Annotated in this window: 53 protein-coding genes and 1 riboswitch (1 of these 54 cut by a window edge); of the genes, 27 read left to right on the top strand and 26 right to left on the bottom strand. The window is 71.8% G+C overall.

Annotated elements, in window-relative coordinates; genetic code table 11:
* Positions 1-44 precede the first annotated feature (44 nt).
* From gndA to ACFWBT_RS06790, 3 genes are all read right to left on the bottom strand, one after another.
* Positions 45-1,487: an NADP-dependent phosphogluconate dehydrogenase gene (gene gndA / locus ACFWBT_RS06780; RefSeq protein WP_385696794.1), complete on the bottom strand. Its 1,443-nt coding sequence runs from the start codon at positions 1,485-1,487 to the stop codon at positions 45-47.
* A 297-nt stretch (positions 1,488-1,784) separates the two neighbouring features.
* Positions 1,785-2,582, bottom strand: coding sequence for a bifunctional hydroxymethylpyrimidine kinase/phosphomethylpyrimidine kinase (gene thiD / locus ACFWBT_RS06785; protein WP_385696796.1), 798 nt, complete (start codon positions 2,580-2,582; stop codon positions 1,785-1,787).
* Positions 2,583-2,716: 134 nt separating this feature from the next.
* Positions 2,717-4,117: a purine-cytosine permease family protein gene (locus tag ACFWBT_RS06790; RefSeq protein WP_385696799.1), complete on the bottom strand. Its 1,401-nt coding sequence runs from the start codon at positions 4,115-4,117 to the stop codon at positions 2,717-2,719.
* Positions 4,109-4,202, bottom strand: a riboswitch (TPP riboswitch). It overlaps the preceding gene by 9 nt.
* Before the next feature lie 275 nt (positions 4,203-4,477).
* Here ACFWBT_RS06790 and ACFWBT_RS06795 point away from each other — a divergent pair.
* The 3 genes from ACFWBT_RS06795 (at position 4,478) to ACFWBT_RS06805 (ending at position 8,169) form a co-directional block, all read left to right on the top strand.
* Positions 4,478-5,311, top strand: a complete 834-nt coding sequence (locus tag ACFWBT_RS06795) for an alpha/beta fold hydrolase (protein WP_385696802.1) — start codon at positions 4,478-4,480, stop codon at positions 5,309-5,311.
* Between the two features lie 301 nt (positions 5,312-5,612).
* A complete protein-coding gene (locus tag ACFWBT_RS06800; RefSeq protein ID WP_385696805.1) occupies positions 5,613-6,989 on the top strand; it encodes a phospholipase in 1,377 nt (458 codons plus the stop codon).
* A gap of 784 nt (positions 6,990-7,773) precedes the next feature.
* Complete coding sequence (locus ACFWBT_RS06805) at positions 7,774-8,169, top strand: DUF5994 family protein (protein ID WP_385696808.1); 396 nt, start codon at positions 7,774-7,776, stop codon at positions 8,167-8,169.
* Positions 8,170-8,323: 154 nt separating this feature from the next.
* On the opposite strand, the gene ACFWBT_RS06810 is transcribed toward ACFWBT_RS06805, so the two are convergent.
* The 3 genes from ACFWBT_RS06810 to ACFWBT_RS06820 all read right to left on the bottom strand — a co-directional run bounded on the left by ACFWBT_RS06810 (position 8,324) and on the right by ACFWBT_RS06820 (position 10,987).
* The gene (locus ACFWBT_RS06810; RefSeq protein ID WP_385696811.1) at positions 8,324-8,908 is read right to left on the bottom strand and encodes a hypothetical protein; all 585 of its coding nucleotides are present in this window, start codon (positions 8,906-8,908) and stop codon (positions 8,324-8,326) included.
* A gap of 129 nt (positions 8,909-9,037) precedes the next feature.
* Positions 9,038-9,613, bottom strand: a complete 576-nt coding sequence (locus ACFWBT_RS06815; protein WP_385696813.1) for a DUF5994 family protein — start codon at positions 9,611-9,613, stop codon at positions 9,038-9,040.
* 1,200 nt (positions 9,614-10,813) lie between these two features.
* Positions 10,814-10,987 (bottom strand): CsbD family protein, encoded by a 174-nt coding sequence (locus ACFWBT_RS06820; protein ID WP_385696816.1) that lies wholly within the window; start codon positions 10,985-10,987, stop codon positions 10,814-10,816.
* 1,001 nt (positions 10,988-11,988) lie between these two features.
* On the opposite strand from ACFWBT_RS06820, the gene ACFWBT_RS06825 reads away from it, so the two are divergent.
* On the top strand, positions 11,989-12,921 hold the full coding sequence (locus ACFWBT_RS06825; RefSeq protein WP_385696819.1) for an aldo/keto reductase: 933 nt from the start codon (positions 11,989-11,991) through the stop codon (positions 12,919-12,921).
* Between the two features lie 42 nt (positions 12,922-12,963).
* Here the strand turns inward: ACFWBT_RS06825 and sph are convergent, their stop codons facing one another.
* Positions 12,964-13,950, bottom strand: a complete 987-nt coding sequence (gene sph, locus ACFWBT_RS06830; protein ID WP_385696821.1) for a sphingomyelin phosphodiesterase — start codon at positions 13,948-13,950, stop codon at positions 12,964-12,966.
* A 194-nt stretch (positions 13,951-14,144) separates the two neighbouring features.
* Positions 14,145-14,945: a phosphatase PAP2 family protein gene (locus ACFWBT_RS06835; RefSeq protein ID WP_385696824.1), complete on the bottom strand. Its 801-nt coding sequence runs from the start codon at positions 14,943-14,945 to the stop codon at positions 14,145-14,147.
* Positions 14,946-15,367: 422 nt separating this feature from the next.
* Here ACFWBT_RS06835 and ACFWBT_RS06840 point away from each other — a divergent pair, with 422 nt between their 5' ends.
* Positions 15,368-15,760: a VOC family protein gene (locus ACFWBT_RS06840; RefSeq protein WP_266755195.1), complete on the top strand. Its 393-nt coding sequence runs from the start codon at positions 15,368-15,370 to the stop codon at positions 15,758-15,760.
* Positions 15,761-15,812: 52 nt separating this feature from the next.
* A complete protein-coding gene (locus ACFWBT_RS06845) occupies positions 15,813-16,877 on the top strand; it encodes an adenosine deaminase (RefSeq protein WP_385696827.1) in 1,065 nt (354 codons plus the stop codon).
* On the opposite strand, the gene ACFWBT_RS06850 is transcribed toward ACFWBT_RS06845, so the two are convergent.
* Positions 16,865-17,371 carry a DUF664 domain-containing protein gene (locus tag ACFWBT_RS06850; protein ID WP_385696830.1) on the bottom strand — a complete coding sequence of 169 codons (507 nt, stop codon included), beginning with the start codon at positions 17,369-17,371 and terminating at the stop codon, positions 16,865-16,867. The two genes, ACFWBT_RS06845 and ACFWBT_RS06850, sit on opposite strands and share 13 nt — an antisense overlap.
* A 237-nt stretch (positions 17,372-17,608) precedes the next feature.
* Positions 17,609-18,502: a LysR family transcriptional regulator gene (locus tag ACFWBT_RS06855; RefSeq protein WP_385696831.1), complete on the bottom strand. Its 894-nt coding sequence runs from the start codon at positions 18,500-18,502 to the stop codon at positions 17,609-17,611.
* 146 nt (positions 18,503-18,648) lie between these two features.
* Here ACFWBT_RS06855 and mgrA point away from each other — a divergent pair, with 146 nt between their 5' ends.
* Positions 18,649-19,641, top strand: coding sequence for an L-glyceraldehyde 3-phosphate reductase (gene mgrA, locus ACFWBT_RS06860; RefSeq protein WP_385696833.1), 993 nt, complete (start codon positions 18,649-18,651; stop codon positions 19,639-19,641).
* A 161-nt stretch (positions 19,642-19,802) separates the two neighbouring features.
* Here mgrA and ACFWBT_RS06865 read toward each other — a convergent pair whose 3' ends face one another.
* Both ACFWBT_RS06865 and ACFWBT_RS06870 read right to left on the bottom strand, forming a co-directional pair.
* Complete coding sequence (locus ACFWBT_RS06865) at positions 19,803-20,090, bottom strand: DUF1905 domain-containing protein (RefSeq protein WP_385696836.1); 288 nt, start codon at positions 20,088-20,090, stop codon at positions 19,803-19,805.
* An 86-nt stretch (positions 20,091-20,176) separates the two neighbouring features.
* Entirely contained in the window at positions 20,177-20,554 is a 378-nt protein-coding gene (locus tag ACFWBT_RS06870; RefSeq protein ID WP_385696838.1) for a nuclear transport factor 2 family protein, read from the bottom strand.
* A gap of 365 nt (positions 20,555-20,919) precedes the next feature.
* Here ACFWBT_RS06870 and ACFWBT_RS06875 point away from each other — a divergent pair, with 365 nt between their 5' ends.
* The 4 genes from ACFWBT_RS06875 (at position 20,920) to ACFWBT_RS06890 (ending at position 25,632) form a co-directional block, all read left to right on the top strand.
* Positions 20,920-21,330, top strand: coding sequence for a hypothetical protein (locus ACFWBT_RS06875; RefSeq protein ID WP_385696841.1), 411 nt, complete (start codon positions 20,920-20,922; stop codon positions 21,328-21,330).
* Positions 21,331-21,398: 68 nt separating this feature from the next.
* Positions 21,399-23,741 (top strand): FHA domain-containing protein, encoded by a 2,343-nt coding sequence (locus tag ACFWBT_RS06880; RefSeq protein ID WP_385696844.1) that lies wholly within the window; start codon positions 21,399-21,401, stop codon positions 23,739-23,741.
* Between the two features lie 6 nt (positions 23,742-23,747).
* Entirely contained in the window at positions 23,748-24,593 is an 846-nt protein-coding gene (locus tag ACFWBT_RS06885) for a hypothetical protein (protein ID WP_385696845.1), read from the top strand.
* Between the two features lie 34 nt (positions 24,594-24,627).
* The gene (locus ACFWBT_RS06890; protein WP_385696848.1) at positions 24,628-25,632 is read left to right on the top strand and encodes a serine/threonine-protein kinase; all 1,005 of its coding nucleotides are present in this window, start codon (positions 24,628-24,630) and stop codon (positions 25,630-25,632) included.
* Positions 25,633-25,677: 45 nt separating this feature from the next.
* On the opposite strand, the gene ACFWBT_RS06895 is transcribed toward ACFWBT_RS06890, so the two are convergent.
* Entirely contained in the window at positions 25,678-26,970 is a 1,293-nt protein-coding gene (locus ACFWBT_RS06895) for a streptophobe family protein (protein ID WP_385696851.1), read from the bottom strand.
* A 162-nt stretch (positions 26,971-27,132) separates the two neighbouring features.
* On the opposite strand from ACFWBT_RS06895, the gene ACFWBT_RS06900 reads away from it, so the two are divergent.
* Both ACFWBT_RS06900 and ACFWBT_RS06905 read left to right on the top strand, forming a co-directional pair.
* Positions 27,133-28,518, top strand: a complete 1,386-nt coding sequence (locus ACFWBT_RS06900) for a DUF6777 domain-containing protein (RefSeq protein WP_385696854.1) — start codon at positions 27,133-27,135, stop codon at positions 28,516-28,518.
* Between the two features lie 123 nt (positions 28,519-28,641).
* Entirely contained in the window at positions 28,642-29,124 is a 483-nt protein-coding gene (locus ACFWBT_RS06905) for a helix-turn-helix domain-containing protein (protein WP_385696857.1), read from the top strand.
* Positions 29,125-29,150: 26 nt separating this feature from the next.
* On the opposite strand, the gene ACFWBT_RS06910 is transcribed toward ACFWBT_RS06905, so the two are convergent.
* The 3 genes from ACFWBT_RS06910 to ACFWBT_RS06920 all read right to left on the bottom strand — a co-directional run bounded on the left by ACFWBT_RS06910 (position 29,151) and on the right by ACFWBT_RS06920 (position 31,827).
* Positions 29,151-29,753: a ClpP family protease gene (locus ACFWBT_RS06910; protein WP_385696860.1), complete on the bottom strand. Its 603-nt coding sequence runs from the start codon at positions 29,751-29,753 to the stop codon at positions 29,151-29,153.
* A gap of 1 nt (position 29,754) precedes the next feature.
* Positions 29,755-30,408, bottom strand: coding sequence for an ATP-dependent Clp protease proteolytic subunit (locus ACFWBT_RS06915; RefSeq protein ID WP_356470065.1), 654 nt, complete (start codon positions 30,406-30,408; stop codon positions 29,755-29,757).
* Positions 30,409-30,630: 222 nt separating this feature from the next.
* Positions 30,631-31,827, bottom strand: coding sequence for an epoxide hydrolase family protein (locus ACFWBT_RS06920; protein WP_385696863.1), 1,197 nt, complete (start codon positions 31,825-31,827; stop codon positions 30,631-30,633).
* 211 nt (positions 31,828-32,038) lie between these two features.
* On the opposite strand from ACFWBT_RS06920, the gene ACFWBT_RS06925 reads away from it, so the two are divergent.
* Both ACFWBT_RS06925 and ACFWBT_RS06930 read left to right on the top strand, forming a co-directional pair.
* Positions 32,039-32,521 (top strand): VOC family protein, encoded by a 483-nt coding sequence (locus tag ACFWBT_RS06925; protein ID WP_385696865.1) that lies wholly within the window; start codon positions 32,039-32,041, stop codon positions 32,519-32,521.
* Positions 32,522-32,751: 230 nt separating this feature from the next.
* Positions 32,752-33,147, top strand: a complete 396-nt coding sequence (locus ACFWBT_RS06930; protein ID WP_385696868.1) for a nitroreductase/quinone reductase family protein — start codon at positions 32,752-32,754, stop codon at positions 33,145-33,147.
* Between the two features lie 5 nt (positions 33,148-33,152).
* Here ACFWBT_RS06930 and ACFWBT_RS06935 read toward each other — a convergent pair whose 3' ends face one another.
* On the bottom strand, positions 33,153-34,376 hold the full coding sequence (locus tag ACFWBT_RS06935) for a PP2C family protein-serine/threonine phosphatase (RefSeq protein WP_385696871.1): 1,224 nt from the start codon (positions 34,374-34,376) through the stop codon (positions 33,153-33,155).
* Positions 34,377-34,437: 61 nt separating this feature from the next.
* A complete protein-coding gene (locus ACFWBT_RS06940) occupies positions 34,438-35,454 on the bottom strand; it encodes a zinc-binding alcohol dehydrogenase family protein (RefSeq protein ID WP_385696953.1) in 1,017 nt (338 codons plus the stop codon).
* Between the two features lie 141 nt (positions 35,455-35,595).
* Here ACFWBT_RS06940 and ACFWBT_RS06945 point away from each other — a divergent pair, with 141 nt between their 5' ends.
* The 3 genes from ACFWBT_RS06945 to ACFWBT_RS06955 all read left to right on the top strand — a co-directional run bounded on the left by ACFWBT_RS06945 (position 35,596) and on the right by ACFWBT_RS06955 (position 38,517).
* On the top strand, positions 35,596-36,390 hold the full coding sequence (locus ACFWBT_RS06945; protein ID WP_385696873.1) for a VOC family protein: 795 nt from the start codon (positions 35,596-35,598) through the stop codon (positions 36,388-36,390).
* 153 nt (positions 36,391-36,543) lie between these two features.
* Entirely contained in the window at positions 36,544-37,251 is a 708-nt protein-coding gene (locus tag ACFWBT_RS06950; RefSeq protein WP_385696876.1) for a ribonuclease H, read from the top strand.
* A gap of 207 nt (positions 37,252-37,458) precedes the next feature.
* The gene (locus ACFWBT_RS06955; RefSeq protein ID WP_385696879.1) at positions 37,459-38,517 is read left to right on the top strand and encodes a PQQ-binding-like beta-propeller repeat protein; all 1,059 of its coding nucleotides are present in this window, start codon (positions 37,459-37,461) and stop codon (positions 38,515-38,517) included.
* Between the two features lie 180 nt (positions 38,518-38,697).
* Here the strand turns inward: ACFWBT_RS06955 and ACFWBT_RS06960 are convergent, their stop codons facing one another.
* Both ACFWBT_RS06960 and ACFWBT_RS06965 read right to left on the bottom strand, forming a co-directional pair.
* Positions 38,698-39,522, bottom strand: a complete 825-nt coding sequence (locus ACFWBT_RS06960; RefSeq protein WP_385696882.1) for a tyrosinase family protein — start codon at positions 39,520-39,522, stop codon at positions 38,698-38,700.
* Positions 39,523-39,555: 33 nt separating this feature from the next.
* Positions 39,556-39,960 (bottom strand): tyrosinase cofactor, encoded by a 405-nt coding sequence (locus ACFWBT_RS06965; protein WP_385696885.1) that lies wholly within the window; start codon positions 39,958-39,960, stop codon positions 39,556-39,558.
* Positions 39,961-40,297: 337 nt separating this feature from the next.
* Between ACFWBT_RS06965 and ACFWBT_RS06970 the strand changes: the two genes are divergently transcribed.
* From ACFWBT_RS06970 to ACFWBT_RS06980, 3 genes are all read left to right on the top strand, one after another.
* The gene (locus ACFWBT_RS06970) at positions 40,298-41,500 is read left to right on the top strand and encodes an FAD-dependent monooxygenase (protein ID WP_385696954.1); all 1,203 of its coding nucleotides are present in this window, start codon (positions 40,298-40,300) and stop codon (positions 41,498-41,500) included.
* Positions 41,501-41,610: 110 nt separating this feature from the next.
* Complete coding sequence (locus tag ACFWBT_RS06975) at positions 41,611-43,056, top strand: MFS transporter (protein WP_385696888.1); 1,446 nt, start codon at positions 41,611-41,613, stop codon at positions 43,054-43,056.
* A complete protein-coding gene (locus tag ACFWBT_RS06980; RefSeq protein WP_385696891.1) occupies positions 43,053-43,736 on the top strand; it encodes a TetR family transcriptional regulator in 684 nt (227 codons plus the stop codon). The genes ACFWBT_RS06975 and ACFWBT_RS06980 overlap by 4 nt, the downstream gene beginning before the upstream one ends.
* Before the next feature lie 33 nt (positions 43,737-43,769).
* On the opposite strand, the gene ACFWBT_RS06985 is transcribed toward ACFWBT_RS06980, so the two are convergent.
* Entirely contained in the window at positions 43,770-44,396 is a 627-nt protein-coding gene (locus ACFWBT_RS06985; protein WP_385696894.1) for an alpha-ketoglutarate-dependent dioxygenase AlkB, read from the bottom strand.
* 58 nt (positions 44,397-44,454) lie between these two features.
* Complete coding sequence (locus ACFWBT_RS06990) at positions 44,455-45,162, bottom strand: SDR family NAD(P)-dependent oxidoreductase (protein WP_385696896.1); 708 nt, start codon at positions 45,160-45,162, stop codon at positions 44,455-44,457.
* Between the two features lie 102 nt (positions 45,163-45,264).
* Here ACFWBT_RS06990 and ACFWBT_RS06995 point away from each other — a divergent pair, with 102 nt between their 5' ends.
* On the top strand, positions 45,265-46,104 hold the full coding sequence (locus ACFWBT_RS06995; RefSeq protein ID WP_385696899.1) for a helix-turn-helix transcriptional regulator: 840 nt from the start codon (positions 45,265-45,267) through the stop codon (positions 46,102-46,104).
* 6 nt (positions 46,105-46,110) lie between these two features.
* Here the strand turns inward: ACFWBT_RS06995 and ACFWBT_RS07000 are convergent, their stop codons facing one another.
* Positions 46,111-47,007: an aminoglycoside phosphotransferase family protein gene (locus ACFWBT_RS07000; protein ID WP_385696902.1), complete on the bottom strand. Its 897-nt coding sequence runs from the start codon at positions 47,005-47,007 to the stop codon at positions 46,111-46,113.
* Between the two features lie 327 nt (positions 47,008-47,334).
* On the opposite strand from ACFWBT_RS07000, the gene ACFWBT_RS07005 reads away from it, so the two are divergent.
* The 3 genes from ACFWBT_RS07005 to ACFWBT_RS07015 all read left to right on the top strand — a co-directional run bounded on the left by ACFWBT_RS07005 (position 47,335) and on the right by ACFWBT_RS07015 (position 51,559).
* The gene (locus ACFWBT_RS07005; RefSeq protein ID WP_385696905.1) at positions 47,335-48,390 is read left to right on the top strand and encodes a tetratricopeptide repeat protein; all 1,056 of its coding nucleotides are present in this window, start codon (positions 47,335-47,337) and stop codon (positions 48,388-48,390) included.
* Entirely contained in the window at positions 48,387-49,451 is a 1,065-nt protein-coding gene (locus ACFWBT_RS07010) for a polyprenyl synthetase family protein (RefSeq protein ID WP_385696908.1), read from the top strand. Before ACFWBT_RS07005 ends, ACFWBT_RS07010 begins: the two co-directional genes overlap by 4 nt.
* 332 nt (positions 49,452-49,783) lie before the next feature.
* On the top strand, positions 49,784-51,559 hold the full coding sequence (locus ACFWBT_RS07015; protein ID WP_385696911.1) for a M4 family metallopeptidase: 1,776 nt from the start codon (positions 49,784-49,786) through the stop codon (positions 51,557-51,559).
* A gap of 60 nt (positions 51,560-51,619) precedes the next feature.
* On the opposite strand, the gene ACFWBT_RS07020 is transcribed toward ACFWBT_RS07015, so the two are convergent.
* Together ACFWBT_RS07020 and ACFWBT_RS07025 are read right to left on the bottom strand one after the other, a co-directional pair.
* Positions 51,620-52,297, bottom strand: a complete 678-nt coding sequence (locus ACFWBT_RS07020; RefSeq protein ID WP_266755159.1) for an AIM24 family protein — start codon at positions 52,295-52,297, stop codon at positions 51,620-51,622.
* A gap of 125 nt (positions 52,298-52,422) precedes the next feature.
* Positions 52,423-52,986 (bottom strand): NAD(P)H-dependent oxidoreductase, encoded by a 564-nt coding sequence (locus ACFWBT_RS07025; protein ID WP_385696914.1) that lies wholly within the window; start codon positions 52,984-52,986, stop codon positions 52,423-52,425.
* Between the two features lie 136 nt (positions 52,987-53,122).
* On the opposite strand from ACFWBT_RS07025, the gene ACFWBT_RS07030 reads away from it, so the two are divergent.
* Together ACFWBT_RS07030 and ACFWBT_RS07035 are read left to right on the top strand one after the other, a co-directional pair.
* Positions 53,123-53,785 (top strand): TetR/AcrR family transcriptional regulator, encoded by a 663-nt coding sequence (locus ACFWBT_RS07030; RefSeq protein ID WP_385696917.1) that lies wholly within the window; start codon positions 53,123-53,125, stop codon positions 53,783-53,785.
* 33 nt (positions 53,786-53,818) lie between these two features.
* Positions 53,819-54,946, top strand: coding sequence for a sulfite oxidase (locus tag ACFWBT_RS07035; protein ID WP_385696918.1), 1,128 nt, complete (start codon positions 53,819-53,821; stop codon positions 54,944-54,946).
* A 156-nt stretch (positions 54,947-55,102) separates the two neighbouring features.
* Here the strand turns inward: ACFWBT_RS07035 and ACFWBT_RS07040 are convergent, their stop codons facing one another.
* A protein-coding gene (locus ACFWBT_RS07040) for a glycoside hydrolase family 64 protein (RefSeq protein WP_385696920.1) crosses the window boundary here: on the bottom strand, positions 55,103-55,489 show its 3' end. It continues 810 nt past the right edge of the window; 387 of the gene's 1,197 nt are visible here — the last part of the coding sequence; the start codon falls outside the window, past its right edge; it ends in the stop codon at positions 55,103-55,105.

The following is a 55,489-nucleotide window of genomic DNA, read 5'->3' on the forward strand; positions in this document are numbered from 1 at the left end:
CGGATGTCCGGCCCGCCCCGCCCCGGCTCATCGCCGGGCGGAGGTCACAGGACCTCGGTCGCACCACGGGCGGCCTCGCCCCACAGCGTGTGGAAGCTGCCCTGACGGTCGGTGCGCCGGTAGGTGTGGGCGCCGAAGAAGTCGCGCTGGCCCTGGGTGAGGGCGGCGGGCAGACGGTCGGCGCGCAGGGTGTCGTAGTACGACAGGGCCGCGGAGAAGGCGGGCACCGGGACGCCTCGGCGAGTGGCCGTGGAGATGACCTCGCGCCACGGGACCTGGGCGTCCTTGATCTCGGTGGCGAACCCCGCGTCCGAGAGCAGGCTGACCAGGCCCGGATCGACGGCGTACGCGGCGCGGATACGGTCGAGGAACGCGGCGCGGATGATGCAGCCGCCGCGCCAGATCTTCGCCACCTCGCCGAGGTCGATGTCCCAGCCGTACTCGGCGGCGGCGTCCAGGATCATCTTCCAGCCCTGGTCGTACGCAATCAACTTCGATGCGTACAGGGCGTGTTCGACCTGGCTGGTGAACCGCTCGGCCTCCGTTCCCGACAGGTCCCAGTGGGTGCCGCCGGGCAGGCCTTGGTAGGCGGCGCGCAGTCCGGCCTGGCTGGAGGCGGCGCGGGCGAAGGTCGCCTGCGCGATGGCGGTGACCGGGGAGCCGAGATCGAGGGCGGTCTGCACGGTCCAGCGGCCGGTGCCCTTCTGCCCGGCGGCGTCGACCACGACGTCCACGAACGGCTCACCGGTGGCGGCGTCCTTGTGCGCGAGGACCTCGGCGGTGATCTCGATCAGGTACGAGTCGAGGCGGCCCTTGTTCCAGCGCCGGAAGATCTCCGCTATCTGCGCCGGCGTGTAGCCGCCGACGCGGCGGAGCAGGTCGTAGGCCTCGCCGATCAGCTGCATGTCGGCGTACTCGATGCCGTTGTGCACCATCTTGACGAAGTGCCCGGCACCGTCCGTGCCGATGTGCGTGGCGCAGGGCTCGCCGTCCACCTTGGCGCTGATCGACTCGAACATCGGGCCGAGCGAGGCGTACGACTCCGGGGAGCCGCCGGGCATGATGCTCGGCCCGTGCAGGGCACCCTCCTCGCCGCCGGACACGCCCGCGCCGACGAAGTGGATGCCGCGCTCGCGCAGCGACTGTTCACGACGCCGGGTGTCGGTGAAGTGGGCGTTGCCGCCGTCGATGATCATGTCGCCGGTCTCCAGCAGCGGCGCGAACTCCTCGATGACGGCGTCGGTGGCCGCACCCGCCTGCACCATGATCATCAGGCGGCGGGGGCGCTCCAGCGCCGCCACGAACTCCTCGGCCGACTCGGCCGCCACGAAGGCGCCCTCATGTCCGAACTCCTCGACGAGTGCCTTGGTGCGAGCGGGGGTGCGGTTGTGGACGGCGACGGTGTAGCCGTTCCGGGCGAAGTTGCGGGCCAGATTGCGGCCCATCACCGCGAGCCCTGTGACGCCGATCTGCGCGGTCGCCTTCATGGTGTGCTCCTTGGATCCGGATCTGCCTCCCCGCGTACCTGACGGGCGAGCAGACGACTGTCGCTGTGCCGATCAGTACGCACGACAGGGGGCGGGGTGTTCACCTTCGGAGGCAGCTGGTGCGGTGCATCGGGCGCTCGGATCTCCGGACGGCACCCGGACCCGACCGCTCCGTCCTCCGGACGGCACCCGGACCCGACCGCTCCGGTCCTCCGGGTGGCACCCGGACCGACCGCTCCGGTCCTCTGGACGGCGCCTGGACTTGGCCGCTCCGGGCCGTCGGGACGGCGCCCGGACTCAGAGGTTCCGGCGCAGTCGCCAGCCGTGGTCCACCGGTCCGATACCGGCGCCGAGCGCGAACCCGGCCTCGATGGCGGCGGTCACGTACTCCTTGGCCCGCCGAACGGCATCCGGCACCGACAGGCCCTCGGCCAGGCCCACCGCGACGGCCGAGGCGAGCGTGCACCCGGTGCCGTGCGTGTGCCGGTTGTCGTGGCGCGGGGCGCGCAGCCAGTGCTCCGCCGTTCCGTCGGTGAGCAGATCGACGGCCTGCCCCGGCAGATGGCCGCCCTTCACCAGCACCCAACGCGGACCGAAGGCGAGCAACCGGTCGGCGGCCCTGCGCATGCCCTCCTCGTCCTTCACCTTCAGCCCGGTGAGTTGGGCGACCTCGTCGAGATTCGGGGTGGCCACCGTCGCCCGCGGCAGCAACCGGGTCCGTACGGCGTCCAGCGCGTCGTCGGCGAGAAGCCGGTCCCCGTGCTTGGAGACGCTCACCGGGTCCACCACGACCGGGGCGGCCACGTCGGACAGCAGTGCGGCGACCGTGGTGACCAGTCCGGGCGACGACAGCATCCCGGTCTTCACGGCCTGGACGCCGATGTCGTCGACGACACTGCGGTACTGGGCGCGCACCGCCTCCTCGGACAGTTCCCAAGCACCCTGCACACCAACGGAGTTCTGCGCCGTCACCGCGGTGAGCACGCTCATCCCATGGGCGCCCAGCGCCAGCATCGTCTTCAGGTCGGCCTGGATTCCGGCGCCTCCGCCGGAGTCGGAACCGGCGATGGTCAGAACGCGGGGCGGCGTGGTCATACGAGGTGTTCCTCTCGGATACGGCTTGCGGCGCGAGTCCCTCCCGGCCAGCGGAGCGACGAACGGGCGCGTCGGGCGGGCGTGTTGGACGGGCCCCTCGGACGGTTTCCTCGGACGGGCCCGTCGGACGGTGCCTAGGCGCGGCGGCGCAGCCGCAGCGGGGCGTAGAGGGCGAGGGCGACGAGGAAGGCCACGTAGTAGGAGAGGTCGGCGCCGTGCAGCGCGTGGGCCACCGGACCGACGTACAGGCCCGTGTCCATGAACGGCACGGCCGCGCCGAATGCCCCGACGAAGGCGACCAGTGACGCCCGTCCGGAACGCGGGCGGGCGGTCTCGACGGCGAGATCGACCGGGGCGCCGCCGCGCTCCCGTCCGCGGGCGATCCAGTCGACGACGACGATCGCGACGAACCCGGGGATCCAATAGCCCACGAACAGCAGCACGTTCTGGAAGCGGGCCGTGGTGTCGGCGGCGTGCATCCACAGCACCAGGGGGAAGCCGAGCCCGGCGGCCAGCGCGGCGGCCACCGGACGCGGTATCCGCACGCCCAGGGTCTGCAGGGCCAGCGAACCGCTGTAGTCGTTCATCGCGTTGCTGCACACCGCCGCCAGCGCCACGGCCAGCAGCCCGAACGCGCCCGCCGTCCCGCCGCCCAGCAACTCGTCGACGCCCGCCGCCGTCTGGTCGGTCAGCACGGACGCGCCCCACAGCCCGAGGACCTGAACGGCCAGAAAGGACACCACGAGGCCGAGCAGGGTGCACCAGAACATCCGCGGGCGGGAGGTGGCGCGCGGCAGATAGCGGCTGAAGTCACTGGCGTACGGCGCCCAGGACAGCGAGAGGCTGAGCGCGATGGTGCTGGTCAGGACGAACGCGCCCGCGCGGTCGGCCCCGGCGGCGGCTCCCGTCGCGGCGGGGTGGACGCCGTCGAGCATCCGCCAGGCGATGACCGCGAAGGCGACGGCGAGCACGAACGTCATGACGATCTGGAGACGGTGGATCGCTTCGTAGCCGAGGACACCGAGGGCCCCTTGGGCAACCATCATGACCAGCACGCCGAGCCAGAACGGCCAGCCGCACAGCCGCGCCAGCGCGTCCCCGCCGAACAGGCCGATCAACGCGTCCCAGGCGACCGAGGACAGCCACTGGAGCATCCCGGGCAGCACCACTGCCCGGCCGAACGCGAGCCGCGCGAGGGGGAGTTGGCCGGTGCCGGTGAGGCCGCCCCAGGTGCTGAGGTAGGCGGTGGGCAGCGCGCCGAGCACGGTACCGAGGACGACCGCCGCGAGGGCGGTGCCGAAGTCCAGGCCGAGCGCGATGCCGATGGTGCCGGTGAACACGCCCGTCATCGTGAGGTTCGGGGCGAACCACACGGTGAACAGCCGCCCGGCCCCGCCGTACCGGTTGTTCTCGGGAACCGGCTCGATGCCGTGCCCCTCCACCCGCAGGTCGCCGGGTGCGGCAGGCATACGTCCGTCGAAGACGGCGGGCCGGCTGTCGACGGGCGGCCCGTCGAAAACATGCGCCAATGGCATGGAAGACATCCCTCCGCCAGTACGAACTGGTTCAGGTTCGACGGGTGTGATCTCAGCCCCTGGAGGGGCACCCCGTGTCCGGTACGACGGACACAGTAACCCCATCCCCTCGCTCCTGTGTACGGCGGAGGTGCCGGCCCCGGGACACCGGTCCCCGCGGGGGCGGCACCCCCACGGCCCTTCGCGCCACCCACCTGGAGCAGTACGCGACCGAACACCTCCGATTCATTCGGGTGGCTCGGCCGGGCTTCCCCGCAGCGCGGTGCGTGCCGCCCCTCGGTACTGTCGGAAGTGATCGCCGCTCGCTCTCCGCTCCCGGGTTCCCGGACCCGGTGGCCGGGCGGAAGGAGGCAGGGTGCCGTGACCGTGATCTCCCTGAAGTCCGCGCAGGTGCGGGAAGGGCTCACCCTCCCGTACGCCGAAGCCGGTTACCCCAGTGGCACACCGGTCGTCTTCGTGCACGGTCTGGCCGACTCCTGGTGGTCCTTCGAGCCCGTCCTGAGGCGCCTTCCGGCGTCCCTGCACGGCTACGCCCCCACGCAGCGCGGACACGGCGATGCGGACCGGCCTCCCGAGGGCTACACTCCCGACGATTTCGCCGCCGACCTGGTGGCCTTCCTCGACGCGGCCGACATCCCCCGCGCGATTCTGGTCGGGGCGTCCAGCGGCGGCGTACCGGCCCGGATCGTCGCCGGCAGCCACCCCGACCGCATCGCCGGTCTGGTTCTGCTCGGTGTCCCCGGGACCCTCGCGGACAAGCCGGTGGCGGCCGCGGTGCGCGAGGCGGTGGAAGGCCTCGCCGATCCCGTGCCCCGCGCGTTCGTCGAGGACTTCATGGCCGGCACCGCGGCCCGCCCGATCGCCCGGGGATTCATCGAGACCATGGTCGAGGAGAGCCTCAAACTCCCCGCGTACGTCTGGCAGGAGACTCTGGGCGGTCTCCTCGACGCCGATCTGGGCGCGACCCTCGCGGGCATCCTGGTGCCCACCCTCGTCATCTGGGGCGACCAGGACGAGTATCTGCCCCGCGAAGACCAGCAGACCATCCTGAACGCCGTGCACGGCGCCGACTTCCTCGCCTACGAGGGCACCGGCCATGTCGTCCACTGGGAACAGCCCGAACGCGTGGTCGCCGACATCGCCGCCTTCGCCGCGCGGATCGCGCACCCCGGCACTCCCTCCGACACCACCTGACATCGCCCGACGGTACGGCCCGGCATCGTCCCACGGGCACTGCCTGACGTCGCAGGGAGGGTGAACGGCGGTGTGCTGCGCCCGTGTTGGGCGTGAGCGCCGCCGCCGTCTTCCGCACCCGGTCTCCGCACCCGGTCTCCGCACCCGGTCTCCGCACCCGTTCGCCGCGCCGCATGCCCCGGACGGGGCTGCCCGCAGAGTCCTTGGCGCGCCGCGAGACCGACTGTTGACGCGATCCGTACGGTCGGCGCTCACCCTCACATGGCATGCTCATGCTCCCCACAGGAAGGGATCACGTGTCATGAGACCGAGCCCACGCTCCCTGCTCGCCGCCACCGCCGTACTGAGCACCGTCCTCGCCGTCCCGGCGCCCGCCGATGCCGTCGGTGCGGCAGAGGTTCCGGCCGCGGGCGCCTATTTCGTCCAGAGCGCGACCACGGGACTGAACGCCGCCGACAGCGCCGGCGCGGTCGTCCAGCACAACCCCAAGGGCAACGAGGACCACCAGCAGTGGACCCTGCGCGCGCTTGGTTCCTCGACCGTTCTCGAAAGCGCGGACAGCAAGGGCAGTTGTCTGGGTCGCGTGGGCGACCAGGCCCGGACCGTGGCCTGTTCGAGCGCCGACGCCGCGTGGGAGGTGGCCGCGAGCGGCGCCGACCAGTACACGCTCAAGGCTCCGGGAACGGACCGCTACTTGACGGTCGGCGCCAAGACCTCAGGCGCCAACTACCCCGCCCAGCTGGCGGTCGGCGCGCGGGGCGGCCTCGCCACCTGGTATCTGACCCCGGTCGCGCCCGAGACCCGGCCCATGCCGTCCCAGGATCAACGCACCCTGGACCAGGTCACGTTCCTCACGGCCCACAACGCCTACGCCAACGGAGTGGACGGTGGATTCGCGCCGCCCTTCGTCAATCTGGTACCCAATCAGAAGCGCGGCATCAACCAGCAACTCGCCGACGGGGTACGCGGGTTCATGCTCGACCTGCACCAGACGCCGGACGGCGCGATCCTCTGCCACAACAGCTGCACCCTCGTCAGCAGGCCGGTCGCGCTGTGGGTCGACCTGCAGCGCGTGGTCGACTTCCTCAAGCAGCACCCCGACCAGTTCGTCACCGTGTTCCTGGAGGACTACGTCGATCCCGGCGTCCTGCGCGCCGAACTCGCCCGCGTGAACGGCCTGTCCGACGTTCTCTACCGCCCCGACCTGACCGGCGTGCGCGAGAACGGCTGGCCGAAGCTCGCCGAACTGACCGCCGCCGGCCGGCGCCTGCTGATCTTCACCGACCACAGCCGTTCCTCCGACGAGTCCGCCGGACTCACCCGGGACAGCTTCGGCGTCATGTACCAGCGCGAGTGGACCGTCGAGAACTACTGGTCCATGGGCTCCGGCATCGGCTCCTCCGACTGGTCCTGCTACAGCCGCTGGTACGACGCGGGCACGAACGTCCCGCTCACCCGCACCGAGCCGGGCTTCCGCCCCCTCTTCGTGATGAACCACTTCCGCGACGCCGCCCTCTCCGGAACCGCAGCCACGGACAACACCAAACTCGTCGACCGCGCCCGCCGCTTCTGCCAGCCGGCCGCCCGCAAGAAGCCCAACTTCCTCGCCGTGGACCGCTACGACCTGGGCGATCCCGCTTCCGCGGTGAATACGCTGAACACCTACACCTATCCGTAGCCCAGCTGAGACCGCACGTCATGCGGCGGGCGCACCTGCGGGGGAGTGGTCCACGCGGGGCCCGCCCGGCAAGGCCGGTGGGGTCGGGGCTGTCTGGGACCGGTTCGGCTCCCAGACAGTCCGTTCCACGGCGGCCGCGGCCGACCGGCCCGGAACGGTGAACGGTGCCTTCGACAAGACCAGGTCCTCCACGGATACCGGAAGCGGGGCGATCTGCGCGAGAGCTGGAAGGGAAGGGTGTGGGCAGGCCTGCGCAAGACGTGCGGTCTCCGAAGTCCCGTATCCCGGCGGGCGGGGTACGGTGGGGGAACCGAGGGCACGTCGTACGCCGGTGATCGGGCCGGTCTCGTCCCCGGCGCAGGACGACGCCGGGTGGCTCATGGCCCGGGGCAGGTTCCGCCCTATGACGGCCGAAGGCGTTCGCCCCGAGCGCGGCCGTGCGGCGGCCGAAGTCCCCTTGCCGGTCCGGCCGGGGTATGCGGGCCGACGACGCAGGGACCGAACCGGCGTCCACTCCGAGGCCGAGCGTGGTCCCGCCCGCGCATTCCGCCCGTGCCTTGTCCATGACGAGCGGAGTGACCACAGGAGCGGAGCCGTCGACTGAGGGCCCGCGCACTCACACACGACGGCAGCCCGAGTCCCCGGCCACGCGGTTCGCACCCCGGCCACCGAGTTCAACGGGCTCTGCCCGTCGCCCGGCTCGACCGAGCCGCCCCGCTCACCGCCGGGTCACGGCGCGCGAGTCATCGGCACGCCGAAGGCGTGCCCCCAGACAGGAGCTTCCATGGCCGCCGTCCTCGAACCCCTGCCCTCCCTGCCCCTCGCCCGCGTGCGGCTGGCGCCGCACAGCGCCCTGCCGCGGCGCATCGACGGGGCATGGTGGCCCCGCTCGCGCGATCTCCTCGTCGAACTCCCGCTTCTGATCGGCATGTTGCCACGTAGGTGGGGACACATCACCGCCGTGGACGTCAACACGGAGATGTGGCCGATGTCGCCCGGACGCATGCTCGTCGCCAACCACGTCGTTCGGCTGCGCAGGTCGGCCGGGTCCCGTGGCCGGCACACCATCTCCCTGCTCAGCAACGGCCGGGACCGTAGGGACCTGCTGGTCGTGCCGCCGGAACTCGACGCGGCGGACGCCGAGCCGCTGATGGCGGCCGCTGCGGTCGGCGCTCGCTGACGGGACCCGGTTGCGGCAGCCCGCACCACACGGTCGGCTCGTCCGTACGGGGAACCGGGGCGGGAGTATCTCCGCCTGCGGGACGGCGTGGGTGGCACGATCCGTGCACGGCCCCGGGGGGGGCGACGCCTCGCTCGCCCGGGGCCGTGCGGGATCACTCCGGCGGTCTCCGGATCCACACCTCTTGAGCGGCCCCTGCCCGGCCGGGACCGGCATCGGATCCGGAAGGGGCGTGGGAGCCGAGTTCGCCGAGCTTCGTCCAGCCCCAGGCGCGCAAGGTCCCTGCCGCCGCGTTCTCGTGGTCGTAGCCGGACCTGTCCACGGCCGCGACGACCAGATCGGTGTCGAGGCGTGCCAGCAGCCACTCACCCAGGCGTGTCGCGACGCCGACGCGGCGGTGGGCGGGCAGCACCATCAACTCGGCCAGCAGAAACGTACGGCTGGAGGCGGTGAGTTCCTCGATGTCGGTGGGAAGCTCTCCTCGAAAGCCTGACCACCAGTCGCCGGTTCGAGGGATCCGGTACCCGTAGGCGCAGCCGACCAGGCCACCCATGTCGGCGACCACCATGTCGAAGGCCGGGCGCTGCACATGCTGCTCGAAGCGGCTCAGAAAGCCCTGGCGGTCGCGGTATTCGGCGCCGGAGGCTCCGTGGTAGGCCGCGACGTGGACGTCCGCGACGGCGTCCCGCTGCTGTTCGGCCTGCCATCGGGACAGCCTGCGCAAGTACACCTCTGACATCTGAGCCTCTCCCCCCGGGGGCCGCGGGATGTTCATCCCCGGACTCGGCATCGTGGCAGCAGGAGTCGACGGGGTAAACCAGGCGTCATACCCGAGAGTTGCCGAAGGCGACGGCGGTGGCCATGGCGCTCACCTCGCCGTGGTCAGGCGGCTTCGCCGGGCAGTGGTCGGCCGGTAGGGGGAGGCGTCATCCCCGTCCCCCCAGGATTCCGCGGCATCCTGCGGCCGGTCAGCCGGGGAACCGCCGTGAAGGGCGTGTTCCGCAGCCATGAGCGCGCTCGCGGTCGTCGGAGGGCCGGAGCCGTCGCTCGCGGCGGCCATCAGGCGGCCGGCGGCCTGGGTGCTGGTCTCCGGGGGGATCACCAGCAGGTTCCAGCTGCCCGTCGTGTGGGAAAGCAGCAGGATCTTGTGGGGGTCCAGCTCCGTTGTGAACCATCCGACCTTCACCATGCGACCGTTGACGGGCACACTGTCCGGGATGGTCGGCCAGTACGTCGGGTTGACGGCGATCCGGGTGATCCGTCCGGACAAGGGGTCCAATACGTCGGCCAGGGCGGAGAGTTCGTCAGCCAGATCCCGGGAGCGGGGCCACCAGGCTCCGTCGAGAGGTCCTCGGGGCGTGCTGACGGTCTTCAGCGCGAGACGAGCGGTCGGGGCCCTGAAGGGCACGATCCGCAGGGGGGTGTGGCTGGTGGTCGCGGACATCGCGCGTACCTGTCTTCCGGCCGCTGCTCGGGGCGGCGGCCCGGTGTCGTCACTCGCCGAGAACGACACCGGCATGGCGGCCGGTGTGCGAAGTACTCTCGATGCCTCCACGGTACTCCCGCGGAAGGTCGGACGGGCCCTGTCGGGGCACCGGTTCCGAACGCGAACCGAGCCGACCGCATGTCTGTCAGAGGGCTGCCGCCGGATTCCGCACTCGGTCGACCTCGGTCTCCGCGGGGCCGGTTGGGGAGATGCGGTGATACGGCGGTGAGCGCGGGAGGTCCGGCCGTCAGGTCGCGGGAGCGTGGCCACCGTGCGCCGTGGATCAGGGCGGGGGCCGGGCTGGGTGCCGCCGACCGGAGCCGGATCGATGGCGGTGAAGAAAAGGAGGAGGGCCGGTCGTCGACCGCGGGCTTGTCCGACGTGGTGGCGGTCGGGAGGCGGGCCCTGCCCCGGGCCGGTCATGACCGGCCCGGTGTCGTGAAGCGCCGGGGACGGCACGGGCGTCGAAGCCGGTGTACGAAGTGCCCTCGGTACCTCCAGAGTACTCCCGGCCGGGGTCCGGCGGACGGCCGTCGTGGCGTGAGCTCCAGGGCGTGCCGGACGAGGTCGCCCGTTGCTCGCCGTCGGCGCACGGGGTGACGGCCGGTGCGCCGGGACCATCGGACGCAGCCGCCGACCCCATCGGCGGTGAGAAGCGCGATGCCGATGATCAGCGGATGTCCCCGGTCCTGGCTGCCACGAGCCTCACGCAACGGCTCCGGCGCAAACACGCCGGAGCCGCCCTTCCGGGCGGTTGCACGTGAGAGTGAACCAACCCAAAACCAACCATACTGCGGCCAGCGGGGCTCGGGCATGGTCCGGGGCGACCTCCTGGCGGTTCGGTTCGCGGCTCGGAGGGAGCCGGACGGCTTCAGGGCTCGCGGGGGCCGGGATCAGCCGTGTCGGCGGCGTCCTCGCGGGTGAGGGCAGGGTCGTAGGGTGGGCCGAAGCGGAGGCTCGGCCCGCGGCTGCCCCGACCGCCGTCCCGGACCGGTCCACGTCCTATGAGTACGGCGGTCGTCGCGAGGACGATCAAGGCGGTGATCACAACGATGAGCACGGCTGACGTTCCCCAATTCTTCCTAGAGAGTTACGCGTTGACGTCGACCGGGCGGTCTCCGCAGGACGGGGCACGGGCACAGCCCGGGGCCTTCGCGGTCACCGCCTGAAGGCGCGCCTCGCCTTCTCGCCCGCCTGCCTCAGATTGCCGGAGACGCGTTCGGCCTTGCCCTTCCGTTCCAGTTTCCTGTTGCGGGTGACTCGGCCCAACACCTCGGAGATCCGGCCCTTGATCTCCTGCGTCCTGTTCTTGACGGTTCGTCCAACACTCATGGTCGGCCTCGTCGTTGAAGGTGGACCACCTGCTGCCGCGGTCGGAACGGGTCAGCGGAGAAAGCGGAATCCGTGACGTCGCCGGACCTCGGATCGCGGGAAGTCGTGGTTCCGCGGGGGCAGGGCGGATCGGCAAGGGGAATACTCGCCCGAATGGTCCGGAGCGGCATGGCCCTGCGCCGTGGCCTGTCAGTGAACGCCCGGCGCCCTCCCCTGTCAACAAGACGTCGGCACAGGGGAGTTCTCGGGGACGCCCTGGGGCTGCCGGAGTGAAGAGGGTCGCCTCGGCGAGAGTGCCGGGCTGTGGACGCAGGTCCCGCGTGCGCTCGGCCGTCCCCGGGCAGGACCAGGCCGTGTGAGATCCCAGTCCCCGGTATCGATGAGATGTCCGGGCGGGTGGACACCGTTCCCGCCGACCGCGGCTGCCAGGTGCCGAAGACACGGGCGTGGGGAGAACGCGTACGTCAGGCCCTGTTCCGCTCGTCCTGCAACTGCTCTACGCTCCCAACAGGGCAGGCGGGACTTCGTCCGTGTCGGAATCGACGGAACCGACGAGTCCCCTCCCCAGGCTCCCAGCCCCCGAGTCGCAGTCGAGGCCGGCCGGAGCCGCATCACCGGAGAACGCGGCTCCAGCTTCCGTCCTCCCGGCGTTTCCACTCGGGGTGCTCCCGCAACCCCGCCGCCGCGGAGGGCAGCGCGCGCGGACACGATGGCCGGGGGGCCTCGCGTCCTCGCGACCACGGCCGCCGCCGTGCACCAGCGGCGGCGGCCGTCCGACGCGTGAACCAGCGGGCCGAGGCATGGTGGCCTGCGTATGTCCCTTGCGCCCACGGTACTTGGGAGGTCTGCTGCGCGATGATCCGGGCCCGGTGACCCCCGTCGCTCGTGCACGCGCCGTGGTCGCCTTCGTGCGAGCCGGACACGCGAACGCATCCGGTCTCGTTCCCAGGGCCGAGCAGCCGGTCGACACCGTTCCGCGGACCGCGTGCGAAACTGCCGCGATGACCGCAGAAACGATCACCGCGGCAGCCGCGGGCACCTGGACACTCGGCGAACTCACCGTCAACCGCATCGGATTCGGTGCGATGCGGCTGACGGGCAGCGCGGCCCTCCACCACGGGACGCCGAGCGACCGCGCACGCTCGATCGCCGTGCTGCGGCGCGCGGTCGAGCTGGGCGTCGACCACATCGACACCGCCGCCTTCTACTTCTCCTCGCTGCGTTCCGCGAACGAGTTGATCAACAGCGCCCTCGCGCCGTACGCCGATGACCTCGTCGTCGCCACGAAGGTCGGGCCCTTCCGCGACTACGCGGGGGAGTGGGGTGCCGCCGCCCGGCCCGACCAACTGCGCTCCCACGTCGAGGAGAACCTGCGCCAGCTCGGCCGCGACCACCTGGACCTGGTCTACCTCCGCCGCATGGGCCAGGATTCGATCGCCGAACACTTCGGAGCGCTCGCCGACCTGCGGGACGCGGGGCTGATCCGGCACCTCGGGATCGCCGATATCGAGGCCCGGCACCTCGACGAGGCCCGTGCCATCGCTCCGGTGGTGTCCGTGCAGAACCGGTACGGTCTCGACCTCCCGTCCCCCGCGGGCGACGCCGTCGTGCGGGCCTGCGGAGAGCACGGCATCGCCTTCGTGCCGTTCTTCGCCATCGCGGGCAACGGCGGCGCGCTGGGCCCGGGGGACGTCGGCGAGGCCGAGGTGACCGCCGTCGCCGCGGCGCACGACGCGACGCCCGCCCAGATCCGCCTCGCCTGGACCCTCCGGCAGGGTCCGCAGGTGCTCGCCATCCCCGGCACCGGCAACCCGGACCACCTGGCCGAGAACATCGCGGCCGGCGCCCTGCGTCTGACGGACGCGCAGCTCGCCCGCCTCGACGCGCTGCACACCCGGGACACCGGGGACGCCGAGGACACCGGGGACGCGTGACACCAAGGGCCCCCGCCCGCCCGGGGCAGGGGCCCTTCGCGCTCAGCCCGCGGACGCGCTCAGCGGGTAGTGGTCCGAGAGATTCGTGTACGTGTAGTCGGTGCCCCAACTGGACACCGTCCAGGGCGCGCACCGCTCCTTGACGACCTCGTTCTTCCAGACCGCCGGGCGCGCGTGACCGGCCCGGTGGAGGACGTAGTCGAGATCCTCGCGGGGGTCGGTCGGGTAGCGGTCCAGGGCGATCGAGTTCTCCTGCGTGTCGAAGGAGTACGGGTGCCCGGTCCGCGCGTTCGCCCCCACCAGGTCCGCGTCCGCGAGCATCGAGGCGTACTCCGTGCTGCGCGAATCGACGTTGAGGTCACCGGCGACCAGGACCTGTTCGTCCGCCGGGATGTTCCTGGCGTCCAGGAACGCGTCGATGGCCTTGAACTGGCGGCTGCGCATCGACGCCGCCTCCCCGGTGCCACACCCGGAGTCGGTGGACTGCGCATGGGTTCCGATCACATGGACCTTGGTGCCGTTCACATTCAGCACCACATAGGCGAAGCCCTTGTTGGACCACCAGTCCGCACCGCACGCGTCCTTGTAGACGTACTGCTCCTTGCGCACGATCGGCCACTTGCTCAGCACGGTCACCCCGCCGTCCTCCGGCGTGGTCGACGAGTACGCCCCGCCCGTCGCGTCCCAGCCGCTCTTGCTCCGCCCGACGACCGGGGTCTGGTACGGGTACTCGGCCGCCGCCGCGCCCTTCAGGGCGTCCGACGCCGCATTGTCGAACGCCTCTTGCAGAACGACGACGTCCTGCCCACGGAAGAACGAGGTCTTCGGTATCTCGGCGGCCCGGTGGTCCTGTCCCCAGTTCGGGTACAGGTTCTTGCTCATGAGGAAGACGTTGTACGTCAGCACCCTCATCGAAGGCGTTGTCGCTTGGGCCGCCGAGGCAGGCGAGGCTCCGACGAGCCCCGCTGCGGTCAGCGACAGAACAAGCATGGCCGCGCCCTGCGTACGGCGCGGTGAGGAGAGCGGCACTGGGTCTCCCTGTGAGTGAGGGGGGTTGTGTGGCGCCGCACATCAAATCACCCGCGATTACTGTCAGGTAACTCCCGTGCACGGAAAGGATGTCGCAGACGAGTACGTCCGGAGCCGGACCTCGCTGCGACCTTGCGCGACAGGCAGCACGCCGACACCGACGCCGATACCGGCGGCCTCGGCGCCTGTGTCGTTCACCCCGTGGGCCGGGGTGAACGAGGTGCCCGCGCCTCCCTCGAAGCGGAGTCAGGGGGGAGGTCGGGACGGTCGTCGGGTTCGTCGTGGCGCTCTTCGGCCGCGGGGCCCGGGCGGAGACGGGGCGCCGATGCCGTGGAGTGGACGCCGGGGAGGAACCGTGCGCCGACGTACGTGAACAGGCTGAGCCAGCAGATCGCGAACAGCCAGCCGCCCAGGACGTCGGAGAACCAGTGAACGCCCAGGTAGACGCGTGAGAGGCCGACCAGCACGGCCCAGCCGACGCTGAGCAGGACGAGGGTTCTCTCGCACCGCGGGGCCCGGGCGAGCACCGCGAGGACGAGCAGTCCGCCGGTGACGGCGGAGGTGGTGGTGTGTCCGGAGGGGAAGGACCAGCCCGAGGCGTGGGTGGCCCAGTCCGCGACGGGGGGACGGGGGCGGGCGACCAGCGACATCACGGCGAACCGGACGGCCTGCGCGACGGCCAGACAGCAGACGCACGCGGTGACGGTGCGGACCCCCTGTCGCGCCGTCCGCCCGAGGACGAGGCCCGCCACCACGACCAGCGTGTACGGGACGACTCCCGTGCCGGTGTACGTCACGCCGCGTGCCAGGGCCAGCGCCACGTCCGGGCGGTGGGCGAGGGACCAGGAGGTGAGTGCCGTGTCGCCGGGCAAGGGGGCACCGTCGTGGCCGGTCACGATCAGCGTCAGCAGGACGAACGCGACCATGCTTCCCGCCGCCACCAGGCGCACCACCGCCGTCGAACCGGCGACCTGGCCGGTGTCCGCGGGCTTCACGACGGGGGTCGAGCGGTATCGGCCTCGCGTGTGGGATCGAGGCCCGGGGCTGCGGACATGGATGTGGCCCCTTTCGGTGGCGGGCGCGCACGCGTCAGGAGACCTCGCCCACGGCGACCGCGATGGCACATTCGGTCTACACAACTGTAGACGAATCGGGCTGGAGGTCACTCCCGTGCCGCGCGCGGGTCCGGGAGCGGTTCTGCGTCGCCCTGCGGTCCGTGGTCACTCCGGTGTCGCCCTGCGGTCCGTGTTCACTCCGGTGTCGTGCGCGGGCCCGAGGTCACTCCCGTGCCCTGCGGGGGCCCGGGATCGCGCCCGTGCCGCCCGGCGGAGATCGGCTTCACCCGGCGGAGAGCGTCGCCGAGCCGCTTGACGGGATGCCGTACGCTACGTGTTACGTATAACCCTGGAGAGGTCCGATGAGACGCATCGCCCTGGTCACCCTCGTCGTCGACGACTACGACGAGGCGATCCGCCACTACACCGAAGCCCTCGGTTTCCGCCTCGTCGAGGACACCCCGAGGCCCGACGGCTCCCGCTGGGTCGTCGTCGAGCCGGGCACGGACGGCGGCGGGACCGGACTGCTCCTGGCCCGGGCCAAGAACGACGCGCAGCGCGGCCGGGTCGGCGACCAGACCGGCGGACGCGTCGGCTTCTTCCTGCACACCGACGACTTCGCCCGCGACCACGCCCGGATGCGCGCCGCCGGCGTGACCTTCCTGGAGGAGCCCCGCCACGAGCCGTACGGCTCGGTCGTCGTCTTCCAGGATCTGTACGGCAACCGCTGGGATCTGCTCCAGCCCGCCGAATGACCTGCCTTCCCGCACCCTTCCGACCCGAACGACCTGCCGAGGAACTCCGCACATGACCGCGCCCCGCATCGACATCGACACGATCCGCCGCCTGCCCAAGGCGGTCCTGCACGACCACCTCGACGGCGGTCTGCGCCCGGCCACCCTGGTCGAGCTCGCGGAGTCGGTCGGCCACACCCTGCCCACCACGGACCCGCAGGCCCTGGCCGACTGGTACTACGAAGCCGCCAACTCCGGTGACCTGGTGCGCTACATAGCCACCTTCGAGCACACCCTCGCCGTGATGCAGTCCCGCGAGGGTCTGCTGCGCACGGCCGAGGAGTACGTCCTCGACCTCGCCGAGGACGGTGTCGTCTACGGCGAGGTGCGGTACGCGCCCGAGCTGATGATGAACGGCGGGCTGACCCTGCCCGAGGTCGTCGAGACCGTGCAGGAGGGCCTCGCGGCGGGCATGGCCAAGGCGGCCGCGGCGGGCACCCCGGTGCGCGTCGGCACCCTGCTGTGCGGCATGCGGATGTTCGACCGGACCCGGGAGATCGCCGACCTCGCGGTGGCGTTCCGGGACGGCGGAGTGGTCGGCTTCGACATCGCGGGCGCCGAGGACGGCTTCCCGCCCGCCGACCACCTGGCCGCCTTCGAGCACCTGCGCCGCGAGAGCGTCCCGTTCACGATCCACGCCGGTGAGGCCCACGGTCTGCCCAGCATCCATCAGGCTCTCCAGGTCTGCGGCGCCCAGCGCATCGGCCATGGCGTCCGGATCACCGAGGACATCGTGGACGGCAAGCTCGGCCGCCTCGCCGGCTGGGTGCGCGACAACCGCATCGCCCTGGAGATGTGCCCGACCTCCAACCTCCAGACCGGCGCGGCGACCTCCATCGCCGAGCACCCCATCACCGCCCTGCGCGACCTCGGCTTCCGCGTCACCCTCAACACCGACAACCGCCTGGTGTCGGGTACGACGATGACCCGGGAGATGTCGCTGCTCGTCGAGGAGGCGGGCTGGGGCGTCGAGGACCTGCGCACCGTCACGGTGAACGCGGTCAAGAGCGCGTTCATCCCCTTCGACGAGCGCAAGGCCCTCATCGAGGACGTCGTGCTTCCGGGCTACGCCCGCTGAAGTCCGCGGAGGTAGGCGGCCTGTCCGACGTGCTGGAGATCGTCGGACAGGACGCTGACCAGGCGTACGCCCAGGGTGACCGGCGGGTCCCAGCGTTCGTCCACGACGCGCTCGAAGTCCTGGGCGGCCAGTCCGCCGATGAACGCGAGGGTCCGCTCGTGAACGGCGTCGTAGTAGCCGGTCAGCAGGTCGCCCGACTCCACCCGTACCCGGGCGACCTTCGCGGACGTGTGGCCGTACCCGGTGTCGCGCCGAGGCAGGTCGAGCCCGAAGCGCTTCGCCCAGTCCTCGGTGAGCCAGACCTGCTCGGTCCCGGCGGCGTCGGCGACATGGTCGTCCTGGATACGGGTGAGATGCCAGACCAGCCAGGAGATCGAGTTGGCGGTCTCGCCGGGACGGGCGTTGAGGTCGTCCGGCGGGAGGCCGTCGACGGCGGCATGGACTTCTTCCCGGATGCGGCCGAACGCGTCGCTGAGGATGTCCTTCGCAAGCATGGATCCACCATCGCGCATCGGGCCCGTCCCTGCGTCCGGAACCCGAGCGTCGGGCCCGGCGACGTGTCCGCGACACCCGCCGCGGCGGCGATCACGTGCCCGCGGCACCTCACCCGGTGATCGCGCGCCCATGAGCCCCCGCCCTGTCGCGGGCGGCCCGTGGAGCCGGGTGGTCCCTCGCGGGTGCACGGGTATACCGCGCCGGCGCCGGGTGGCCCCGTGGACCCGGGGGTGGTGTCAGACGCCTTCCCGGGAGCTGTCGAGAAGCATCATCAGGGCCCGCGCGGCCGGGCTCGTGGCCTCCGGCGGCGGGAGCATGGCGACCGTGTCGTACGACCCTTCCGAGACGCCCTTGAAGGGGAGCGCGGTGAGGTCGCGGGCCTCCCGCTTGAGACCGAAGTGGCGTGGTACGACGGCGATTCCGAGGCCCTCGTGGACGAGCTCCAGAAGACTGTGGACGTCGTTGACCTCCAGGGTCACCGTCCGCTGGACGCCCGCCGCCGTGAACGCCGCGTCGGTGGTGCGCCGCGGACCCCAGTCGGGGTGGAAGTCGACGAAGGCCTCCCCGCCCAGCTCCTCGGGCGTCACCACGGAGGCGGTCGCGAGATGGTGCTCCGGGTGGCACAGCACGGTCATCGGTTCGCTCGTCAGCGGAACCGACCGCAGCTGCTCGGAGTCGGCCCGCGTCCGTACGGCGAAGGCCAGGTCGAGCCGGCCCGCCGCGACCTCCTCCGCCAGCGCCTCGGAGCCCGCCTGCCGCAACCGGATCTCGACGTCCGGATGACGCCGCCGGAACGCGGCGAGCAGCTTGGCGCAGTGCACGCCGGCGATGCACTGTTCGGTGCCGAGGGAGAGAGTGCCGCGCAGCACACCCTGTACGGCTGCCACGGCGTCGTGCGCCGAGCGCACCTGGGCGAGGATCCGCTCCGCCTCGACGAGCAGGGCGCGACCGGCCTCCGTGAGGGTGACCCGGCGGGTCGTACGGACGAACAGGGGTGCCTGAAGCTCCCGCTCCAGCGCGCGGATCGACGACGACAGGCCCGACTGCGACACCATCAGCCGCTCCGCCGCCCGGGTGAAGTGCCGGTCCTGGGCGACGGCGACGAAGTGCTGAAGGTGGCGGAGTTCCATGAGGCACAAGCCTAGACGCCGAGGTGCGGGCGTCGGCACCGATTGAGAAGCGGGATCGCTCAATGCCATCCGATCCTCCCGTTGGACCGCCGCCCACGGGCGCGCGAGAGTGGAGGCCTGATCCCCCGGCCTCCCAGGAGCACGCGTTGTACACCGCACACCCCGACCGCTACGCGGACATGCCCTACCGGCGCACCGGACGCAGCGGCCTGAAGCTCCCCGCGCTGTCGCTCGGCCTGTGGCACAACTTCGGCCCCGACCGGCCCGTGGACATCCAGCGCGCCATCCTGCGCCGCGCCTTCGACCTGGGCGTCACCCACTTCGACCTGGCCAACAACTACGGCCCGCCGCCCGGCGCCGCCGAGTCCGCCCTCGGCGACGCGCTGAACGCCGACTTCGCGCACCACCGCGACGAGCTGATCGTCTCCACCAAGGCCGGATACCTGATGTGGCCGGGTCCGTACGGCGAATGGGGCTCGCGCAAGTACCTGCTGTCCTCGCTCGACCAGAGCCTGGGCCGTCTGGGCCTCGACTACGTCGACATCTTCTACTCGCACCGCCCCGACCCGGAGACTCCCCTGGAGGAGACGATGGGCGCCCTGCACTCGGCGGTCCAGCAGGGCAAGGCGCTGTACGTCGGCGTCTCCAACTACTCGGCGGAGCAGACCCGGGACGCCGCCCGCATCCTGGCCGAGCTGGGCACCCCGCTGCTCATTCACCAGCCGCGCTACTCGATGCTCGACCGCCGCCCGGAGGACGAGGGCCTGCTGGACACGCTCGACGAGCTCCAGGTGGGTTCCATCGCGTACTCGCCGCTGGAGCAGGGCCTGCTCACCGGCCGCTACCTCGATGGCATCCCGGAGGACTCGCGGGCCGCGAGCGACAGCCCGTTCCTGAGCGCGGACACGGTCACCGAGGACCTCGTGGGCCGCCTGCGGACTCTCGACGAGATCGCCAAGTCCCGTGGCCAGTCGCTGGCCCAGCTGGCGCTCGCCTGGGTGCTGCGCGGCGGCCGGGTCACCTCCGCCCTGATCGGTGCGAGCAGCCCGCGGCAGCTGGAGGACAGCGTCGCGGCCATCGGCAACCTGGACTTCACCGCGGACGAGCTCGCCCGGATCGACGCGGTGGTCAAGGCGTAGGCCTACGGCGGCCGGCCGCCAGGCCTCCGTCCCGGCCCTGCGGAGGCGGTCGCCCGCCTCTGTGGGGCCGGGCGGCCGTCCGCCTCCGGGCCCCGCGAGCGCCGCGGCCCTCCGTGCGGCCACGGGTGTCGTCACCGGTCCGGACACCGCCGTGCACGCCGCTACGCGGTGAGCCGCTCCTCCAGGCGTACGGTCACCGTGTCGCCCTCCTCCTTCCCGATGGCCTTGCGCAGGTCGGCCTTGACCGGCAGCTTGTGGGTGCCGTCGCCGAGTGCCATGAACGAACTGCGGAAGGGCTGGCCGTCGATCGTGCCGCTGACCTTGACCAGTCCCCGGGTCCCGAAGAACGCGACGGACTCCGGCCAGACCACATAGGTCCAGCCCCCGTTCTCGGGGCTCTTCCGCAGTACCGCCGTGAATTCCGCGTCGACCTTGCTCGCCGTGCTCATGAGGTCCTCCCGGTCCGGTGGCCGTCCTCTTCAAGAGACCACCGGGAGCGGAAAAACTCATCGCGAGAGGCCGGGCGCGGTGCGAATCAGGCCGGAACGCGGTCCAGGAACCCGTGCACGCTCCGGATCCGGCCCTCGGCGTCCAGGACGATCACGTCGAATCCGGCGACGGGCGCCGAGCCGTCCGCCTCGGCGACCAGCTCCCAGCCGAAGCGGGCCGTGTCGTGGTGCCCGTCGACAGGGCCCAGCAGGCGGAAGGCGAAGCCGGGGAACTGCTCGTGCGCCGCCGTGATCACGGCCGCGATCTGCTCGTGCCCGCGGACATCGGCGAGCGGGTCGGTGTACCGGCCGTCCGGGGCCCAGGCGGTGGCCACCGCTTTCGCCAGTGTGTCCCGCCCGCCCGCGTTCCAGGCCTCGAAGTAGCGGGTGACGGCGGTCTCGTAGCGGTCGGTGTTCGCGGACATGGTGAACCAGCCTCCATCGAGGGACGTATCCATGGTCGGGGTCCGCATCCCCGAGCCGTCGTGCCGCTCCGGGATGCGATACGACCACCCTGCCGGGCACCGCGCGGAGCGTCGATTACCCCGCGGGTAATGCCCCGGACCCGGGCCCCCGGGGCCCGGCACGCCGTCGTGCCGTTTCGGCCAAAGCCTGCGGTGAATATGCCAAGAGACTGGCTGGAATCACATGGTGACAGTGTGTCAGTAGTGGCGATACTCAATCACTAGGGCAATTCAGCCACGCCCGGGCACCAGCACGGTGCACTGCACATGAGCCGCAGGGAAAGTGAGGCCGGACCGGCGACGAGCGACGCCACTGGGGGAAGATCGTGCACGACGAATTCCTGTGCCATGTCACCGCGTACGGCATCTGCGGCGGTCAGCGAGTCGGCGTACCCCTGGGCACCTATCGCGCGCCGACCCTCGCTCTGGCCCTGTGGTGGATGCGGGACCGGGCGATCTGGATGGCCGAACGGCTCGATCCGCAGCCCGAGGATCCCGCCTTTCCGCCCAACTCCATCGCGCCGGTGGGAGAGAGCGTCCCCGACGTGCCGACGATGTTGCGCGCCTGGTGCGGTGACTCGGAGCAACAAGAGCTGGTGGCCGACGAATTGGCCGCGGGAAGACTCGTCCGCGTCTCCACCAACGACGACACCACCGAATACGAACTGCTCGCGGAATCGGTGGACGCGGTGCGCATGCACCGCACCGCCGCGGTACTGGGCATCTCCGCCGCCTGACCGTTCGCGGGGCCCGGCCGCGCGACGCTGATCAGGCGCGTATGTGGGCGAATCGCTAGAATTCTGGCATGGCAGAGAGGCAGATCGCGGCGACTGCACCCGAGCTCGTCCTCGAAACCGAGACGGGCTCGACGGTGATGAGTCCGAACCACGACTACCACGTCGGGCGCGATCCCCTGTGCGATGTCGTGATCGACGACGTCCGGGTCTCCTGGCACCACGCGGTGCTGCGGCCCGACGCCGATCACTGGACGCTGCAGGACGAGAACAGCACGAACGGCACGTACGCCGACGGCCGGCGCGTCCACGAGTGGGGCGTCGGACCCGGCAGCGTCATCCGCTTCGGCAGTCCCGCCGACGGACCGCGCGCCGTCCTCGTGCGCCGCCCGCCACCTGCGGCCGAGCGCCCCTCGGCCGTCTCCATGCCGGCCGCCACCGGCACCTTCAGACAGCCGACCACCGTACGGCCGCTGCCCACCAGGACCGTCCGCATCGGCCGCGGCGTCGACAACGACCTGGTCGTCGACGACCTCATCGCCTCCCGGCACCACGCCGAACTGCTGGCCCAGCCCGACGGGACGTACGAGATCGTCGACCTGGGCAGCCACAACGGCACGTTCCTCAACGGCCAGCCCGTCGAGCGCGCCCCGGTCACACCGGGTGACATCGTCGGCATCGGGCACTCCGCGTTCTGTCTCGTCGGCGACCAGCTGCAGGAGTACGTCGACAGCGGCGAGGTCTCCCTCGACGTCCAGGACCTCGTCGTCGAGGTGGACCGGGGCCGCAAGACTCTCCTGGACCAGGTGTCCTTTCCCGTCGGCGAGAAATGTCTGCTCGCCGTCGTCGGACCGAGCGGCGCGGGGAAGTCCACACTCCTGAACGCGCTCACCGGACAGCGGCCCGCCGACCACGGCACCGTGCTCTACGACGGCCGCGATCTCTACCGCGACTACGCCGAACTGCGCCAGCGCATCGGACTCGTCCCGCAGGACGACATCCTGCACGCCCAGCTCACCGTCCGCCGCGCTCTCACCTACGCCGCGGAACTGCGTTTTCCGCAGGACACGGCCAAGTCGGAGCGCAAGGCGCGGGTCGACGAGGTGATCGGCGAGCTGGGCCTGGAGCAGCGCGTCGACCAGCCCATCCACAGCCTGTCCGGCGGACAGCGCAAGCGCGTCAGCGTGGCCCTGGAACTGCTGACCAAGCCGTCCCTGCTCTTCCTCGACGAGCCGACCTCCGGACTCGACCCCGGGATGGACCGCTCCGTGATGCACATGCTGCGCGGCCTCGCCGACGACGGCCGGACCGTCATCGTGGTCACCCACAGCGTGCTCAGCCTGGACGTCTGCGACCGGCTCCTGGTCCTCGCACCGGGCGGCAAGGTCGCCTACTACGGGCCGCCCGACGACACCCTCGCCTTCTTCGGCTACCGGCAGTGGCCCGAGGCGTTCGAGGCCTTCGAACGCGACAAGGACCGGGACTGGGCGACGGAGTACAAGGACTCGCCGTTCCACCGCCAGTACATCGACAACTCCAGCTCACAGCCGAGGGTGGCGGACGACGGCACCGGAAGACTCGTCGGACCGCCGCCCAAGGCCCAGAGCTGGGGCTCCCAGCTGCGCACCCTGGTCCGCCGCTACGCCGCCGCGCTCGGCGCCGACCGGACCTTCCTCGCCATCATGATCGCCCTGCCGTTCGTCATGGGCGTGATGGCGCGGGCGCTGGCCGGCAGCAAGCTGACCCAGGAGACGGCGATGAACGCGCTGCTCATCCTGTGCGTCGGCGGTGTCCTGACCGGCGCGGCCAACGCCGTACGGGAACTGGTCAAGGAACGGACGATCTACCAGCGAGAACGGGCCGTCGGCCTGTCCAGATCGGCGTACCTGATGTCCAAGGTCGTCGTCCTCGGCGCCATCACCGTGCTCCAGGCCGTCGTGCTGACCCTCGTCGCCCTGTTCGGCGTCGACCTCAACGCGCCCGGCGGTGAAGGGGTCCTGATGCCGCCGCTCGTGGAGATCACCGTTGCGGTGGCCCTGCTCTCCTTCACCGCGATGATGCTCGGCCTTCTCGTCTCCGCCGTGGTGCGCAAGGAGGAGGTGACGATGCCGCTGCTGGTGCTGTTGGCCATCGTCCAGGTGGTGTTCTGCGGCGCCCTGCTGAAGCTGCACGGCGTGCCCGGCGTCGAGCAGCTGTCCTGGCTCGTGCCCTCCCGCTGGGCCCTGGGCGCGATGGCCGGGACCGTCGGCCTCTCCCGGATCGTCCCCGGCGAACTGACCGGCGACCCGCTGTTCCGGCACTCGACCGGCGTCTGGCTGCTCAACATGGGGATGCTGATCGTGCTCTCCGTCGTCTTCGGCTGGCTGGTCGCCAGGCTGCTGCGTCGGCACGAACCCGCGGTCATGCGGAAGTAGGCGCCGATGACGAGCCCCGGCTTCCGCCCCACGCACGTGGTTCCGCAGGACGGGCTGCCCGCCTGGGAGACGCCGGACCCGTCCCGGCCCACCGTTCCCCTCGACGCGCTGCTGCCGGTCGAGCTCGTCGACCGGCTCGGGGACTGGGGGCGGGTGCTGTGCGCGAACGGCTGGTCGGCCTGGGTCGACGGCCGGCTGCTGATCTCCGTACCGCAGGGACCGCCCCTGGCGAGCAGTCCGCTCGCCCGTACGGCCGATCCGCGCCCGCTGCTGGCCCGTGTCGAGGAGGCCCTGGCCGCGTACCGGAAGGCGGCCGAGGAACTGGCGTCCGGGCAGCTCGACGGGGAGGGCTTCGCCGCCCGTACGGAGGGCCACCGGATCGGGGTGGTCGTCGACGGCGAGTCGCTGTGGCTGTACGACGGCGAGCACGAGCGGTGGGTGTACTGCGACGGGACGCGGCTGAGCACCTTCGCGACCGAGCGCACGCCCGCGAGACCGCACAAGGTCGGGCAGCCGCAGAACCAGGGGCAGCCGCAGCCGCAGCCGCAGGACCAGGGGCAGGACCTGGGCCAGGACCTGGGCTCGCCCCGGCGCCGGGAACAGGGGCAGAAGCAGAACCAGGAGCAGATCCAGGGTCCGCCCCAGCGCCAGGAGCAGGAGCAGGGTCCGCCCCAGCCCCAGCCCCAGCCCCAGGACCAGGGCCCGGACCGGGAGCGAGAGCCGGAACAGGTGCCGAGGAAGGCGCACGAGCACGAGCAGGACCCTACGAGGATCGTGAGGGAAGTCGCTCCCGGCGGACACGAACCCACCCGCCTGGTCACCTTCGACGGCGACGAGCGGGGCGAGGACTGATGGACGGCGCCGCGCGCTACCGGGGTGACGGCTGATGGACGAAGGGTCCCGGCGCGACACCAGCCCCTTCTCGGGGCGGCCGTCCGATCTGATCGGACGGCAGATCGCGGGCTACCGGATCGAGCGGGAGATCGGCCGCGGCGGGATGGCCGTCGTCTACCAGGCCAAGGATCTGCGCCTGGACCGTACCGTCGCCCTCAAACTGCTCGCCCCGGAACTCGCCCGCAACGACACCTTCCGCGGCCGCTTCACCCACGAGTCGCGGGTGGCCGCCGCCATCGACCACCCGCACATCGTGCCGGTCTTCGAGGCGGGCGAGACGGACGGCATCCTGTACATCGCCATGCGCTACGTCGCCGGGCGTGATCTGCGGCATCTGCTCGACCGCGAGGGACCGTTGCCGGTCGCGGTGGCCGCCCGGATCGCCCTCCAGGTCGCCTCCGCCCTCGACGCGGCCCACGACCACGGCCTGGTGCACCGGGACGTGAAACCCGGCAACATCCTGGTCGCCCAGGGCACCGACAGCGACCACCCCGAACACGTCTATCTCACGGACTTCGGGCTGACCAAGAAGTCCCTGTCACTGACCGGGTTCACCAGCGTCGGACAGTTCGTGGGCACCCTCGACTACGTGGCACCGGAGCAGATCTCCGGCAAGCCGGTCGACGGCCGCTGCGACGTCTACAGCCTCGGCTGCGTCGTCTACGAGACGATGGCGGGCAAGCCGCCCTTCCAGCGCGACGACGACATGGCGCTGCTGTGGGCCCACCAGTACGACCAGCCACCGGCCCTGACCACGAAGCGCCCCGACATCCCGGACGCGGTCGACGCCGTCCTCGCGAAGGCGCTGGCCAAGAGCCCCGACGACCGGTACGACTCGTGCCTGAGCTTCGTGAGCGCGCTGCGGATCGCCGCACGGGGTCCGCTGACCGGAGGCGGCACAGGCTCGCGGACGAACGCAGGGGCCGCCCCGGCCTCCGGACGGCCCGGGCCGCCGCCGGAGCCCCCGGGGTGGGCCCGGCCGGTGTTCAGGCGCTGAGGAGACCCCGTCGCCCGCCGACGTCCCGCCTGCCTCGGCCCGGGATCAGCGGGCCTCGACCTCACCCTTGCGGCGGACGCGCTTGGCCAGGAGCGCGCCGAGGAAACCGGTGACGAGCCCCCACAGCACGGCGAGGCCGAGGGCGCCCCACACCTGGGGTTTCAGGAAGAGTTCCCCGTTCAGGCCGCCGCCGACGTCGCCGAGGCCGAGGATCGACAGGCCGTAGTGCGCCGAGATCCGGCCGAGGAGACAGATCATGAGCACCGTCAGCGCGAGTGCGACCGCCATGTGCAGGGCGTGCTGCCAGGCGCGCGTCCGGGCGGGTGAACGGGCCGCCATCAGGAACGCCGCCCCGAGCAGCAGTACGGCGTCGACGGCCGGTAGCCACCAGATCCTGCCGTCGTAGTCGCCGAGGGTGCGGAGATTGACCGCGGAGACGTCCGGTGTGCGCAGCACCTCTTCGAGCACACGCGGCATCGGCAGCCCGAACGGCCCGTCCACCCGTCCGTTCCAGGTCGCGCCCAGACCGACGGTGAAAGCGAGCCAGACGAGGTTGGGCAGACCGAGGAGCATCACGGCGAAGGTCTCGGACACATGCCCGCGGGTCGCCGCCACCACGAGCCCGATGACCACACCGAGGCCGACGCACGTGAGCAGGAGGACCACCATGGCGTACGCGGCCGGTCGCACCGACTCCTGGAAGCGCAGCAATCGGGCGGGGAGCGGCGCGCCCCGTGAGACGAGCAGGGCGATCACGATCACGCCCAGGAGCCACAGCACTCCGAAGACCAGGGTCTGTGCCACGTCGGCTTTGAACCCCACCTCGGGCGTTGCGCCGAACAGGTCGCCGATGGCGCCGATGGTGCCGTCCCCGAGGTCGACGGTGAAGTTCTGGCGGGCCGCGACGGCGGGCCCGATCAGGGCGATCAGCCACAGGACGGCGATCCGGCCGGCCCACCCGGCCAGTTCCGGTGCGCCGGCCACCGCCCGGTGCCGCAGGGGCCGCAGGAATCCCGCGCCGAGCACCAGCGCACCGGCCAGGGTCACCGACAGCGGAATCACCGTCAGGCCCGCCTTGGTCTCGGCGATCGCTCCCGCGTCGCCGGTGAACTCGATGGTGCCGCCGACCGCCGTCACGACGGTGGCCGCGACCACGCGCGGATAGGCGTTGTCGGGGAGGTCGGTGGCGCCGGACGCCCACAGCCCGAGAGCGGCGACCACCCCCATGAGGACCAGCCCGGCCAGTACGGTCACGAGGGCCTGGAGCCAGCCGTGACGGGCGGCCGGACGCGCACCGCTGCGGTGGGTCGGCTGGTCGGGCGGTGTATGGGGACTCACGCTGCCACGCTAAGCAGCGCCGACACGCTCCGCCCCTCGGGTGGGCCGACCGCGTCGGCTTGCGGGCACCGCCGGACCGGAGCACACAATGGGTTTGTTGTGGAAGAAAGCGTCGCAAAACACCTGCGCGCCGCAGCATCCCTCCGTCGGGAAGAAGAGCTCGTGAGTGTCGAACCGCCGTCCTCCGGCCGCCCCACCGGACCGCCTTCGGGCCCGCTGTCGGGCCCGACCCAGCCGAGCCCGACCCAGCCCGTCGGCCGCCCGCCCGCCGGACCGCCCAACGGTGCGTCCGGCGCGGGCGGCGGAGCCGGAGGCACGGGAGCCGGTGGCACGGGCGGCCCCTCCGGGCCCGGCGGGGGAGCAGATGGGCCCGGCGGGGGAGCCGGCGCGGGAGGAGCGGGCGGTGGACCCGAGCGCCCCTGGTGGCGGTCTGCGCCGCGGGTCGCGCTGATCACCGGTGTCGTGGCGGCGGCCGTGATCCTCGGCCTGGTCTTCACCACCACCAACAACGGCGGCACCAAGAACACCGGCAGTGAGGTGTTCCTGCAGTCCGCGAGCAAGACGGGGCCCGATCCGTTCACCGAGTCGACCGCCAACGACAGTTCCACCGAGCCCCAGACCCCCTCCACGCCGGCCGCGTCGGCTCCCGCCAACGCGACCCGGGCGGTGAACGGCTCCGCGCCCGGCCTCTACGGCGGCACCCGCAACGTCGCCAGCTGCGATGTGGAGAAGCAGGTCAGCGCGCTCCAGGCGGACCCGGCGAAGAACAAGGCGTTCGCCTCGGTGGAGGGCATCCAGCCGGACGCGGTCCCCGCGTACCTGCGCTCCCTGACCCCCGTACAGCTGCGCATGGACACCCGCGTCACCAACCACGGCTACCGCAACGGCGCCGCCACGAGCTACCAGGCCGTCCTCCAGGCCGGCACCGCCGTCCTCGTGGATGCCCGCGGTGTGCCCCGGGTGCGCTGCGCGTGCGGCAATCCGTTGCTGACGCCGGTCCCGCAGAAGGGCACCCCCAAGCCGACCGGCGACTCATGGCCGTCGTACCGCTCGCAGAACGTCGTGGTCGTCGCGCCCTCGACGACGATCATCAACGTGTTCGTCATCTTCGACCCGGACAACGACGAGTGGATCGCCCGGGACAGGGGTGACGACGGACAGCACGACAAGAAGACGCATCCGCCGGTGAACCCCTCTCCGTCGGTGAGTGTCTCGAACTCCCCGTCGCCGTGCGCCTCCTCGCCCGGAGGTACGCCGTCGGCGCCCGGAACCTGCCCGCCGAGCTCGCCGTCGTCCCACAGCTCGTCGCCGTCCTCGTCCTCCTCTTCCCCTTCCTCGTCGCCTTCTTCGTCCTCTTCCTCGCCGTCCTCCGTGGAGCCGGAGAGCCCGTCCAGCGAGCCTCCGTCGACCGTGACGGAGTCGGCCCCGTCGTCCGGTTCGGCGTCCGACGATCTGACGACACAGTCGTCGGCGGCGTCCTCCGCCGTCTCCTCTCCCGCGTCGGCCAACGGCGCGCCGCGGGCCGCGGCGACGGCCCCCGAACTCTGAGGAGCCGTCGGGACGCCGGGAGCACCGGCAGGGCCCGCCCGCGCCCGGTGGCGTTCCGCCGGATTCACCGAGAGCGCAATGCCGGTCCCTTCCCGTACGGCCCGGCGCTTCTAGGCTGAAGGGGTGAGCAACCACATGCCGAACGAAGCCCGCGTCATCCCGCTGCGCCCGGCGGCAGCACCGCCGGCGCCCTCCCGGACCCCAGCGGCGGCTGGCGCCCCGGCACGGGTACCGCAGCGGCCCCGGCCGGTCCTCGCGCCGGGCCGGGGACCGACGGCTGCCGCTCCCACGGGCAAGGAGCCGTTGTGGCGCGACCTCGTCGGTGACGTCCTGCGGCGCGAGCGCCTGGCCCAGGAGCGGACGCTCAAGGACGTGGCCGACGCGGCCCGAATCTCCATGCCCTACCTCTCCGAGGTGGAGCGCGGCCGCAAGGAGGCCTCCTCCGAAGTCCTCGCGGCCGCCGCGCGCGCCCTCGGGATCGGCCTCAACGAGCTGCTGTCGCTGGCCCAGCACGAGCTGGCCCGCCACACCCGGGCCACGTCCGGCCGGGGCCGCTCCGCCTCGACCTCGGCCTCGCGGTACGACGGCATGTGCCTCGCCGCCTGACCCCGCCGCCCCGGCGGCGCCACGGATCAGAACAGGGCGAGACGGCGGCTCAGGATCTCGTCCGCGAGCCCGTAGGCCACGGCCTCCTGCGCGGTGAAGATCTTGTCCCGGTCCATGTCCGCGCGCAGGGTGGCGATGTCGTGGTGGGTGTGCCGGGCGAGAACCTCCTCGACCTGCGAGCGGATGCGGAGCATCTCCTTGGCCTGCAGGCTGAGGTCCGACACCGTGCCCTGGCGCCCGCCGCTCGCCGGCTGGCCGAGCAGGACGCGGGCGTGCTCCAGGACGAACCGCCGTCCGGGATCGCCCCCGGCCAGCAGCACCGCGGCCGTGGAGGCGGCCTGCCCGACACAGAACGTCGAGATCGGCGCCTGCACGAAGGTCATCGTGTCGTAGATGGCCATCAGTGAAGTGAAGGAGCCGCCGGGCGAGTTGATGTAGATCGCGATCTCGCTCTCCGGACTCGACGACTCCAGATGGAGGAGTTGCGCGATGACGACGTTGGCGACGCCGTCGTCGATCTCCGTGCCGAGAAAGATGATCCGCTCGGAGAGCAGCCGGCTGAAGACGTCGTACGACCGTTCGCCCTGCGGGGTCCGCTCGACGACGTTCGGAATCGTGTACGTACCCATGTCAGAGTCCCATCCGTCGCCGTGACGCGGCCGGGCGGACGTCGTCGAGCGACTCCACCACCCGGTCGACCATGCCGTACTCCTTGGCCTGTTCGGCCGTGAACCAGCGGTCGCGGTCGCCGTCCCTGGAGATCGTCTCCTCGCTCTGGCCGGTGTGTTCCGCGGTGATCCGTTCGATGGCCCGCTTGGTGAACTCGAGGTTCTGCGCCTGGATCTCGATGTCGGCGGTGGTGCCGCCGATGCCCGCGGAGGGCTGGTGCATCATGATCCGCGCGTTCGGCAGCGCGAAGCGCTTGCCGCGCGTCCCCACGCTGAGCAGGAACTGCCCCATGCTCGCCGCGAATCCCATCACGAGCGTGGAGACGTCGTTGGGGATCAGCCGCATGGTGTCGTAGATGGCGAGGCCGGCCGTCACCGATCCGCCCGGACTGTTGATGTACAGGCTGATGTCGGTGCGCGCGTCCTCGGCGGACAGCAGGAGAAGCTGGGCGCAGACCCGGTTCGCGGAGACCTCGTCGACCTGGGTGCCGAGGAAGACGATCCGCTGGGCGAGCAGCTGCGCGGCCAGATGGTCGTCGAAGCGGGTCGCGGGGGTGTCGCCCTCCTCGGCCCGCGGTGCGCGGGCCGGATACCGGCCGGTGATGAGGGGAGTCATGGATCCTCCTGGTCGTGACGCGGCGGGCGTCGCCGCTGACTCCACTCTCGGTCCGCCGGCGGTGCGGGTCCGGCTTTCTCGGCCGGCAGCAGATTCGCTCTGGGCAGAGCCCGAACACCGGGTGGCCCGTACCGGACTGATCCCACGACTCCTCCCACGATTCCTCCCACGACTTCTCCGACGACGACAGTGCGGGGCACGCAAGGAGTTCCGGCGCTTTCCTCAGGAGGTCTCGCGGAGGTCGCGGAAGAACGCCCGGACGTCCGCGACCAGCAGGTCAGGCTCCTCCATCGCGGCGAAGTGGCCGCCCCGGTCGAATTCGGTCCAGCGGACGATTCTGTCGGTGCGTTCCGCGACATGGCGCAGCGCGACGAAGTTCTCCTCGGGAAAGACGGCGAGCGCGGTCGGAGCGACCGACGGCTCGGGCGGTGTGCCCCAATAGGCGGCGTGGGCGCGCTCGTAGTAGATCCGCGCGGACGAACCTGCCGTACCGGTCAGCCAGTAGAGCATCACGTTGGTGAGCAGCAGATCCCGGTCGACGGCGTCCTCGGGACGGTCCTTCGAGTCCGTCCACTGCCGGAACTTCTCGGCGATCCAGGCGAGTTGGCCGACGGGCGAGTCGGTGAGGGCGTAGGCGAGCGTCTGTGGCCGGGTCGCCTGGATCGCCGCGTATCCCGCTTCGTCACGGTTCCACCTCTGGCCCCGCCGCCAGGAGGCGAGGGTGCGCTCCCGCTCGACCGGGGGCAGCGCGGCCAGTTCCTCGGAGGTCGGCTCGGTGACGGCGGACGAGCCGGGCAGCAGATTGAGGTGGACGCCGATCACCCGGTCGGGGTGGGCCCGCCCCAGTTCGCGCGAGACGGCACCGCCCCAGTCCCCGCCCTGCGCGCCGTAGTGCCGGTAGCCGAGACGGTGCATCAGCTCGGCGAACGCGGCGGCCACCCGAGTGAACTCCCAGCCGGTGTCCCGCGTCGGCCCCGAGAGCCCGAATCCGGGGATGCTCGGCACGACCAGATGGAAGGCGTCGGCCGGATCGTCGCCGTGCGCCCGGGGGTCGGTCAACGGCCCCACGACATCGGTGAATTCGACGATCGAACCGGGCCAGCCGTGGGTGATGATCAGTGGGGTCGCGTCGGGTTCCGGAGACCGGATGTGCGCGAAGTGCAGACGTGCCCCGTCGATCTCGGTGGTGAACTGCGGCCAGGTGTTCAGGCGTGCCTGCGCCGCGGGCCAGTCGTAGGTGTGCCGCCAGTACCGCACGAGGTCCTGGAGGTAGTCCCTAGGGACTCCGTAGGCCCAGCCCACGCCGGGCAGTTCGTCGGGCCAGCGGGTGCGGTCGAGGCGTTGGTGCAGGTCGTCCAGGTCGCTCCGCGGGAAGTCGACGCGGAACGGATGGACGCCAGGGGTGTCGGTGAGGTTCATGTCCGCGGATGCTAACTCCGCGCGAGGCGCGCCCGGCATCGGTTTTCCCCGGCGCCGGAAGCGCTGCCGGCTCGGTGCCACCGACGGGTGGCGTCGGTGGAGGGGGCGGCTCCGGGGCACCGCGGCTGCCCTCGTGCGCGCGCGGCAGATGAGTTTTCGGACGAGGATCAGTCGACAGTAGTGACGACGTTTTCCGCCCGAGGAGGTACGCATGCCCGCCGACGGTTTCACCACCTGTCTGTGGTTCGACGGCCAGGCCGAGGAGGCCGCCCACTACTACGTCTCGATCTTCAAGAACTCCAAGCTCGGCAGGATCGGCCGCTACACGGAGGCCGGGCCCGGACCCGCCGGTTCGGTGCTGGTGGCCGAGTTCGTGGCCAACGGCCAGAAGTTCGTCGCGCTCAACGGAGGGCCGCAGTTCACGTTCGACGAGGCGATCTCCTTCCAGATCCACTGCGCCGACCAGGAAGAGGTGGACCACTACTGGAACAGGTTCATCGACGACGGCGGTGAGGCGGGCCCGTGCGGCTGGGTCAAGGACAAGTACGGACTGTCCTGGCAGGTCGTCCCCACCCGGCTCATCGAGCTGATCAGCGACCCGGACCAGGAGAAGGCGGGCCGCACGACCCAGGCGATGCTCCAGATGTCCAAGCTGGACATCGTGGCCCTGGAGAAGGTGTACGCGGGGGAGTAGCCGACCGGCGTCGCGGGCCGGGCGGGCAGCACGCGGGGTGCCCCGCACGGCGTGTGCTCCGCCCGCACCGGCCCGCACCGGCCCGCACGGCACGTCGGTGTCACGGGGCACCCGAACACGGTGGCGGAGGCGCTCGCGCGGCCGGACCTTCCCCGACCGGTGGGGCGGTGCGGTGGTGTTGTCCCCGGACCCCGCAGAATGGCGGTCCACGGCCCAGGGGAGGACCACGCATGTCGCGCCACCACGAGCTGAAGTACCGGACGATCACGGCGTTCCAGCGGCGGATCGGCAATCCCGTCCTCAAGCGGCTGCCGGTGCAGACGCTCATCGAAACGACCGGACGCACCTCGGGCCTGCCGCGCCGGACACCGATCGGGGGCCGGCTGGTCGGGCGGGAGTTCTGGTTCGTCTCCGAGTACGGCGACCGGTCGCAGTACGTGCGCAACATCCTGGCCGATCCGCGCGTTCGCGTCCGCGTCAGAGGGCGCTGGCACACCGGCACCGCCCATGTGCTGCACGAGGACGACGCCCGCGCCCGGCTGAAGACCCTGCCCCGGCTCAACAGCGCCGCCGTCCGGCTGGTCGGCGCCGGGCTCACCACGGTGCGCGTCGACCTCACCGGCTGACCGCGTCAGGCCGTGTGGTTCCGGGGGCGGATCCGGGCCGCCAGCACCGCCACGTCGTCCTCCGCGTGCCGGGCGTCGAGCTTGACGAGCACCTCGTCGAGCAGCTCGCCGACCCCCGCACCCGGCGGCAGACGCAGCGCCGCCAGCCTCGCCAGCGACTCGTCGATGTCCTCGCCGCGGCGCTCCACGAGGCCGTCGGTGAACATCACCAGGGTGTCGTCGGGGGAGAGCTCGCGGGTCACCTGCTCATAGCCGCCCACCCCCGTGCCCAGCGGCGGACCGACCGGCAGCGGCAGCAGTTCGCCGGAACCGTCCCCGGCGAACAGGACGGGGGGCAGATGCCCGGCGCCCGCGATCGCCGCGGTGCCGCGCGCAGGATCGACCCGGACCAACAGACAGGTGGCCGGACGCCGGGTGCCGTCCTCGGCGACCGCCGCGTCCAGACGGCGCAGCACCCGGTGGGGCGGCAGGTCCGTGGAGGCGACATAGCGCAGCATCGAGCGGTACGCGTTCATGTCCACCGCCGCGTCCAGACCGTGGCCCATCACATCGCCCACGACCAGCAGGGTCCGCCCGAAGTGCAGACGCACGGTCTCGAACCAGTCCCCGCCCACCAGGGTGCTGCCCCCGGCCGGCAGATAGCGCGTGGCGAGGTCGAGGTTCGGATGCGGCCGGCCCGGTTCGGCGAGCAGCGCCCGCTGGAGGTCCAGGACCGTAGTGCGGACGGCGTTGTGCCGGCGGGAGTGACCGAGGTGGACGGCCGCGAGGCGCGCCGCGTAGTGCGTGCCCGACATGGCCGCGTCGGTGAACGCCGCTCCCCGCCGGACGGCGAGCAGCACCCCGTAGAGGCGTCCGTGCGCGAGCAGCGGCACGGTCATGACCTGCCGCGGGATCCGCCCGGACAGGTCGATCGAGGCGGCGATCGGATGCCCCTCGTCGAGTGCCCGGACGGACAGCGGGCGCGGACCGTCCGACGGGGTGAGCAGCCGGGTGTCGCCGGCCGCGGCGACGCGGGAGAGGTCCGGGGCCGGGGAGTGGTGGTCGGCCGCGACATCCGTGGGCAGCAGGTCCACCGCGGCGGCGTCGCAGAAGTGCCGGTGGACGAACGCCGCGAGTTCTTCGCAGGTGGTGGGCTCGTCGAGCGTGGTGCCGATCGACTCGACGGCGTCCTCCATGGCGCCGAACGGCACCCCCGCACCCGCAGTGCCGTCACCGCCCGGGCCCGCCATCGCACCTCCACCGAAGCACCGCCTGGGTCCATCCACGCACGCGGGCGGCGTGGCCGCATGCTCAGCTCTTCGGCGGGCGGTCGTTCACCAGTACCGCCGCCCCGTCGAAGCGGCCCGCCTTGAGATCGCGCAGGGCCTGCTGTGCCTGGTCCAGGGGATAGGCATGGGTCGTGGCGCGGATGCCGTGGCGGGCCGCGAGTGCCAGGAAGTCCCGTCCGTCCTCGCGCGTGTTGGAGGTGACGCTGCGCAGTTCCTTCTCGTAGAACAGATCGCTCTCGTAGCGCAGCGGTGGGACGTCGCTCAGATGGATGCCCGCGACCGACAGCACACCGCCGCGGTCCAGCGCCCGCAGTGCGACCGGGACCAGGTCACCGACCGGCGCGAACAGGATCGCGCTGTCCAGCCGCTCGGGCGGCTCGTCGTACGCCCCGCGGGCGGACGCGGCCCCCAGGTCGAGAGCCAGCCGTCGCGCGGCCGGGTCCCGCGTCAGGACGTGCACGGTGGCGCCCTGGGCGAGCGCGAGCTGGGCGCAGAGATGGGCGCTGCCGCCGAAGCCGTACAGGCCGAGCCGGCCGCCCCGCGGCAGCGCGGCCCTGCGCAGCGCCCGGTAGCCGATGATGCCCGCGCACAGCAGCGGCGCCAGGGCGACGTCGTCCACGCCCTCGGGCAGCCGGTAGGCGAACGCGGCCGGCACCGTCGTGTACTCCGCGTACCCGCCGTCGGCGTCCCAGCCGGTGTACTCGGACGCCGGGCAGAGGTTCTCGGCCCCGCGCCGGCAGTACCCGCACGTGCCGTCCGTGCGGCGCAGCCAGGCGACGCCCACCCGGTCGCCGGGGGCGAAGCCGGTCACCATGCCGCCCGTACCCGCCACCACGCCGACGACCTCGTGGCCCGGCGTCACCCCGGGGCGGCGCACGGGGAGGTCGCCCTCAGTGACATGGAGATCGGTGCGGCACACCCCGCACGCGCGCACCCGCACCAGCAGTTCGTCCGGGCCCGGCGTCGGCACCGGCTTTCCGACGAGGCGAAGGGGCTCTCCCTCGATCGGCCCCGGTCCGGCCACTTCCCACGCCCGCATCATCGTGTACCCCGTCCCGTCGACGACCAGGTCGGCCCGCCCTCCAGTGTCGTCCAGCGCCGGTTCCTCGGCGCGCGGCCCGCACGAAGGCTGGCTAGCGTGAACAGCGCAATCGTTCACCGAACCGGAGAAGGTCGAGTCATGGCCGTACAGCCTGAAGGAACGCCCTGCTGGGCGGACGCGATGTTCAGCGATGTCGAAGGGGCCAAGAGTTTCTACGGGGACGTGCTCGGCTGGACGTTCGGCGAGGCGTCCTCGGAGTACGGGAACTACACGCAGGCCTACTCCGACGGCAAGGCGGTGGCCGCTGTCGTCCCGCCGATGCCCGGACAGGAGGGCCAGTCCGCCTGGTGCCTGTACTTCGCCTCGCCCGACGCCGCCGCGACCGCCGCGAAGATCAGGGCCAACGGCGGTGAGGTTCTGATGGAGCCGATGCAGGTCGGTGATTTCGGCACCATGACGCTGGCCCGGGACCCCAGTGGGGCCGTCTTCGGTGTCTGGCAGGCGGGCGTCCACGAGGGCTTCGAGTCGATCGGTGAACCCGGCGCGTACGCGTGGGCCGAGGTCTTCACCCGCGAGCCCGAGAAGTCCGACCCGTTCTTCCCGGCGGTCTTCCCCTTCAGCGCCCAGCAGGTGCAGGACGACAACGTCGACTTCCGCATCTTCAGCGTCGGCGACAAGCCGGTCCTCGGCCGGATGAGGATGACGGACGAATTCCCGCCCGAGGTGCCGTCGTACGTCAACGTCTACTTCACCGTCGGGAACTGCGACGAGGCGGTGGCGAAGGCGACCGAGCGTGGCGCGATCCTGCGCTTCGGGCCGATGGACAGCCCGTTCGGCCGGTTCGCGGCGCTGAGCGACCCGCAGGGCGCGTCGTTCTCCGTCATCGACATGTCGACGACCCAGGGCGAGATGCCGAAGATGAACGACGTGTGATGCGGGACGTGCCCTGACGCTTTCCCACGATCTGCGGAACCTCCGCGCGGCCCGGCAGCCGGCCCGCTCGGTCGGCGTCTGCTGGCCACCGCCGGCTTCTCCGGGGTGCGGTGAGCCCGCGCCCCGTGGGCGGTGTCCTCGGCCGGGCGTGGCATGATCGGGGGCATGCCTGAACGCGTTGTGGCCGCCTGTGACGGGGCTTCGAAGGGAAACCCGGGACCCGCCGGATGGGCCTGGGTCGTCGCCGACGGGGACGAGACCCCGACCCGCTGGGAGGCGGGACCGCTGGGCACCGCGACCAACAACGTCGCCGAACTGACCGCGCTGGAACGCCTGTTGACGGCGATCGCGCCGGACGTGCCGCTGGAGATCCGGATGGACTCCCAGTACGCGATGAAGGCCGTCACGACCTGGCTGCCGGGCTGGAAGCGCAAGGGCTGGAAGACGGCCGCGGGCAAGCCCGTCGCCAACCAGGAACTGGTCGCCCGGATCGACGAACTCCTGGACGGCCGCACGGTGGAGTTCCGCTACGTCCCCGCCCACCAGGTCGACGGCGACCGGCTGAACGACTTCGCCGACCGTGCCGCCAGCCAGGCCGCGATCGTGCAGCAGCCCGCGGGCAGCGACCTCGGGTCCGCGGAACCGCCCGCGTCACCCGACACCCCCGCCCCCTCCGGGGCCTCCCGTCGCCGCCCCGCGGCCAAGGCCGCCCGGCAGGGCACGTCGAGCCGCACCATCAAGGCCAAGTTCCCCGGCCGGTGCATGTGCGGCCGGTCCTACGCGGCGGGCGAGCCCATCGCCAAGAACGCCCAGGGCTGGGGCCACCCGGAATGCCGGACCGAGGAGTCGGGCGGAGCCTGACCCTCCGGCGTTCCCCGCGCCGCGGAGCCTTCCACCGGCGCCTGTTTCCCGCCCCGCTTCCCGCCCCGAATCCCTTGCGCGATCCGCCCGTTGAGCCCTCCGGGCGGATCGCGACGTCGTATCCGGACGGTAGTGCGAGCACGGTGCGTGTCGGGAAGGATGAGGGACCTTCGGCGGATGCCGGGGAGCGGGGCAGGGGTGGGGGCTGTGGAGGCAACAGAGGCGCTGGAAGCGGGGGATCCCCGGCAGGTCGGGCGCTACCGGATCGTGGGGCGGCTCGGGGCGGGCGGAATGGGACGCGTGTACCTGGGCCGGTCGCCCGGAGGGCGTGCGGTGGCGGTCGAGCTGGTGCGCCCGGAACTGGCGGAGGACGCCGAGTTCCGCCGCCGGTTCGCCAGGGAGGTGGCCGCCGCCCGGCGGGTGAACGGCGTCTTCACCGCGGGCGTCGTCGACGCCGATCCGGACGGCTCGCCCGCGTGGCTCGCGACGGCGTACGTACCCGGGATCGCGTTGGGCGAGGCCCTGGCGGTGCACGGCCCCTGGGCGGAGGGGCCGGTGCTGGCGCTCGGAGCGGGGCTCGCCGAGGCGCTGGAGGCGATCCACGCGGCCGGCGTGGTCCACCTCGCGTACGTCGGCGGGGCGGACGGCGGCGTGCACGCGGTGGACGCCGCGACGGGCGAGCGGCGCTGGGTGCACCGCGCCGACAGCTTCGTGTCCGGGCGGCCGGTGGTGGCCGACGGGGCGGTGTACGCCGCGAGCCGCGGGAGTCTGTACGCGGTGGACGCGGCCACCGGCGACCAGCGCTGGAGCTTCGCCACCGAAGGCACCGTGTTCGGCCCTCCCGCCGTGGTCGACGGCGTGGTCTACGCCGGCAGTGACAAGGGCACGCTCTACGCGGTGCGTGCGGCGGACGGCGAGCAGCGTTGGAAGTCGCCCGACGTCGGCGCCGCGTTCTCGGCGCCGGCCGTCGCCGACGGGGGCGTCTACGCCGGCTCGGCCGACGGCAAGCTGCGCGCGGTGGACCCCGCCGGTCACGGGCGATGGAAGTTCGCCACCCGCAAACGCGGCCTCGCGGCGCCCGTCGTGGCCGGTGAGGTCGTCTGCATCGGCGCCACCGATCACCACCTGTACGCGGTGGACGCCGGCACCGGTGCGTCACGCTGGAGGTTCGACACCGGTGCGCCCGTCTACTCGGCACCGGCCGTGGCGGACGGGACGGCCTTCGTGAGCAGCGAGAACGGCTACCTCTACGCGGTGGCGACCTAGAAGCCGCTCCCTCTGCGCGGTGGCGACGTAGAAGCGGCTACCTCTGCGCGGTGGCGACCTGGCGAGGAACCGAGGCCACGGGACGGACACGAGGACGACCGGCGCTCGGCCGGTCCGCACGCGGCGGCCCGTGACCGGTCGGCCCCCGGGGAGGGGCCGCCGGGTACGGGCAGGCCGGGATCAGGCGGCGTCGAACGTGTAGAACGCGGTGTGGTCGAGCAGGTCGGCCGGCCGCGTGTCGTTCCACGGCTTCATCGTGTCGCCGAGGTCGACGACGTTCGGCGTGCCGGTGAGCGGCAGATAGCCGGAGCGGGGGTGACGGCGCTGCCAGTCCGCCCACAGCTTGTCGATGAAGGCGTGGTGCAGCCAGAAGACCGGGTCGTTGGGGGAGACTCCGGTGGCCATCTGGCCGCCCACCCAGACGTGCACCCGGTTGTGCAGATTGACGCCCCGCCAGCCTTCGAGGTGATTGCGGAAGCCGTCCGAGGCGCTGTTCCAGGGCGCCATGTCGTACGTCTCCATGGCGAGCACGGAGTCCACCTCGGCGCGGGTCGGCAGTTCCCGGACCCCGCTGCCCAGAGATCGGCGCAGATACGTACGGCTGTCGACGCGGACGTTGACCGGCCAGTTGCCCGCCGAGGCGGCGAACGGGCCGTCCATCACCCTGCCGTCCAGGCTGCGTCCGGTGCCGCCGAGGAAGTCGGGCGCCCAGAGGGACGAGCGCGCCGTACGGTCGCTGCTCCAGTCCCAGTAGGGCAGCGCCACCGACGGGTCCACGGACTGGAGGGCCCGCTCGAACGCGAGAAGGAATCTGCGGTGCCAGGGCAGGAACGACGGTGAACGGTGGCCCGTCCGCTCGCCGTTGTCGGTGTCGCCGAGGATGAACGCGTTGTGCGTCGTGACGAAGGTGTCGTACGTTCCGCTGCGCTTGAGCTGGAGCAGCGCGTCGACGAAGCGCCGCTTCTCGTCGGCGGTCAGCTTCGCCTGGTTCTTGCGTACGGTCATGTGCGGGACTCCACGATCTTCTTGCGGGGTGGTTCAGTTGGCGGCGAAGGGCACGAGCGGCGCGCCCTGGAGCTCCACGACGGCGGCCCGTGCGGCGGCTCGCGGGGTGGGCACGGGGGCGTAGTGGCTGACGACGCTGATCCAGCTGCCGTCCGCGTTGGTCATCACGTGCAGCTCCTCGCCGTCGATGAACACGGCGTATCCGCCGCCGTGATGGTGACCTCCCCCGGTGACCGGGCGGCCTTCCATGCGGCGCCCCTGGTAGACCTCGTCGAAGGCTTCCGGGCCGCCGTGGTGGTGGTCGGCCATGGACGAGCGCGGGTCGGTCGGCCGTTCCGGCGACGCGGAGGCGGCGGACGCGGTGAGGGGCTGGGCCCCGGCGGCCGCGACCAGCGCGGCAGTGACCCCGAGGGCACGGCGACGAGTGAGTTCCGGCATGCGAAGACCTCCTGTGATCAGCTGTGTTGATGACCCGATATGCCTATCGGGTCGTCAAACAGCAGGAGAAATTGCCGCATGTCGGTTGGCCGCGATCCGGACAATCGCGTATATGTCGTGCAAGGTTGAATGAAGATGATCTTGCTGTCGCGGGTGCTCGCGCACACCCGCAGGCGGAAATCCTCCTGTCGGGAGGCCTGGCGCCGATGACCTTGCGGCCGTGGTCTGTGGTCGGTGGCGCGGCTCACGCCCGCGATCTGGCGTGAACTGCGGGGGCGGCACCCCCTGCTACCCTTCGTGATCAATTGACCACTTTGTGCAACATAGGGGAGTGCGCGTGAAGATCGCGTGCGTCGGTGGCGGACCCGCAAGCCTGTACTTCTCGATCCTGATGAAGCTCCAGGACCCGTCCCATGACATCACCGTCCATGAGCGGAACCCGGCCGGATCGACCTACGGCTGGGGCGTGACCTACTGGGCGGGCCTGCTCGACAAGCTGCGCGAGGGCGACCCCGTGTCCGCGCTCGCCGTCAGCGAGAACTCGGTCTCCTGGAGCGACGGCGTCGCCCATGTCGGGGACCGAACGACCGTGCACCCCGGTGACGAGGGATTCGGTATCGGCCGCCGCCGGATGCTCGAACTGCTCGCCGAGCGGGCCCGCTCGCTGGGTGTCCGTGTCGAGTACGAGCGGGAGATCGCGGCCGACCGGCTGCCGGACGCCGATCTCGTCGTCGCCGGGGACGGAGTCAACAGCGCCCTGCGCGAGCGCCACGCCGACCACTTCGGCAGCGAGTTCGAGCTCGGGCGCAACTACTACATCTGGCTCGGTACCACCAAGGTCTTCGACTCCTTCACCTTCTCCTTCGTGGAGACGTACCACGGCTGGATCTGGTGCTACGCCTACCGGTTCGGCGACGACCGGAGCACCCTCGTCGTCGAGTGCTCCCCGCGGACCTGGTCCGGCCTCGGGCTCGACGCGGCGAGTGAGTCCGACGGTCTCGCGCTGCTGGAGAAGCTCTTCGCCGACCTGCTGGACGGGCACGAGCTGATCGGCCGGGCGCAGGCCGACGACAGCGCGCGGTGGCTCACCTTCCGCACCCTGACCAACCGGACCTGGCACCGCGGCAACCTCGTCCTGCTCGGCGACGCCGCCCACACCACCCACTACTCGATCGGCGCGGGCACCACCCTCGCCCTGGAGGACGCCATCTCCCTGGCCCGAGCGCTGCGGGAGCACGCCGACCTCGAATCCGCCCTCGCCCACTACGAGCGGGAGCGCAAGGCGGAGCTCCTGTCGGTGCAGAGCGCGGCCCGCCACAGCGCGCAGTGGTACGAGAACCTGCCGCGCTACATCCGCCTTCCGCCGGCGCAGATGTTCGCGCTGCTCGGGCAGCGGCACTCGCCACTGCTGCCGTACGTCCCGCCGCAGCTGTACTACCGGATCGACCGCGCCGCCGGACGCCTGGAGGCCCTGCGCCGCTTCAAGCGCTGGCTCGGGCCGAAGGTGGCCCGCGGCGTGCAGGCCCGCGCGCGCCGGTAGACACCTCCCGCCACCTCGCGAGAAACGGACGGCGTTTGAGGTGAATGGCAATTCACCGCTATGGTGAATTGCCATTCACCTCGTTCTTCGCGTCTACTTCTGGAGTGCCGATGGCGGCTCTGCGCGAGCGGCTCGCGATCCCCGTCCTGGCGTTCGGCGGGATACTCATGGCCGTCATGCAGACGGTGGTCGTCCCGCTGCTGCCCGACCTGCCCCGGCTGACCGGCGCCTCGCCGGGCGCGGTCTCCTGGATGGTGACGGCGACCCTTCTCGCCGGAGCCGTGCTGACTCCCGTCCTGGGCCGCGCGGGAGACATGTACGGCAAGCGGCGTGTGCTGCTCATGGCGCTCGGGATGATGACGCTCGGCTCGCTGATGTGCGCGCTCACCTCGGACATCCGCGTCCTGATCGTGGCGCGGGCGCTGCAGGGCGCGGCGGCCGCCGTGGTCCCGCTGTCGATCAGCATCCTGCGCGACGAGCTGCCGCCGGAGCGCACGGGCTCCGCCGTCGCGCTGATGAGCTCCACCGTCGGCATCGGCGCCGCGCTCGGCCTCCCTCTCGCCGCGCTCCTGGTCCAGTACGCCGACTGGCACGTGATGTTCTGGGCGACGACCGCGCTCGGCGCCGTCGGACTGACGCTGGCCTGGTGGGCGGTGCGCGAGTCGCCCGTCCGGGAGCCGGGCCGCTTCGACACGGTGGGCGCGCTGGGCCTGGCCGCCGGACTGGTGTGTCTGCTGCTCGCCGTGTCGCAGGGCGGCACCTGGGGCTGGACCAGCCCCGCGATCCTCGGCCTGTTCGCCGCCTGCGCCGCCGTCCTCGCGCTGTGGTGGCGCCAGCAGCTGCGGACCGAACGCCCCCTCGTCGACCTGAGGCTGGCCGCCCGCCCGCGCGTCGCCCTGCCGCACATCGCCGCCCTCCTGACCGGCTTCGCCTTCTACGGGAACTCGCTGGTCACCGCGCAGCTCGTCCAGGCGCCCGCGGCCACCGGCTACGGGCTCGGCCTGTCCATCGTGGCGACCGGCCTGTGCCTGCTGCCCGGCGGGGTGACCATGCTGCTGCTCTCGCCCGTCTCGGCGCGGATCTCGGCAGCCCGCGGACCCCGGGTGACGCTGGCCCTCGGCACGGCGATCATCGCCTCCGGCTACGTCCTGCGGATCGCGGACAGCCGCGACCTCTGGATGATCATCCTGGGCGCCACGGTCTGCGCGATCGGCACCACCTTCGCCTACTCCGCCCTGCCCACCCTGATCCTGCGCGCGGTGCCGGCCGGGCAGACGGCTTCGGCCAACGGCGTCAACGTCCTGATGCGCACCATCGGGCAGGCCGTGTGCAGCGCCGCGGTGGCCGCCGTGCTGGTGCACCACACGAACCTCGTCGCGGGGGCCCCGGTGCCCACGCTGCACGGCTATCTGCTGGCCTTCGCCATGGCGGGTACGGTCGCACTGGTGGCCTGTGCGGCCGCCCTGTCGATACCCACCGACCCCGCCTCCCGCGAGACCCGGCGCACCGGCCGTCGTACCGGCGCACCCCGCGACGAGGCCCTCGAAGGAGCATGAGCACCGTGACCACCCCGCAGTCCGGTCGCGCGGCGTCCCCGACCGTGCCGGTGTCCGGCGAGCAGCCGGCGACCGTGCCGGTGCCCGGCGAGCCGCCGGTCTCCGCCGCGTCGGAGCGGGAAACCGCCCCCGCGCCCCGGCGCGACGCCGAGGCGAGCAAGGCGGCGATCCTGCGCGCGGCCCGGTATCTGCTGGCCCGGCACGCCCACGCGGACATCACCCTCAAGGCGGTGGCCGACCGGGCGGGGGTGAGCGCGCCGCTGATCCTCAAGTACTTCGGCAACAAGGACGCACTGTTCGCCCGTGTCATGTCCTTCGAGTCCGACGCCGACGCGCTGCTGGACGCCCCGCTGGAGGAGCTCGGCCGGCACATGGTCCGGCACCTCCTCGAAGGCCAGACCCAGCGCGGCGCCGACCCCGTCCTGCGGATCGTCTTCGCCCCGCTCCAGGGCGAACAGGGCGACATACTGCGCGCCAACTTCCGCACCCAGGTCAGCGAACGCCTCGCCGGGCGCCTGAGCGGGCCGGACGCGGGCCTGCGCGCGGAACTCGCCGTGAGCACCCTGCTCGGCCTCGGGGTGATGTACGGCATCGCCCGCGGCACGCACCTGCGCGCCACCACGATCGACACCATCGTCGACCGGTACGCGCCGGCGGTGCAGGCGCAGCTCGCGCCGTGAGCGGACCGGCCCCCGCGGGAACGGCCGGGCGGGTCAGCTCACCCCGTCGGGGCGGAACTGGACGCTGATCCGCGGTCCCGACGCCCGCGCCGTCTTGGGGATCGCGTGCTCCCAGGTGCGCTGGCAGGAGCCGCCCATCACGATGAGGTCGCCGTGGCCCAGCGGGCGCCGCACGGTGTCCCCGCCGCGGCGGGGCCGCAGTACGAGATCCCGCGGGGCGCCCACGGACACGATGGCGACCATCGTGTCCTCCCGGGCGCCCCGGCCGATTCTGTCCCCGTGCCAGGCCACGCTGTCGCGGCCGTCCCGGTAGTAGCAGAGCCCGGCCGTGGTGAACGGTTCGCCCAGCTCGTCGGCGTAGTGCGCGGACAGCGCGTCCCGGGCCTCGTCCAGGACGGGATGCGGCAGCGGATCGTCGGCGCGGTAGTGGGCGAGCAGCCGGGGTACGTCCACCACCTGCTCGTACATCTGGCGCCGCTCGGCCCGCCACGGCACCTCGGCGGCGAGGCGGGCGAAGAGCTCGTCGGCCCCGCTCAGCCAGCCGGGCAGCAGGTCGATCCAGGCGCCGTCGCCCAGCGCGGTGCGGCGCATCCCGTTCAGCGGACCGGTGCGGAGTTCGTCGGTCTGATCGAAGAGTGAGCCCTGGAGGTGCATGGCCATACGGCCAGCGTACCCCGATAATCGAATATGTGTTCCATAGTGTGGAGGGGTGTCGTGGTCACCACGGGACCGGGCCCGCCGCGTCGAAGAAGCCGCCGGTCGGCCCGTCCCGGCCGATCCGCGCCATCCGCACGATGATCCCGGCGCCCTCCGCCACGGTCTGCGTCCCCGTGTTGCCGTTCAGATCCGTGGCGGTGTAGCCCGGCTCCACCGCGTTGATCCGGATGTCCGGGAACGCCTTCGCGTACTGCACGGTGATCATGTTGACGGCCGTCTTGGACGCCGGATAGGCGACGCCCGGGTAGGCGTGGGACGGGCTCGACGGGTCGGTGACCCGCGTCAGCGAGGCCAGGCCGCTGCTGAGGTTCACCACGACCGGGGCGGCGGACCGCCGGAGCAGGGGCAGGAAGGCGTGGGTGACGCGGACGAGACCGAAGACGTTCGTCCCGAACAGCTCGCGCATCATCCCGGCGGTGACGTCCGCGGCACCGAACACGCTGTTCCCTTCGGCGCGCCCTTCGATGCCCGCGTTGTTGATCAGGACGTCCAGGCCGCCTTCGGCCTCGACGGTCTTCGCCGCGGCGGCGACGGACGCGTCGTCGGTGACGTCGATGACGACCGCGCGCGCCCCGAGTCCCCGTGCGGCACGCCGGCCGCGCTCCGGGTCCCGGCTGCCCACGTAGACGGTGTGGCCTGCCGCGACGAGCTGACGGGCGGTCTCGAAGCCGAGGCCCTTGTTCGCTCCGGTGATGAGTGTTGTGGTCATGCGTCCAGAGTCCGGCGGCGTGGTGCGGACAGCCAGGAGTCCGGTCTTCCTGGGACTGCCGGTACCAGGCAGGTCCGCGCCCGGAGGTGCACAGTTGGTGGCATGGCGAACACGGAGTTCGGGCGGACGGTGCGGCGCTGGCGCGACCGGGTCTCACCGGAGGCGGCCGGGCTGCCCGGCGGCGGGAACCGGCGCGCGGCCGGACTGCGCCGCGAGGAGTTGGCCCTGCTCGCGGGCATCTCGGTGGACTACGTGACCCGCCTCGAACAGGGCCGGGCGGCCCACCCCTCGGAGCAGGTCGTCGAGGCCCTGGGCCGGGCGCTGCGGCTGTCCGGAGCCGAGCGTGAGCACCTCTTCCAGGTGGCCGGGCTGGTGCCGCCGGGCCGGGGCATGGTGCCCGCCCACATCACCCCGGGCGTTCACCGGCTGCTCGACCGGCTGAACGGAACGCCCGTGGCGGTGTACGACGCGGCGTGGACCCTGCTGCTGGCGAACCCGCTGTACGCGGCTCTGCTGGGTGATCCCTCGGGGTGGCGCGGCAATGAACGCAACGGCGTCTGGCGCAACTTCGTGGGACCCGGCAGCCGGGTACGGCACACACCGCGGGAGCGGCGCGCCTTCGAGGCGACGCTCGCCGCCGACCTGCGCGCGACCGCGAGCCGGTATCCGACGGACCGGCGCCTGATGCAGCTGATCGAGGAGCTGTGCGCGAACAGTGTGCGGTTCGCGGAGCTGTGGGACTCGGGAACCGTCGGCCGCCACGAGGCGTCCCGCAAGATCATCGATCATCCCCAGGTCGGCGCCGTGACGCTGGACTGCGATGTGCTCAGCGTCGCCGGCGGCGACCTGCGGATCATGGTCTACACGGCCGAGCCCGGCACGGAGGACGCCGAACGCCTCGCCCTCCTCGGTGTCCTCGGCACGCAGGCTCTGGTGGAGTGACGTCGGTTACGAACGCCGGCGGTCGGCCAGCACCTCGCGGATCACATGGGCGGCGTTGCCCGCCATCACCGGGTTCGTGGTGCGGTAGTACGGGAGTTGGATGAGGGCCATGGACAGGGCCCAGCCGCGGCCGCGTGCCCAGCCGGCGTCGTCGGCGCCCACGGCCTCCCGGAAGCCGGACCTCGCTCCGGCCGGCAGGAGGTTCCAGGCCGGGATGAAGTCGCAGGCCGGATCGCCGGTGCCGAGGGTCCCGAAGTCGAGGACGGCCGTGAGGCGGCCCCGGTGGGTCAGGAGGTTCATCGGCATCAGGTCCGAGTGGAGCCACAGCGGCGGGCCCGTCCACGACGGCGCCGCGAGCGATTCCTCCCAGACCGCTGTCGCGGCCCGTGTGTCGATCGTGCCGCGGAGTTCGCCGATCGCCGATCGCGTCTCGGCGTCCACGGTGGCCAGCGGCACACCGCGGTAGGCGGTCGGTCCGCGGGGCAGGTCGATCCCGTGCAGGGCGGCGACGAACGCGCCCAGATCGGCGGCCAGCGCCTGCGCGTCGGGAAGGGCCTCCGGTGTCGGCAGGTCGCCGTCGAGCCAGCGCAGGACCGCCCAGTGCCACGGATAGCCCGCCGCCGGGGTGCCGAGCCCGAGGATCTCGGGGACCGGGAACGGGAGCATCGGGGCGAGCCGCGGCAGCCACGCGTGCTCCTTGGCCACGTCGTCGGCGCCGCCCGCGATCCGCGGGAGGCGGACGGCCATGTCGTCGCCAAGACGGTAGAGGGCGTTGACGGTCCCTGCCGACTCCACGCGTTTCAGGGGCAATTCGGCCCACTGCGGGAACTGCTCGGCCAGCAGGCGTCGTACGAGCGGACCGTCGATCCGCGCCTCGTCGGCGTGCATCGGGCCTGCGGGCATGGGCGCCTGCTTTCCGTGGGGAGAAGGTCGACTTCCGCCATCCTGCGTCCCGTTCGGGCCGCCCCGCAACGCGTTTCGGGCCGCCAGGCAACCTCGCGGAGGCGATCGTCGTCTTGATCGGCAACAGGCGGGTGGCGCGCCGACCTCCAGGGAGCAGGAATTCACCGGTGGAAATCGGGCGCACTATACCTCGTGCGTATACATGCCATGTATACGCCGAGCGTATAGCTGGGTCGTCGCACGTCAACGCCTCACAGGAGCCAGATACAGCAGCACCGCCGGGCCGCGATCACACGCGCACGGCCGGTGACTTACGGAAAGGCATTCATGTACGGCAAGGCCTTCGCCCCGGAGTACCAGGGCGCTTTGACCACCCTGTCCGTGAACTCCTCGCTGACCGACGTCCTCGCGGCGGGCACCGAGCAACTGCGCGCCGCCGAGCGCACGGGCGCTCGGGCCGAGGCGGCCCGGTCGGGCCTCGCGGTCGCCGAGGCGCACCGCCGGCTCGGGCAGGTGGCGGACGCCGACCGGGCGTGGAAGGCGAGTTACCGCACCGCCCGTGAGGCCGGTGACCCGGCCGCGATGGCGTGGGCGCTGTGGAGCGGTGGCACGCTGGCCCGCCAGCGCGGAGCCTTCCCGCTGGCATGGCGGCTGCTGCGGCTGGCCGCCGAACTCGGCGGACAGGCGGGGGATGTCGTGGTGCGCGGATACTCCCTGGCAGGCATGGCGGAGACCGGCCGCATCCAGGGCGACTACGCGGCCGTGACCGCTCTCCACGAGCAGTTGCTGGCCGAGGCCCGCAAGCGTGGCGAGGCCCGGCACACGGTGTGGGCCCTGGAGGGCATCGCCCAGATCCACCGCAACACCGGTGCGTACGACAGCGCGTACGCCATGTTCGAGGAGGCGGCCGAGATCGCCGCCCGCGCCGAGGACCGGCGCGGCCACGCCTGGGCGCTGCGCGGACTCGCGGACATCGTCTCCGTGCGCGACGGGGACGCGGAGCGCGCGCTGGAGCTGCTGAGCGAGGCGGAGGTGTCCTGCCGCGCGATGAAGCTGTCCGGCGCGCTCGCCTACAACCACAAGATGCGCGGCAACGTCCTCTACCGCGACGGGCGTTACGAGCAGGCCCGCGATGTCTACGCGCAGGCGCTGGCCGAGTTCGAGGCGATGAGCGAGCCCCGCGGCCGGGCCCTGTCCCGGCTCGGACTGGTCAAGTCCCTCGCCCGTCTCGGCCGGGACCACGCCGAAACCGCCGCCGAACTTGACGAGTTGGCCGTGGCGCTGGAGGGCATCGGACTGCGGCACGCCCGGCAGCTGGTCGAACGGGCGCGTACAGAGCTCGGGTTGCCGTCGGGAAGCGACGAGGCGGAGGCCGCGCGATGACCTCGACCGCCCTGCAGCCCTCGACGGCCTCGACCCTCCCGGCGCCGCCCACCGCGGCGCGGATCCTGCGCCGCTGCCGTGAACTCGCCGCCCCCGCCCTGGCCGAGGCGGTCGACGGGCTGCACCCCTGGGTCGCCGAGATGGCCGGATACGCGCTCGGCCGGTGCGAGGTCGGCGGCGCTCCCGCCGACCACAGCCAGGGCAAGGGCGTGCGGCAGGCGCTGGCCGTCCTCGGGGCGGAGGCCGTCTCGGGCCCCGCGGAGGCGGGTGTGCCGGGGGCCGTCGCGGTGGAGCTCGTCCACACCTTCTCGCTGCTCCACGACGACATAATGGACGGTGACGCGCTGCGTCGCGGCCGCCCCGCCCTGTGGAAGGCGTACGGCACCGGTCCCGCCGTCCTCGCGGGCGACGCCCTGTTCGCGCTGGCCGTGGAGACCGTGGCCCTGACTCCCCATGCCGGTCCCGCCGTACGGCAGTTGACCACGGCTCTCGGCGACCTGGTCCGCGGCCAGGCCGACGACCTGCTGTTCGCCGACCGCCCCTGGACCGGGCCCGAGGCGGTGGGCGTCGGGGAGTACGAGACGATGGCCGAGCGCAAGACCGGTGCGCTGCTCGGCTGCGCGCTGGCAATCGGCGCCCGGCTGGCCGGGGCGTCGGGCGGGACCGTGACCGTGCTGGACCGCGCCGGACGCCATCTCGGCGTCGCCTTCCAGATCGCCGACGACGTGCTGGGCATCTGGGGTGATCCGTCGGTCACCGGCAAGCCGGTCCACGGGGATCTGCGGCAGGGGAAGAAGACCCTGCCGGTCCTCGCGGCCCTCGGGGCCCCCGGTGGCTCCGAACTCGCCGCCCTCCTGGGGTCCTCCGCCTCGCTCGACGGCGAGGGCGTACGCCGCGCGGCGGTCCTCGTCGAGCGTGCGGGCGGTCGTACGGCGGCCGTGCGTGAGGCGCGCCGCCATCTGACCGCCGCGGACACGCTCCTCGCGGGCGTGCCCCTCGCCCCGGGGCCCGCGGCGGACCTGCGGACGGTGCTGTCCGCCCTCGCCGACCGCACGATCTGACCCATCCCGGCCCGCACCTCCGGGCCGACCGCTCCGGGCCGGGGTGGTGCGACATGGGTCACATGCGCGCGGTAATCGGCTTCGCCAGGCAACCACCTCATTCCCCCTCACATCTGTCCGGGCGGCGCACTGTTGGTCACTCGGCGATCACCGAAAAGTAAACATTCGTAAAGAGAAGCCCCCAAAAGCAAGAAAAGGGATCTTTCTGCTTTACATGTACATGATGAATCGGTGAGGGTGGCGACTCGGGGCCCGACAGCCCCCCACGGCGCCCAACAGCGCTGTGCCGTACGGCGGTCGGCGATCCCGGCCGCCCTGTGCAAAGGAACTCAGTGCGTAGACCCCACATACGCCGCGTGGCGATCGCCGTCGCGGTGACGACGGCCGCCACGCTCCCGGGCCCCGCCTTCGCGGCCGCCCCCGACGGGCCCGCCCGCGCGGCGACTTCGGCCGCGTCGCCGGTGGCCGCCGCCAGGGCGGCGGCGTTCGCGCACGCCTCGGCCACCGGTGTCACCCAGGGCGACACGCTTCAGGCCAAGGACGTGATGACGGACCCGGACGGAAAGCAGCACGTCCGCTTCGTCCGCACCCACCAGGGCCTTCCGGTCCTCGGCGGCGACCTGGTCGTCCACCTCGGCGAGCGCGCGCAGTACCTGGGCGTGACCCGGGCCGCCGACCACATGGTCGAACCGTCCACGGTCGAGGCGAAGTTGACGCCCCAGGAGGCGGAGCGCAAGGCCGCGGCGGCCGCGAAGGGCGACGCGGGCAGTGCCCGTCTCGTCGTGGACGCCCGCGACGGCGCCGCCGCGCTCGCCTACCAGGTGCTCGTCAGGGACAGCGACACCACGCAGGCCGGCGGCTCCCGCACGGTCGTCGTGGACGCGCGGTCCGGCCGGATCCGCAGCAGCACCCCGGAGAGCGACGAGTTCATATCGCCGTCGCTGGCGGACACGCTGCGCGAGCGGGGCGAGCACGCGACCCCGCAGACCGGCATGGCGACCGGGCTCTCCGGCCTGACGGGCGTCTCCGCCGCGGGCCACTACCCGGCCACGGCCACCGGGAGCGGAGCCTCCCTCTTCGCGGGCAAGGTGGCGCTCACCACCACCCGGACCGCGCGGACCAGCTACCTCCTCAAGGACCCGAAGCGGTGGAACACCGAGACCCGGGACGCCAAGGGGCAGGAGCTGGAGTCCTTCGCGCGGGGCAAGAAGTTCACCGACGGCGACAACAAGTGGGGCACCGGTACCACTTCGAGTCGGGCCACCGCGGCGGTCGACGCCCAGTACGGCATCACCAAGACCCTGGACTTCTACAAGAAGACCTTCGGCCGCAAGGGCATCAAGAACAACAGCGCCGGTGCCCGGGGAATGGTCCACTTCGGCGACAAGGTCGGCAACGCCTTCTGGGACTCGACGTGCGGCTGCATGCTGTACGGCGACGGCGACGGCCAGTGGTTCAAGAAGCCGCTCGTCGTCCTCGACGTCACCGGTCATGAGCTGACCCACGGCGTCGTCGACGCGACCGCCGCTCTCGAACCCACCCGCGTGGACGAGGACGGCAACCAGTACGGCGAGCCGGGCGCCCTCAACGAGTCGCTCGCCGACGTCTTCGGCTCGAACGTCGAGTTCTCGGCCAACAACCCGAAGAACCCGCCGAACTACCTGGTGGGCGAGAAGCTGGGCCTCGCCCAGAAGTTCCTGCGCCGCCTCGACCACCCGTCCCTCGACCGGCTCGAGGAGGCGATCGACTACTGGTCGCCCGCCGCGTACGACACCGAGGTGCACGCCGGCTCCGGTGTCTCCTCGCACGCGTACTACCTGCTCGCCGAGGGCAGCGGCCGCAAGACGATCGGCGGCGTGACCTACGACTCGCCGACGTACGACGGTTCCCGGGTGTCCGGCATCGGCCGCACCAAGGCCACCGCCATCTTCTACCGGGCGCTGACCCGCTACATGGTCTCCACGACCGACTTCCATGACGCGCGCAAGGCCACGCTCAAGGCCGCCGCCGACATGTACGGGGCGAGCAGCGCCGAGTACAAGGCGGTGGGCAAGGCCTGGGCCGCCGTCAACGTCACCGCCGCCAACACCCCCGCCGCGGGCCACTGACGGACGGACGACGTGAGGGTGCCCCGCCGGGAGGCGGGGCCCCCACGGGTGTCTTCCGGGTCAGTGCTGCTGCGGCTTCTGCGGTGTCGCCTCACTGGGACGTACGACGACGTGGCCCTCGCCCTCCAGCTTCAGCTGAACGGCCTCGCCGGAGCCCCCGCGGATCATCGAGCCGAACGACTGCGAGCGGTGCAGTGAGGTGCGCAGGTGTGCCGTCCAGCCGACGACCGCGTCCGTGTCGACGAACACCGGCTGCTGCTGCGAGACGGGAATCACCAGCGGGTTGCCCTCGCATATCAGTCCCAGGCTGCCGTGACCGGTGAAGACGCTGTTGAACAGGCCGCCGCCGCTGATGCCCGCGCCCTTCACGGTCTTTATCTCGTACGACAACGTGGCGTCGAAGCACAGGATGTTGCGGCCGTTGACCGTGAACACGTCTCCGGGCTCGATGCCCACGATGAAGCAGTTCTGCGCCTCGTGCGCGAACCAGGCCTCGCCCTGCCCGCGGACGGTCATCAGAGGAAGTCCCTCGCCGGTGACCGCGCGCTTGAGCATGCCGCCCACGCCCTGGCCCTTGCGCTCGAACTGGAGATTGCCCCGGTAGGCGACCATCGCGCCCTGGCGCGCGAACATCTCGCCCTGGACGGCGTACTTGATGGACTTGGCGTTCTGGACGGTCATGCCCGGCGCCACCGCGGGCTGCACCATGTGGTCACTGGAAAAGAGATCACTCTTCATGCGGGCATCGTGTCGCGGAGGACGGGGCTCCGCCAGAGGCGTGGCGATCTTGGGACACGTGGTGACGGAGCCGCGACATGCCGAAGGCCGGCCCGGGCCAACCGGGCCGGCCCACAAGGGAGTTGTCAGGCGGCTGCGGACGCGCCGACGTGGCTGTGCAGCCGGTTCACGACCTCGGCGATCTGGGCGGCGACCTCGGCGTCGTCGACCGGGTGCGTCTCCGCGAAGCGGACCACGGAGCCGGGGACGGAGAGCTTGATGTCTTCGAGGACGGTGCCGCCGGCGATGCCCACGGCCTTGCGGGCCTCGTCCTGCGCCCAGACGCCGCCGAACTGGCCGTACGCGGTGCCGACGACGACGACCGGCTTGCCGCTGAAGGCGCCGGCGCCGAACGGGCGGGACAGCCAGTCGATGGCGTTCTTGAGGACGGCCGGGATGGTGCCGTTGTACTCGGGCGAGAAGAACAGGAAGGCGTCGGCCGTGCCGGCCGCCGCGCGGAGCCGGGCAGCGGCGGCAGGGACGCTGCCCTCGACGTCGATGTCCTCGTTGTAGAAGGGGATCTCGGCCAGGCCCTCGAAGAGCTCGACCTCGGCACCCTCCGGGGCGAGCTTGACTGCCGCCTCGGCGAGCTGACGGTTGTGGGAACCGGCGCGCAGGCTGCCGACGAGCGCGAGGATGCGTACGGACATGGATATCTCCCGAAAACTGGAAAAAGCCGACTCGATGAAACACTGCCGCAACAAAGCGGACCAAGGTCCGCTTAACAGGTGTACCACCGAAGCGGACCGCAGTCCAGTTGTCCGCCGGTGACGTTACGCTGGGTTCATGTCCACTCCACTCCCGCCGTTTCCGAAGCGACAGGAATCGTCCGCCGAGGCCGTCCTCATGGAGCTCACCGCCCGCGATGACGCCCCGCTGCGCGCCGACGCCGCCCGCAACCGGGCGCGCCTGCTGGAGGCCGCCGCCCGGCTGGTCGAGGAGCAGGGAGTGGCCAGACTCACGATGGAAGGCGTCGCCACCGCGGCGGCGGTGGGCAAGGGGACGGTCTTCCGGCGCTTCGGCGACCGTACGGGCCTGCTGATGGCCCTGCTCGACCACACCGAGCAGCTCTTCCAGACCGCCTTCATCGGCGGTCCGGCCCCGCTGGGCCCCGGCGCGTCACCGGTGGAGCGCCTGCACGCCTTCGGATGCCACGCCCTGCGCCAGACCTTCGAACAGCTCGACCTCTACCTCGCCGCCGAGCCCGAGGCCACCCGCCGCTTCACCTCCGCGCCGTACCGGGTCCGCTTCATGCACGTGTGCGTGCTGCTGCGCCAGACGGGCTCGGGCACGGCCACGGACATCGAGCTCGTCGCCCAGACCCTGATGGGATACCTGGAGCCCGCCCTGATCAGTCATCTGACCCGCCAGCGCGGCATGTCGCTGGAGCGTCTGGAGTCCGGCTGGCGCGATCTGGTGGACCGGAGCGTGGGCCCGCGCCTCGCCTAGCGCCACCTCCGCGGGCGGGCGGACAATGCGGCCATGGGGCATCGCCTTGAGGACATGAGCGCACCCGCTCGGCTGGCCGGCCCGGACGAGGGCATCAGCGCCCAGGAGCTGGCTCTCGCCGCCCGGAACCACGGACTGCCGCTGGAAGCCCTGCGGTACGAGGTCACACCGCCGGGACTCCACTATGTGCTCACGCACTACGACATCCCGTATACGGAAGAGGCCTCCTGGCGGCTCGTTCTCGGCGGGCGGGTACGGCGCCCGCTGCTGCTCGGGATCGACGAGGTGAAGGCGTATCCCGCGGTCAGACAGCGGGTGACCATGGAGTGCGCGGGCAACGGGCGCGCCCTGCTGACACCCCGGCCGGTGAGCCAGCCATGGCTGGTGGAGGCGGTCGGGACGGCCGAGTGGACGGGCGTGCCGCTGCGGGTGCTGCTCGCCGAGGCCGGGGTCGGACGGGACGCGGTGGACGTGGTGTTCACCGGCGCGGATCACGGGGTCGAGCGCGGGATCGAGCAGGACTACCAGCGAGCCCTTCCGCTGGACGTGGCGCGGGGCGACGAGCCCGAGGTCCTGGTGGCGTACGCGATGAACGGTGCTCCGCTGCCGCCCCAGCACGGGCATCCCCTTCGGCTCGTGGTACCCGGCTGGTACGGCATGGCGCACGTGAAGTGGCTGCGCGAGATCACGGTGACCGAGACGCCGTTCCGGGGATTCCAGCAGGCTGTGGCGTACCGGCTGCGGCAGGAGGCCGGTGAGGAGGGCGAACCGGTCACCCGGATCGCCCCGCGCGCCCTGATGGTCCCGCCGGGCTTCCCCGACTTCATGTCGCGGTCGCGGGCGGTCCGGCCGGGCGCCGTCACCCTGGAGGGGCGGGCCTGGTCCGGGCGCGCGCCGGTGACCGGGGTCGAGGTCAGCACGGACGACGGGCGCTCCTGGTCTCCGGCCGAACTGGACCGCGATGACGCCCATCGCTGGGCCTGGCATCCCTGGCGCTTCAGCTGGACGGCGACCCCGGGTCACCATGTGCTCAGCGCGCGCGCCACCGACGCCGAGGGGCACACGCAGCCCCTCGACCAGCCGTGGAACAGAGGCGGCTTCGTGAACAACCTCGTGCAGCGGGTCCCCGTGCTGTGCGTGGACCCCGACGGCGGTGGGTGATGCCGGCGACCCGCAGGTGACGCCTGCGGGCGACCGGATGCGATCCCGACGAGGATCTGTGACGGGACGGGGCATGACGGGACGGGAACGGGAACGGGGGCGGCGGTTCTCGCCCCGGACACCGCGCCCCCGCTCCCGTTCCCCTCGGAACGTCCGTCAGCTGAACGGATCCAGCGTGACGAACGCCGCCTGCGGATTGCCGTCGTGGACCAGGGACTCGTGGTTGCCGACGTCGTCGAACGCGAACGCGTAGGCCTTGCCGTCGGCCATCTGCGCGTGGATCTTGCGGGCGTACTGGTTGGTCACCGTGTCCACGTAGAAGTTCGCGGAACCGGTGTCCGGCTGGTTGGGGTTGGTCAGCAGCGTGGAGCGGTTGAAGCCCGCGCACAGGGTGCGTGAAATCGGGCCGCGCACCAGGTCGTTGGGCGCGTCGAGCCGCTTGTAGCAGCCGAAGATGCTGTCCGAGTCGGGCTTCTGGAAGCTGGTGACGACCGCTCCGGAGCTGTTGGTGAAGTTCATGACGTTGCCGGAGACCCGGCCGAA

It is taken from the genome of Streptomyces sp. NPDC060027, assembly GCF_042737005.1.
In the GTDB taxonomy this organism is placed as follows: domain Bacteria; phylum Actinomycetota; class Actinomycetes; order Streptomycetales; family Streptomycetaceae; genus Streptomyces.

Bases quoted from the DNA above. Each gene is read 5' to 3' on its own strand.
- gndA (WP_385696794.1), bottom strand. From the start codon at position 1,487: ATGAAGGCGACCGCGCAGATCGGCGTCACAGGGCTCGCGGTGATGGGC.
- thiD (WP_385696796.1), bottom strand. From the start codon at position 2,582: ATGACCACGCCGCCCCGCGTTCTGACCATCGCCGGTTCCGACTCCGGC.
- ACFWBT_RS06790 (WP_385696799.1), bottom strand. From the start codon at position 4,117: ATGCCATTGGCGCATGTTTTCGACGGGCCGCCCGTCGACAGCCGGCCC.
- ACFWBT_RS06800 (WP_385696805.1), top strand. From the start codon at position 5,613: ATGAGACCGAGCCCACGCTCCCTGCTCGCCGCCACCGCCGTACTGAGC.
- ACFWBT_RS06805 (WP_385696808.1), top strand. From the start codon at position 7,774: ATGGCCGCCGTCCTCGAACCCCTGCCCTCCCTGCCCCTCGCCCGCGTG.
- ACFWBT_RS06810 (WP_385696811.1), bottom strand. From the start codon at position 8,908: ATGTCAGAGGTGTACTTGCGCAGGCTGTCCCGATGGCAGGCCGAACAG.
- ACFWBT_RS06815 (WP_385696813.1), bottom strand. From the start codon at position 9,613: ATGTCCGCGACCACCAGCCACACCCCCCTGCGGATCGTGCCCTTCAGG.
- ACFWBT_RS06820 (WP_385696816.1), bottom strand. From the start codon at position 10,987: ATGAGTGTTGGACGAACCGTCAAGAACAGGACGCAGGAGATCAAGGGC.
- ACFWBT_RS06825 (WP_385696819.1), top strand. From the start codon at position 11,989: ATGACCGCAGAAACGATCACCGCGGCAGCCGCGGGCACCTGGACACTC.
- ACFWBT_RS06840 (WP_266755195.1), top strand. From the start codon at position 15,368: ATGAGACGCATCGCCCTGGTCACCCTCGTCGTCGACGACTACGACGAG.
- ACFWBT_RS06845 (WP_385696827.1), top strand. From the start codon at position 15,813: ATGACCGCGCCCCGCATCGACATCGACACGATCCGCCGCCTGCCCAAG.
- ACFWBT_RS06850 (WP_385696830.1), bottom strand. From the start codon at position 17,371: ATGCTTGCGAAGGACATCCTCAGCGACGCGTTCGGCCGCATCCGGGAA.
- ACFWBT_RS06855 (WP_385696831.1), bottom strand. From the start codon at position 18,502: ATGGAACTCCGCCACCTTCAGCACTTCGTCGCCGTCGCCCAGGACCGG.
- ACFWBT_RS06865 (WP_385696836.1), bottom strand. From the start codon at position 20,090: ATGAGCACGGCGAGCAAGGTCGACGCGGAATTCACGGCGGTACTGCGG.
- ACFWBT_RS06870 (WP_385696838.1), bottom strand. From the start codon at position 20,554: ATGTCCGCGAACACCGACCGCTACGAGACCGCCGTCACCCGCTACTTC.
- ACFWBT_RS06880 (WP_385696844.1), top strand. From the start codon at position 21,399: ATGGCAGAGAGGCAGATCGCGGCGACTGCACCCGAGCTCGTCCTCGAA.
- ACFWBT_RS06885 (WP_385696845.1), top strand. From the start codon at position 23,748: ATGACGAGCCCCGGCTTCCGCCCCACGCACGTGGTTCCGCAGGACGGG.
- ACFWBT_RS06890 (WP_385696848.1), top strand. From the start codon at position 24,628: ATGGACGAAGGGTCCCGGCGCGACACCAGCCCCTTCTCGGGGCGGCCG.
- ACFWBT_RS06910 (WP_385696860.1), bottom strand. From the start codon at position 29,753: ATGGGTACGTACACGATTCCGAACGTCGTCGAGCGGACCCCGCAGGGC.
- ACFWBT_RS06915 (WP_356470065.1), bottom strand. From the start codon at position 30,408: ATGACTCCCCTCATCACCGGCCGGTATCCGGCCCGCGCACCGCGGGCC.
- ACFWBT_RS06920 (WP_385696863.1), bottom strand. From the start codon at position 31,827: ATGAACCTCACCGACACCCCTGGCGTCCATCCGTTCCGCGTCGACTTC.
- ACFWBT_RS06925 (WP_385696865.1), top strand. From the start codon at position 32,039: ATGCCCGCCGACGGTTTCACCACCTGTCTGTGGTTCGACGGCCAGGCC.
- ACFWBT_RS06930 (WP_385696868.1), top strand. From the start codon at position 32,752: ATGTCGCGCCACCACGAGCTGAAGTACCGGACGATCACGGCGTTCCAG.
- ACFWBT_RS06935 (WP_385696871.1), bottom strand. From the start codon at position 34,376: ATGGCGGGCCCGGGCGGTGACGGCACTGCGGGTGCGGGGGTGCCGTTC.
- ACFWBT_RS06940 (WP_385696953.1), bottom strand. From the start codon at position 35,454: ATGCGGGCGTGGGAAGTGGCCGGACCGGGGCCGATCGAGGGAGAGCCC.
- ACFWBT_RS06945 (WP_385696873.1), top strand. From the start codon at position 35,596: ATGGCCGTACAGCCTGAAGGAACGCCCTGCTGGGCGGACGCGATGTTC.
- ACFWBT_RS06950 (WP_385696876.1), top strand. From the start codon at position 36,544: ATGATCGGGGGCATGCCTGAACGCGTTGTGGCCGCCTGTGACGGGGCT.
- ACFWBT_RS06960 (WP_385696882.1), bottom strand. From the start codon at position 39,522: ATGACCGTACGCAAGAACCAGGCGAAGCTGACCGCCGACGAGAAGCGG.
- ACFWBT_RS06965 (WP_385696885.1), bottom strand. From the start codon at position 39,960: ATGCCGGAACTCACTCGTCGCCGTGCCCTCGGGGTCACTGCCGCGCTG.
- ACFWBT_RS06975 (WP_385696888.1), top strand. From the start codon at position 41,611: ATGGCGGCTCTGCGCGAGCGGCTCGCGATCCCCGTCCTGGCGTTCGGC.
- ACFWBT_RS06980 (WP_385696891.1), top strand. From the start codon at position 43,053: ATGAGCACCGTGACCACCCCGCAGTCCGGTCGCGCGGCGTCCCCGACC.
- ACFWBT_RS06985 (WP_385696894.1), bottom strand. From the start codon at position 44,396: ATGGCCATGCACCTCCAGGGCTCACTCTTCGATCAGACCGACGAACTC.
- ACFWBT_RS06990 (WP_385696896.1), bottom strand. From the start codon at position 45,162: ATGACCACAACACTCATCACCGGAGCGAACAAGGGCCTCGGCTTCGAG.
- ACFWBT_RS06995 (WP_385696899.1), top strand. From the start codon at position 45,265: ATGGCGAACACGGAGTTCGGGCGGACGGTGCGGCGCTGGCGCGACCGG.
- ACFWBT_RS07000 (WP_385696902.1), bottom strand. From the start codon at position 47,007: ATGCCCGCAGGCCCGATGCACGCCGACGAGGCGCGGATCGACGGTCCG.
- ACFWBT_RS07005 (WP_385696905.1), top strand. From the start codon at position 47,335: ATGTACGGCAAGGCCTTCGCCCCGGAGTACCAGGGCGCTTTGACCACC.
- ACFWBT_RS07010 (WP_385696908.1), top strand. From the start codon at position 48,387: ATGACCTCGACCGCCCTGCAGCCCTCGACGGCCTCGACCCTCCCGGCG.
- ACFWBT_RS07020 (WP_266755159.1), bottom strand. From the start codon at position 52,297: ATGAAGAGTGATCTCTTTTCCAGTGACCACATGGTGCAGCCCGCGGTG.
- ACFWBT_RS07025 (WP_385696914.1), bottom strand. From the start codon at position 52,986: ATGTCCGTACGCATCCTCGCGCTCGTCGGCAGCCTGCGCGCCGGTTCC.
- ACFWBT_RS07030 (WP_385696917.1), top strand. From the start codon at position 53,123: ATGTCCACTCCACTCCCGCCGTTTCCGAAGCGACAGGAATCGTCCGCC.
- ACFWBT_RS07035 (WP_385696918.1), top strand. From the start codon at position 53,819: ATGGGGCATCGCCTTGAGGACATGAGCGCACCCGCTCGGCTGGCCGGC.